The sequence below is a fragment of the Enterobacter sp. V87_3 genome, assembly GCF_029967835.1.
In the GTDB taxonomy this organism is placed as follows: domain Bacteria; phylum Pseudomonadota; class Gammaproteobacteria; order Enterobacterales; family Enterobacteriaceae; genus Enterobacter; species Enterobacter cancerogenus.
The window spans coordinates 1-57,079 of sequence record NZ_JASCAM010000029.1 but is presented as its reverse complement, the minus strand read 5'-3'; the positions used below and the strand labels follow the sequence as shown (position 1 = coordinate 57,079).

Here is a 57,079-nt window from a genome sequence, read left to right as displayed (position 1 = left end):
ACTATTTTTCGTGTGATCAATAGTCCTTCCTTATTTTGAGAAACAGCTATGCGTCACGGTTATTTACTGAGCACACTTTTACTGGTAGCAGCGACCGCACATGCGGGCGTGATTATTAACGGCACGCGCCTTATTTACCAGGGAGGGAAAAAAGAATCCTCAATCGGTATTTCAAACCCGGATGCAACAGATTATCTGGTGCAGTCCTGGGCGGATTCTGGCGGTAAAAATCTGGCGAAAGCGCCGTTTCTGATTACGCCTCCCCTTTTTCGCCTGGATGCCAAAGAAGATAACGTATTGCGCGTTGTCCGCACCGGCGGAAATTTACCTGAAGATCGCGAGTCGCTTTTTTGGCTGAATATTAAAGCCATTCCCTCATCAAAACGCGTTGAGGGCGTGAATACGCTGCAAATCGCCATCAACACGCGCATTAAATTACTTTATCGCCCGGCATCGGTTAAAGGCAAACCGGAAGACGTGGCCGATAAGCTGGAATGGCACCGCGAGGGCAACAACCTGGTGGTTAATAACCCCACGCCATTTTATATGAATTTCCAGAGCGTCACGCTGAACGGCCACAAAATTGATAAAGCCGGCTGGGCCGTGCCAGAAACGCAAACGCGCATCGCACTGCCTGCTCATACCGGCGGTTCTAACGTCACCTGGTCAATTATTACTGACTACGGCAGCATCAGCAAAAGCTGGTCTACATCCGTTCATTAATCGACAGCCAAACAGTGGATTGAATGGTTATTTATACCTCTACCCCAGGAAGGCAGTTCAGGCTGCCTTCCGTTTACCGATTACTGACTCTGCTGACCCTGATATGCGGTCTGGCAGTGATTGGTTTTTCGCAAAAAACGCGGGCAGATGATTATTTTAACCCGGCGCTGCTCGACGTTGATAATCCACAGCAGGAAAAAACTGACCTGTCTGTTTATGAAAAAGGACCAGGTCAGGCGCCTGGAAAATATCAGGTCGCCATCTATATCAATAACAATAAAATTGATACCCGCGACGTCACTTTTACGCTGCAAAAAGCGGCGTCGGGCGAGACTTCGCTTCAGCCCTGTTTTAGTCTGGACGAGTTAAAGAGCCTCGGCATTAAAACCAAATCGTTTCCTGGGCTGGGGGGCGCGGGGAAATGTGCCAACCTGCACGCCATTCCGGCGGCCTCGGCCACGTTTCGCGTCAGCAATCAGCAGCTGCTGTTGAGCATTCCGCAATCCGCGCTGGGCCAGGTGCCGCGCGGCTATATCGACCCGAAAGAATTTGATGAGGGGATCACCGCCGGCATACTCAACTACAGCGCCACCGCCAGCCAGACGCAGGCCCGCCAGCCCGGCATGCAGGACAGCAGCAGCCAGTACGTGAACCTTCGCCCCGGCCTGAACATCGGCGCGTGGCGCATCCGTAACTATTCCACCTGGAACCGCAGCACCACCGGCCACGAAGAGCAGCAGAAATTCTCGTCGGTTTACACCTATGCCCAACGCGATATCGTGGCGATGAAAAGCGATGTGACGCTGGGCCAGAGCAGCTCCCCGGCCGACGTCTTTGACAGCGTGCCCTACACCGGCGTGCAGCTTAACTCCGACAGCGACATGCTGCCGGACAGCGAAAGAGGCTACGCCCCTATCATTCGCGGGACCGCGCACAGCAACGCGCAGGTGGTGGTCCGCCAGAACGGCTACGTCATTTATCAAAACACCGTGGCGCCTGGCGCGTTCGAAATTAACGATTTGTACCCCACCGGCAGCAGCGGTGATTTACAGGTCACCGTAAAAGAGACGGACGGCAGCGAGCGCCACTTTGTGGTGCCTTACGCCTCTGTCCCCGTTTTGCAGCGTGAAAAGCACCTGAAGTACAGCGCAACCGCGGGCCGCTATCGTTCCTACGATAAAGACGTCGAGAAAACGCCCTTTGCCCAGGGCAGCGCCATCTATGGTTTACCGTACGGCTTCACCGCCTACGGCGGCATGCAGCAAAGCAGCCATTACCACTCCGCGGCGCTCGGCACCGGGAAAAACTTTGGCGATCTCGGGGCGTTCTCCATTGATGTCACGCGCGCCAAAGCGCTGCTCAAGAAACAGAAAGCCAGCAAAGGCCAATCCTGGCGCCTGCGTTACAGCAAAGACTTTGCCGGGACGGGTACCAACTTCTCGCTGGCAGGCTATCGCTACAACAGCAAAGGGTTCTACACCCTGGAAGACACCATGGAGTCGTACACCCATGCCAGCGACTGGTCAGCCCCGCAACAGCGTCGCGCCCGTACCGAGGCCACCGTCGACCAGACGCTGGGCGAAGGCTGGGGGTCGGTCACGCTGAGCCTGGTGAAAGAGACCTACTGGACCCAGAGCCAGGACATGACCTCCATGAGCGTCAGCTACAACAACAGCTGGAAGGGCATCACCTACAGCCTGAGCTACAGCCTGAACAAAAACACCAACGACAGCGATGAAAACGGCGAGTCGGTCAGCAACGATAATCTGTTCGCGCTGAGCGTTTCGGTTCCGCTCGACCGCTGGATGCACAACACCTGGGCTACCTACAACATGAACAACAGCAAAGATGGCACCGTTCAGAACCTCGGGGTGAACGGCACAGCGCTGGAGGAGAACAACCTTAACTGGAACGTTCAGGAAGGTCTGGACTCCTCAGGTAACGGCAACTCAACCAGCATGAACGGCGACTATAAGGCCACCTACGGCGAACTGAGCGGCGGCCTGAGCCAGGATAAAAACCAGCGCACCGCCAACATGGGCCTGCAGGGCGGGGTTATCGCCCATGCCAACGGCATCACCCTGAGCCAGCCGCTGGGCGAAACCATCGCCCTGGTGAAAGCGCCGGGCACGCACGGGACGCACATCGCCAACCAGACCGGCGTTGAGACCGACTTCCGCGGCTATACCGTGGTGCCGTTTGTGACCGCATACCGGCACAACACCATCGAGTTGGATACCGAAACGCTGCCGGACGATGCCGACGTGACGCACGCGGCGCAGATTGTCACCCCCACCCGCGGCGCGGTGGTGCGCGCCACCTTCAACACCCGCGTGGGCAACCGGGTGCTGATGACGCTGACCCACGGCGGTAAACCGCTGCCGTTCGGCGCAACGGTCACCACGGGAGATAAAGACAGCGAGTTTATCGTGGGCGTTGACGGCCAAACCTATCTCTCCGGGCTGCCGAAGCACGGCAAGCTCGACGTGTCATGGGGGCAGGACGCCAGCGAGCACTGTGTCGCAAACTACGTACTTACGGACGAGAAAAATAAAACCAACATTATTAACGCTGCTGCGCAGTGTCACTAATCCATCGTGAAGGCTTAGCATATGCAACTCGTTAAATCGTTCTTCTTTCTTCTCGTTCTGGGCACGGCATCGTTCTTTATGCCTCATGCAAAGGCCACCTGTACGACGCCGGACATGCCGAAGATGATCAACGTTGCCTCGGTTTCCGTGCCGACAACCCTGCCGGTGGGAGAAACCATCCCCGGTACCGAGCAGACCGTTCACGTCGCGGGCAATTGCGATGAAAGCGTCGACAGCGGCCTTGAGATTGTCTCCTGCTACTACGGCACCGGTTCAGAAATTCCCGGCATGAGGGGGGTGTATGATTCGGGTGTTGAGGGCATTGGCGTCGCCCTGATGAACGAACAAGGTCAACGCATAAGAGGCGCGGGCGGCGTTCAGTGTGACTCCCGGGAAACGCCGATTGGCTATATCTCTGCCGATGGCAAACAGTCGTTCAGCTTCAACGTCACCCTGGAACTGGTTAAAACCAGCGATAACGTTATCTCGGGGACGCTTGTGCAGTCGCAAACCAAATTTGGCATCGGCGTCTTTGCCCATGAAGGCATCGGCAGCCCCAACACTATCGCCTACTCCGGCAACGTGATCCTCCACCAGGTGACCTGCTCGGTGTCACCAAAAGATCTGACCGTGAATCTGGGCGATTTCCCGTTGAGCGATTTTGTGGGTACCGGCACGCTCTCCGATCCGGCGCAAACGGTCTACGTCAACGTTAACTGCGACACGACAGTCCAGCCCGAAATGAAGGTCACCAGCGGCAACGGCTACGAGAGCGCGTTCCCCGGCGTGATTAAGCTCACCCAGGAAACCGGCGTCGCCACGGGCATCGGCGTCAGAATGCTGGTGGACGGCATGATCCCGACGTTTGGTGAATATGAGTCGCTGGGGACCGAAGCCTATGCCAACCAGACGCTGCGCATTCCGCTGGAGTTGCGCTACGAACAAACTGCTGCCCTTGTGACCCCTGGCCCTGCCAACACCGTCGCAACCGTCACGCTTGCCTATAAGTGATCTCAGATGAAAAAAATCATGTTGTTAACGCTGCTGGGGCTGATGACGAGCGCCCATGCAGATGACATTAATCTCCAGATAACGGGACATATCTATGCCAACACCTGCGTCGTAGACAGCGCAAGTCGAAATTTGACCGTCGATTTGGGCCAGGCAACCGCAACGAGCTTTAAAAGCGTGGGCGATACGGGAGAGTGGAAAGAATTTTCCCTGAAGGTGTCGCATTGTCCGTCAAGCCTGACGCTGTCGAACGCCTTTTTTTACGGCCAGCCCGACAGCGTTCACCCGACGAAATTCGCCAATACCGGCAGCGCAAAAGGCCTTGCGCTTGAGCTGGCCGATCGGCAGGACAACATCCTGATTTCGCCGCAGGCCAGTTTTAACGTGGTGATTAACAAAAGCGACCATACGGCAGAGTTCCCCCTGGCCGCCCGCTACTATGCAACCTCCACGCCCGTCAGCGCCGGTACGTTTAACAGCGTTGTGCAGGTGACATTCACTTACCAGTAGGACCGCGCCCCTTAGCACGGATGCTTTTTTTACGCCCGGCAATCACTTTCGCCGGGCGTTTTTTTACCTCGGGCACGTCGGGCTGTTCAATCGGGAACACGGGCAAGGCGTTCAGCAACCGCGGGCCGTAATTTTTGGTCAGCAGCCGTTTATCGTAAATCACCACCTCGCCCCAGCAGCCGTGGCTACGAATCAAGCGCCCCACCTGCTGAATCAGGTTAAACGACGCCGCCGGCAGGCTTTGCACCTCAAACGGATAGCGATTCAGGCTTTTCAGCCATTCGCCCTCGGTGATCACCACCGGGCTGTCGATAGGCGGGAAGGCGATTTTATGGATATGCACCTGGGTTAAATAATCCCCCTTCAGATCCAGCCCTTCCGCAAACGACTGCAGGCCGATCAGCACGCTGCGCTCGCCGCCGTCAATGCGCTGGCGGTGCAGCTCGACCAGCCGGTAGCGGGGCTTATCGCCCTGCACCAGCAGCAGTAACCGCAGGTCGGTGACGTGTTCAAGGAAGCGCTGCATTGCGCGCCCGCTGGCAAACAGCACCAGCATGCCGGGGAATTTTTTGCTCTCAAGCTGCTCACGGAAGTAGGCCGCCATCTCGGCGATATGCTGCTCTTCGTTGTCGATAAGCGGCTCGTACTGCATACGCGGGATCACCAGCTTGCCCTGCTCGCAGTGGTTAAACGGCGAATCCAGCGCCACGAAGCGGTCGCCCGCTTTCTCCCGAAGGCCGCTCATCTCCTGCAGCCTGGAGAAGCTGTTCAGGGAACGCAGCGTGGCTGACGTGACGACGACATGCGGCACGCTGCGCCAGATAAGCTTTTCCAGCTGATCGGCAACGCGAATACCCACGCAGTGGAAAAAGAGGTGCACCTGCCCGTCCCGCGTTTCCCGGGTCGCCCATTTGGTGACCGGCGCGCCGGACGCCTGCGCCAGAGAGGCCAGCCGCCAGAGCTTGCTTTGCGCCTCAAACATGCCGAGCGCGCGGTTCATCTGCAACAAAATACGGTGCAGCCGCACCACGTCGTGGGTGCCGGTTTTCTCGCTCAGGTCGTTTAAGAACATCTCCGCCAGCCCGCGCAGTTTCTCAAGGTGCTTCGCCAGCTGCTGGCAAATCTCCATCACCTCGTCCGGCAATTCGCCCATGGCAAAGCGGTGTTCCGCCTCCTGGGTCTGCGGCAGATACAGGTTGAGGATGTTATTCAGCGACGAGATTAGCCCGTACACCTCGTCGCAATGCTCGTTGAGGCGTTCAGGCACCGCCAGCGGTGGCGTGGTTTTCGGGCGGAACTGCTCCATGCAGGTTGCCACCAGCTTGCAAAACAGATCGAGCTGCAGGCGGAACCACGGGGCGGTAATTTCGGCGCTCATCTCCAGAGCATCGCGCGCGACGTCCGGCAGATGGTGTCCTTCATCCAGCACCAGCAGCAGGTTTTTCGGCTCCGGCAGCACGGCTTCGCTCTCAAGCGCCGCCATCACCAGCGCATGGTTTGCGACCACCACTTCCGCTTCCTGAATCTCGCGGCGGGCGACAAAGAACGGGCATTCGCGGTAATAGTGGCAGTTGCGGTTCAGGCAGCTCGCTTTATCGGTGCTCAGCCTGCGCCAGAGATCGTCGCTGATGGCCTCGCTGGTGTGGTCGCGCAGTCCGTCCCACTTATAGCCGTCGAGATCGGTTTTCAGTTTGGCGCACCGCTCCTGCTCGGCCTTGTTGTTCGGCGTCAGCTCATCATCAAGAAACGCCAGCAGATCCTGTTGCGCAGGCTCGCTGCTGGCGAGCGCCGCCAGGTTACGCGGGCAGACGTAGCGACCGCGGCCAAAGGCGGCTGTAAAACGGAGATCGGGGATAATTTTGCGCAGCAGCGGCAGGTCTTTGCTGAAGATTTGATCCTGCAGCGCCACGTTGGCGGTACTCACCACCAGCGTTTTTTGCTCTTCCCGCGCAATCGCAATGCCGGGGATAAGATACGACAGGGTCTTCCCGACGCCCGTCGGGGCTTCAATCGCCAGATGCCGCCCGTCGTCCCCGGCGAGCGTTTTTGCCACATCAGCAATCATCTGCCGCTGAGGCGCTCGGGGGATAAAGTCGGGGATCTGCTGCTGTAGCGCCTTATACCAGGCGCCAATTTGCGCTTTGAGCGCCGCGGTTAAAGCCATCGTAAACCTGAAATACTGTATAAACAGCCACTATTGTGGCACTTTCCGGCGGATGCCGCAAAAAGAAAAAGTCCAGATGTAAGGACAAGAGCCTCGCAGCGAATCTACACAAAGGCTCTTTGTTATTTCAGTGGCATCGTTCCGTTCACTTTAACTATCCTGCTACCTGGTCATTTCTCTGCGGTGAACGTGCTAAGGGGGCTACCGCCGCCCCCTTAGCAATCCCGGCTCCCGGCAGAGAAAATCGCCGCTTCGCGGTGCCCTCAGCTTATTCCTTCCGGCTTTCGGGTCGGGCACCAGCCTGCATCCCTGCAGGCTATGCCCTCGCCGCGCATCCCTGCGCGTCGCCCCGACCTTCAGGAAACGCTTCGGCGATTTTCAGCCGGACTCTCGCTCCCTCAACCTTTTATGCCGCCTGAATGTGGCACCGCCGTTGAGTCCCGCAGAAATCGGCGAACCGGAGACCGGATGACAAGGGCTGGACGCCATGGATGGCGGCCAGAGGCGAAACGAGACAGGACGTCGAGTCGAGCCGACCGCAGGGAGACGGTCGGGAGGTGAGCGCAGTGCGAAGCACCGATTTCATGGCGGGCCGCGGGGATTGACAAGGGGGCCGCGGTGGCCCCCTTGTCACGTTCACGGGTAATGAACGTATTATATTCTGTGGATATTAAGGTGAACGTAACCTTCAATTATAACCAACAGACAATCATCCCAGAAAACTACACGCTGGCAGGTTTACGCGGGCGGCGTCGACGCTGCCCTTCCCCTGCTGGCCGGGCTTCACCGCTGCGCCACGGGTTCTCGCCGCCGGATTTCGCTTCGCCGTTTCGGCGCGGCGGTTTACCGGATGCTTTCGGCGCGCCGCCTTCCGAACGGCGCGGCTGCTGCTGTCCACGACCCCCGCCGCCGCCACGCTGCTGACGACCATTCTGAATCGGCTCCGCCTGAATAGACGGATCGACATCGTAGCCTTCGGTGGTGATGCGCGGGATCTCTTTCTTCAGCAGACGCTCAATATCGCGCAGCAGTTTGTGTTCATCGACGCAAACCAGAGAGAGGGCTTCGCCAGTGGCCGCCGCGCGACCGGTACGGCCGATACGGTGAACATAATCTTCCGGCACGTTTGGCAGCTCGTAGTTCACCACGTGCGGCAGCTCTTCAATGTCGAGACCGCGGGCGGCGATGTCCGTTGCCACCAGCACGCGAATGTCGCCAGACTTAAAGTCCGCCAGCGCACGGGTACGCGCGCCCTGGCTCTTGTTGCCGTGGATTGCCGCGCTGCGGATGCCGTCTTTATTCAGCTGTTCCGCCAGGTGGTTGGCGCCGTGTTTGGTGCGGGTAAAGACCAGCACCTGCTGCCAGTTGCCCTGCCCGATCATCTGGGAGAGCAGCTCGCGCTTGCGTTTTTTATCCACGAAGTGAACATGCTGCGTCACCTGCTCGGAGGCGGTGTTGCGGCGCGCCACTTCCACTTCCAGCGGGTTATGCAGCAGCTTTTCAGCCAGCGCCTTGATCTCGTCTGAGAAGGTCGCGGAGAAGAGCAGGTTCTGACGACGCGCAGGCAGTTTAGCCAGCACGCGGCGAATGTCGTGGATAAAGCCCATATCCAGCATGCGGTCAGCTTCATCCAGCACCAGAATTTCAATCTGATCGAGCTTCACCGCGTTCTGGTGTTCGAGATCCAGCAGACGGCCCGGCGTTGCCACCAGCACGTCCACGCCGCCGCGCAGCTTCATCATCTGCGGGTTGATGCTCACCCCGCCGAAAACCACCAGCGAGCGAATGTTGAGATAGCGGCTGTAATCACGCACGTTCTCGCCAATTTGCGCGGCCAGCTCGCGGGTTGGGGTCAGGATCAGCGCACGGACCGGGCGACGGCCTTTAGCGTGCGGCTGGTTTTTTACCAGCAGTTCTAACAGCGGCAGGGTAAAGCCCGCGGTTTTTCCGGTACCGGTCTGGGCGCTGGCCATCAGGTCACGGCCCTGCAACACGGCAGGAATCGCCTTCTGCTGAATAGGGGTTGGCTCGACGTAGCCCTGCTCTGCGATTGCGCGCAGAATTTCCGGGTTCAGGCCAAGGGAATCAAAAGACATAAAAACTCCGAACCGCCCCGACCGTCACTGGTGTAGTTTTCAGGGAGATATTACGAATAGGGAGGACAAAAACCACAATGTCGTTAAGTTGCGCAGTGTAGCAGCTTTTGTGACGTGGCGCATAAAATATCCCTTAGCCGCGCCTCGACAGCCCTTTTCTTTGGGGAAGTCAGCTGGACAAACCCCGGAACCGGGCATAATATTAATCAATCGATTGATTAATTTTTAAAACCGCCATGAATACGACTCCGACTACCACCAAAGGTGAACAGGCCAGAAGCCAGCTCATAGCCGCCGCGCTGGCGCAGTTTGGCGAGTATGGACTCCACGCCACCACGCGGGATATCGCCGCGCAGGCCGGACAAAACATCGCGGCCATTACCTACTATTTTGGCTCAAAAGAGGATCTTTACCTCACCTGTGCGCAGTGGATCGCCGATTTCATCGGCGAGAATTTCCGCCCACACGTTGAGGAGGCAAGTGCGCTGCTCAGCCAGCCCTCACCCGACCGGGCCGCTATCCGCCAGCTGATCCTCAATGCCTGCCACAATATGATCCGCCTGCTGACGCACGACGACACCCTGAGCCTGAGCAAATTTATCTCCCGCGAGCAGCTCTCCCCCACTGCCGCCTACCAGCTGGTGCACAGCCAGGTGATTGACCCGATGCACGGCCATTTAACCCGCCTGATCGCCGCTTATACCGGCCAGGATGCGCACGACACCAACACCATTTTGCATACCCACGCCCTGCTGGGCGAAGTGCTCGCGTTTCGTCTGGGGCGAGAAACCATTTTGCTACGTACCGGCTGGACACAATTCGATGAGGATAAAGCCGCACAGATAAGCCAGGTCATTACCTGTCATGTTGACCTGATTCTGCAGGGTTTAACGCAAAGGAGCCTGAAGTCATGAAAAAACCTGTCGCCATCATTCTGGTGGTCGTTGTTCTGCTTGCTGCGGGCATCGGCGGCTGGCTGTGGTATCAAAGCCAGCAGGATCGCGGCCTGACGCTCTACGGCAACGTAGATATTCGCACCGTGAATATGAGCTTCCGCGTCGGGGGGCGACTTGCCTCACTCAACGTGGATGAAGGTGACGCTATCAAAACCGGCCAGACGCTGGGGATGCTGGATAAAGCGCCCTTCGAGAACGCCCTGATGCAGGCAAAGGCGGGCGTCTCCGTCGCGCAGGCGCAGTATGATTTGATGCAGGCTGGCTATCGTGATGAAGAGATCGCCCAGGCCACCGCCGCCGTCAGACAGGCGCAGGCGGCGTATGACTACGCGAAGAACTTCTATAACCGCCAGCAGGGGCTGTGGAAAAGCCGCACGATTTCTGCCAACGACCTGGAAAACGCGCGTTCGTCCCGCGATCAGGCTCAGGCGACGCTGAAATCGGCGCAGGATAAATTGAGCCAGTACCGCACAGGTAACCGCCCGCAGGATATCGCCCAGGCAAAAGCCAGCCTCGAGCAGGCGCAGGCGCAGCTGGCACAGGCGGAACTGGATCTGCGCGACACCACCCTGGTTGCCCCGTCCGACGGCACGCTGATGACCCGCGCCGTGGAGCCGGGCAGCATCCTGAGCGCGGGCAGCACCGTCTTAACGCTCTCCCTGACCCGCCCGGTGTGGGTACGCGCCTATATTGATGAGCCGAATCTCGGCCAGATGCAGCCGGGCCGCGAGTTGCTGCTGTACACCGATGGACGCCCGGACAAGCCGTACCACGGGAAGGTCGGCTTTGTCTCCCCCACCGCCGAGTTCACCCCGAAAACCGTTGAAACGCCGGACCTGCGCACCGATCTGGTCTACCGCCTGCGCATCATCGTGACCGATGCAGACGATGCGCTGCGCCAGGGCATGCCCGTGACCGTAAAACTCACCGACGGGGAACGACATGAATGACGCGGTTATCCAGCTCAATAATCTGGTCAAGCGCTTCGCCGGGATGGATAAACCCGCCGTCGCGCCGCTGAACTGCACGCTGCAAAAAGGCTACGTCACCGGGCTGGTTGGCCCGGACGGCGCGGGTAAAACCACGCTGATGCGCATGCTCGCGGGCCTGCTGAAGCCGGATGAAGGCTCGGCCAGTGTGCTCGGCCTCGATCCGATTAACGACGACGGTGCGCTCCACGCCATGCTGGGCTATATGCCGCAAAAGTTCGGTCTGTATGAAGATCTGACGGTAATGGAGAACCTTAATCTGTACGCCGACCTGCGCAGCGTGACCGGTGATACCCGGCAGAAAACCTTCGCCCGTCTGCTGGAGTTCACCTCGCTTGGGCCGTTTACCGACCGTCTGGCGGGGAAACTCTCCGGCGGGATGAAGCAGAAGCTGGGGCTGGCCTGTACGCTTGTAGGTGAGCCGAAGGTGCTGCTGCTTGATGAGCCCGGCGTCGGCGTCGACCCGATCTCACGCCGTGAGCTCTGGCAGATGGTGCATGAGCTGGCGGGCGACGGCATGTTAATTCTGTGGAGCACCTCCTACCTCGACGAAGCCGAGCAGTGCCGCGACGTGCTGCTGATGAACGAGGGAGAGTTGCTCTATCAGGGCGAGCCCACCGCGCTGACGCAGAGCATGGCCGGGCGCAGCTTTCTGCTGCACAGCCCGCAGGAGACCAACCGCCAGCTGCTGCAGCGGGTCCTGAAACTGCCGCAGGTCAGCGACGGCATGATTCAGGGCCGTTCGGTACGCGTGATCCTCAAAAAAGAGGCGACCGCCGACGATATCCGCCAGGCCCAGGGCATGCCTGAGATTGAGATAAACGAAACCGCCCCGCGCTTCGAGGATGCGTTTATCGACCTGCTCGGCGGTGCGGGAACGTCGGAATCCCCGCTGGCCGCTATTCTGCATACGGTCGAGGGCACGGCGGGTGAAACGGTGATCGAGGCGAAATCGCTCACCAAAAAATTTGGTGATTTTGCCGCGACGGATAACGTTAACTTCACGGTGAAGCGTGGCGAGATTTTTGGCCTGCTGGGGCCAAACGGCGCGGGAAAATCCACAACCTTTAAAATGATGTGCGGCCTGCTGGTGCCTACCTCCGGCAAAGCGCTGGTGCTGGATATGGACCTCAAGGTCAGCTCCGGCAAGGCGCGCCAGCACCTCGGCTATATGGCACAGAAGTTTTCGCTCTACGGCAACCTGACGGTCGAGCAAAACTTGCGCTTTTTCTCCGGCGTCTATGGCCTGCGGGGACGGGCGCAGAACGAAAAAATCAGCCGCATGCGCGACGCGTTTGGCCTGACCAGCATCGCCTCCCATGCCACCGACGAACTGCCGCTCGGCTTTAAGCAACGCCTCGCCCTGGCCTGCTCGCTGATGCACGAGCCGGATATTCTGTTTCTCGATGAACCGACGTCGGGCGTTGACCCGCTCACCCGCCGCGAGTTCTGGCTGCACATCAACAGCATGGTGGAAAAAGGCGTGACGGTGATGGTCACCACCCACTTTATGGACGAGGCGGAGTATTGCGACCGTATCGGGCTGGTCTATCGCGGCAAGCTCATCGCTCACGGCACGCCGGACGATCTCAAAGCGCAGGCCGCCGATGATGACGTCCCGGACCCGACCATGGAGCAGGCGTTTATCACCCTCATCCACGACTGGGATAAGGAGAATGCTCATGCGCAGTAATGCCATTTCGTGGCGCAGGGTGCGCGCGCTGTGCGTCAAAGAGACGCGGCAAATTGTGCGCGATCCCAGCAGCTGGCTCATTGCAGTGGTGATCCCCCTGCTGCTGCTGTTTATCTTTGGCTACGGAATTAACCTCGACTCCAGCAAGCTGCGGGTCGGGGTGTTGCTGGAGCAGCAGAGCAAAGAGGCGCTGGATTTTACCCACGCCCTGACCGGCTCGCCCTACATTGACGCGACGATTAGCGACAACCGCCAGGAACTGATCCAGAAGATGCAGGCAGGGAAAATACGCGGGCTGATCGTCATTCCGGTGGATTTTGCCGCCAACATGGCGCGCGCCGGAACCGAGGCGCCCATCCAGGTGATTACCGACGGCAGCGAGCCTAACACCGCCAACTTCGTGCAGGGCTACGCGGAGGGGATCTGGCAGCTGTGGCAAATGCAGCGCGCCGAGGATCGCGGCGAAACGTTCGAGCCCCTGATCGACGTGCAGACGCGCTACTGGTTTAACCCCGCCGCCATCAGCCAGCACTTTATTATTCCCGGTGCGGTGACCATCATCATGACGGTGATTGGCGCGATCCTCACCTCGCTGGTGATTGCCCGCGAGTGGGAGCGCGGCACCATGGAGGCGCTGCTCTCAACCGAGGTCACGCGGGTGGAGCTGCTGCTCTGCAAGCTGATCCCCTACTATTTCCTCGGCATGCTGGCGATGCTGCTCTGTATGCTGGTGTCAGTGTTTATCCTCGGCGTGCCATACCGCGGCTCGCTGGTGCTGCTGTTCCTGATCACCAGCCTGTTTTTGCTGAGCACGCTCGGCATGGGACTGCTGATTTCCACCGTCACCCGCAACCAGTTTAACGCCGCGCAGGTGGCGCTGAACGCCGCGTTCCTGCCGTCGATTATGCTGTCCGGTTTTATCTTCCAGATAGACAGCATGCCTGCGGCCATCCGGGTGGTGACCTATATCATTCCGGCGCGCTACTTCGTGAGTACCTTACAGAGCCTCTTCCTTGCCGGGAATATTCCGGCGGTGCTGATTATCAACATCCTGTTTTTGATGGGGTCGGCCGTGATGTTCATCGGCCTGACGTGGATGAAGACCAAACGGCGATTAGATTAACCAACGGATTTAGTAGGTCGGGTTCGCGTACGCGCCGCCCGACAGGAGGACGACACAATGTTTCACCGTTTATGGACATTGATCCGCAAAGAGCTGCAGTCGCTGCTGCGCGAGCCGCAGACGCGCGCGATACTGGTACTGCCGGTATTAATTCAGGTACTGCTGTTCCCGTTTGCCGCCACGCTTGAAGTGACTAACGCCACCATCGCGATTTATAACGAGGACAGCGGCAAACATTCCATTGAGCTGACCCAGCGTTTCGCCCGCGCGAAAGCTTTTACGCACGTGCTGCTGCTAAAAAGCCCGCAGGAGATCCAGCCGACCATCGATACCCAGAAAGCGCTGCTGCTGGTGCGTTTCCCGGCCGATTTCTCGCGCAATCTCGACACCTTCCAGACCGCGCCGATGCAGCTCATCCTCGACGGGCGCAACTCCAACAGCGCCCAGATTGCGGCCAATTATCTGCAGCAGGTGGTGAAGGATTATCAGCAGGAGCTGATGGCGGGCAAACCCAAACCCAACAACAGCGAGCTGGTGGTGCGGAACTGGTATAACCCAAACCTCGACTACAAGTGGTTTGTGGTGCCGTCGCTGATCGCCATGATCACCACCATCGGCGTGATGATCGTCACTTCGCTCTCCGTGGCGCGCGAGCGCGAGCAAGGCACGCTCGATCAGCTGCTGGTCTCACCGCTGGCAACCTGGCAAATCTTCGTCGGCAAAGCGATTCCGGCGCTGATTGTCGCCACCTTCCAGGCCACCATTGTGCTGGGTGTCGGGATTTGGGCATACCAGATCCCCTTCGCCGGTTCGCTGGCGCTGTTTTACTTCACCATGGTGATTTACGGGCTGTCGCTGGTCGGGTTTGGCCTGCTAATCTCGGCGCTCTGCTCCACGCAGCAGCAGGCGTTTATCGGGGTATTCGTCTTTATGATGCCGGCGATATTGCTTTCGGGGTACGTCTCACCGGTAGAGAACATGCCGGTCTGGTTACAGGATCTGACGTGGATAAACCCGATTCGACACTTTACGGATATCACCAAGCAGATCTACCTGAAGGATGCGAGTCTGGACATTGTCTGGGGAAGTTTATGGCCGCTACTGGTCATCGCGGCCACGACGGGTTCAGTGGCCTATGCGATGTTTAGACGAAACATCGCGTAGCTTTTTCTCTTTGGTCAGTAACGAGACCACCGCAGGCCCTGCGAGGATTGTCAGACCCGCCAGGGCCAGCAGCAGGTTGTTTTGCAGCACGCGCGACAGCAGCCACAGGACGATCATCGCCGCGCCAAAATACCAGGTGGTGGTCAGCTCCTCGAGCACATCACCTACTTCACGCCAGCGTGCTTCATGGTGACGCTGCAAAAACAGCATCGACAGCACGGTCACGCCGTAAACCACACACAGGCCTAAGCCAACACGCACCAGCGTACCGCTCATCCAGCCCATCACCAGTACGGCCACGACCAGTAAATGCAACATTATCTGCCAGCAACTCAGTCCCGTTGCGACACGAACGCGTTGTTGCCACTTCATGGCTTCTCTCCTGAAGGATTTTTCTCTGCTAATTCAGACTACCGCACTTTACGGAAAATTCCGTAACGCCGCATCTTTTTGTGACGACGACTACACTTTATTTTCATCAGGATAGTGACGCTGGCAGGAGTGTATGACCAATAAAAAACAGCATTTCTCACTTAAGGTGTTGACGATTAATATTCATAAAGGCTTCACAGCATTTAATCGCCGCTTCATTTTACCGGAACTGCGCGACGCTGTACGCACCGTCAGCGCGGATATTGTCTGCCTGCAGGAGGTGATGGGCGCGCACGAAGTGCATCCGATGCACGTAGAAAATTGGCCCGATACGCCCCACTACGAATTTCTGGCGGATACCATGTGGAGCGATTACGCCTACGGGCGCAACGCGGTTTACCCGGAAGGGCATCACGGCAATGCGGTGCTGTCGCGTTTTCCCATTGAGCATTACGAAAACCGCGACGTCTCCGTCGGTGAAAGTGAAAAACGCGGGCTGCTTTACTGCCGTATCGCCCCGCCGGATCTGACATTCCCCATCCACGTGGGCTGTGTGCATCTCGGCCTGCGGGAGGCGCACCGCCAGGCGCAGCTGCAGATGCTCGCTGAGTGGACCAACGCCCTGCCGGAAGGCGAGCCGGTGGTGGTCGCGGGCGATTTCAACGACTGGCGGCAGCGGGCGAATCATCCGCTGAAGGCAGAAGCCGGGCTGGAGGAGATATTCACCCGCGCCCACGGCAGGCCAGCCCGCACGTTCCCGGTGCGCTTTCCCCTGCTGCGCCTTGACCGCATCTACGTAAAAAATGCTCACGCCAGCAGCCCAACCGCGCTGGCGCTTCTTAACTGGCGACATCTGTCTGACCATGCCCCGCTCAGCGCGGAGATACACCTATGAAATGTACATGGCAGGAAGGAAACCGTATTACGCTGCTGGAAAATGGCGATAACTATTATCCGGCCGTCTTTGAGGCTATCGATCGCGCCCGGCAGAGGGTGATCCTTGAAACCTTTATCTGGTTCGAAGACGACGTTGGCAAGCAACTGCACAGCGTGTTGCTGCGCGCCGCCCAGCGCGGTATCAAAATCGAAGTGCTGCTCGACGGCTACGGTTCGCCCGATCTCAGCAAAGAGTTTGTCAGCGAACTGACCTCCGCTGGGGTGGTATTCCGTTACTACGATCCCGGCCCGCGCCTGTTTGGCATGCGCACCAACCTTTTCCGCCGTATGCATCGCAAAATTGTGGTGATCGATGAGACCGTGGCATTTGTCGGTGGCATTAACTACTCCGCCGAGCACATGTCGGACTACGGTCCTGAGGCCAAGCAGGACTATGCCATTCGGATCGAAGGCCCGGTGGTGCAGGATATTTTGCTGTTTGAACTGGAGAACCTGCCCGGAAAAGAGGCAGCGCGCCGCTGGTGGCGACGCCGTCATCGCCCGGAAGAGAACCGCCATCCCGGCGAGGCCCAGGCGCTGTTTGTCTGGCGCGATAACGGCGAGCACCGGGACGATATCGAACGCCACTACCTGAAGATGCTGGCGAACGCGAAGCGCGAGGTGATTATCGCCAACGCCTACTTCTTCCCCGGCTACCGCCTGCTGCACGCTATGCGCAGCGCCGCACGCCGTGGGGTACGCGTGAAGCTAATCGTTCAGGGCGAGCCGGATATGCCGATTGTGAAGGTGGGCGCGCGCCTGCTCTATAACTATCTGGTGAAAGGCGGCGTGCAGATATACGAATATCGCCGCCGACCGCTGCACGGCAAGGTGGCACTCATGGACGATCACTGGGCGACCGTCGGCTCCAGCAACCTCGATCCGCTGAGTTTGTCCCTTAACCTGGAAGCCAACCTGATCATCCACGACCGTCAGTTTAACCACACCCTGCGCGAAAACCTTCACGGACTTATCGTCAACGACTGTGTGCGGGTGGATGAAACCATGGTGCCCAAACGCACATGGTGGAACCTGGGCATCGGCGTGGTGGTGTTCCACTTCCTGCGCCACTTCCCGGCGATGGTAGGCTGGCTGCCTGCGCATACCCCAAAACTTGAACTGGTGGACCCACCAGTGCAGCCCGAAATGGAAACCCAGGACCGCGTAGAAGCGGAAAATGGAGGGAAAACCTGATGTCAAAATCCCATCCCCGCTGGCGTCTGGCGAAGAAGATCCTCACCTGGCTGTTCTTTATTGCCGTCGCCGTGCTGCTGGTCGTGTATGCCCAGAAAGTTGACTGGGAAGAGGTCTGGAAGGTGATTCGCAACTATAACCGCATGGTGCTGCTGAGCGCCGTCGGGCTGGTGATTGTGAGTTATCTGATGTACGGCTGCTATGACCTGCTAGGACGCGCCTACTGCGGCCATAAGCTGGCCAAACGCCAGGTGATGCTGGTGTCGTTTATCTGCTACGCCTTTAACCTGACGCTCAGCACCTGGGTCGGTGGGATTGGCATGCGGTATCGCCTTTACTCGCGCCTCGGGCTGCCGGGCGGCACCATCACCCGCATTTTCTCGCTGAGTATTACCACCAACTGGCTGGGCTATATTCTGCTCGGCGGGGTGATATTCACTGTCGGCGTGGTGCAGCTCCCGGCGCACTGGTATATCGACGAAGCCACGCTGCGTATTCTGGGTGTGGTGCTGCTGCTGATCATTGCCGTGTATCTCTGGGCCTGCGCATTTGCCAAACGTCGCCATATCACCATCAAAAAGCAAAAGCTGGTGCTGCCGTCGTGGAAATTTGCGGTTCTGCAAATGGCGGTCTCCAGCGCGAACTGGATGGCGATGGGGGCCATTATCTGGCTGCTGATTGGCGAAGACGTGAATTACTTCTTCGTGCTCGGCGTGCTGCTGGTGAGCAGTATTGCAGGGGTTATCGTGCACATTCCCGCCGGGATCGGCGTGCTGGAGGCGGTGTTTATTGCGCTGCTTGCCGGAGAGCATGTCTCGCAGGGAGCCATTATTGCCGCCCTGCTTGCGTATCGCATGATCTACTACTTCCTGCCGCTGGCGCTGGCCACGGTGTGCTATCTGGCTCTGGAAAGTCGTGCGAAGAAGCTGCGGGCGAAAAACGAGAAGGCGATGGCAAAATAAAAGCAAAACGGCAACCTTGTTGCCGTTTTTAGTGTGTGTTCCCTCTCCCGTGGGAGAGGGTCAGGGTGAGGGCATCAGACCGCACCGTCACCCGTGAAAAACTTATCGACGATTACCCATAATACGCAGCAGCATCAGGAACAGGTTGATAAAGTCCAGATACAGCGTCAGCGCGCCAAGAATGGAGTATTTGCGCAGGGTGGTGCCGTCGCGCACGTCAATCTGGTTGCCAATGTTTTTCAGCTTTTGCGTGTCGTACGCCGTCAGCCCCACAAAGACCACCACGCCGATATAGGTCACGGCCCACATCAGCGCCTCGCTCTTGAGCCACAGGTTGACCAGCGACGCCAGCACAATCCCAATCAGCCCCATAAACAGCATGCTGCCTAAACCGCTCAGGTCACGTTTGGTGGTGTAGCCGTAAAGACTCATCGCACCGAACATCCCCCCGGCCACCACGAAGGTGCTGGCGATGGAAGAGTAGGTATAAACGATGAAGATGCTGGAGAGCGTCAGCCCCGTCAGCGCCGAATAGAGCATAAAGAGCGTGGTCGCCATGCCGGCGCTGAGCTTATGCACCAGCCCTGAAAGCACGAATACCAATGCCAGCTGCGCGATAATCAACCCAAAGAAGGTGATTTTGCTGGAGAAGATAAACATCATCAGCTCGGGCGTGTTTGCCGCATACCACGCGATAAACGCGGTCAACAGCAGGCCGACCGTCATCCAGCCGTAAACCTGAGCCATATACGTCTGCAGGCCGCTACGGGTCTGCTGTACTATCGAATCGGAACGCGGAAATCGGTCCATGATTCACTCCTGATTAAGTAGAGACACACGTTAAGACTAACACATCTGCGTCAACCTGTTACCAACGGCTGGCGGCCTGTTTGTCGCTGTCGCGCGACTCTACCCAGCGGTCGCCTTCCGGCGTCGCTTCGCGCTTCCAGAACGGGGCTTTTGTTTTGAGGTAATCCATAATGAACTCCCCCGCCGCAAAGGCGCTGCTGCGGTGTGCGCTGGTCACGCCAACAAACACAATCTCTTCACCCGGCCACATTTCGCCGATGCGGTGGATAACCGTGACGCGCCCGAGCGGCCAGCGGCCCCGCGCTTCAACGACGATCTCCGCGAGGGATTTCTCAGTCATGCCCGGATAGTGCTCCAGGGTTAACGCCTTGACGCTGTCGCCGAGGTTATGATTACGCACTTTGCCGGTAAAGGTGACGACCGCGCCATCTTCATCGCGCTCGGCCAGCCAGGCATATTCCGTGCCGACGTTAAAGCGGTCGGGGCTGACCAGAATTCGGGTGTCGTCCATATCAGCCCCCCGTGACCGGCGGGAAGAACGCCACTTCATCACCCGCCGTCAGCGGATGGCTAAACTCAACCAGCGTCTGGTTAACGGCGGCCAGCAGCTTGCCTTCGTCCAGCGCCAGCGCCCAGCGTTCGCCCTGTGCCGCAAGGTGCGCGCGCAGCGCGGCCACGTTTTCAAAGGGGGTATCAAGCGTCAGGCTGTCGGTATCAACCAGCTCACGAACCTGCGCAAAAAAGAGCACCTTAATCATGGCTGTCCACCTTAAAATCACCGGATTTGCCGCCGCTTTTCGCCAGCAGGCGAACCGGGCCAATAACCATATCTTTCTGCACGGCCTTGCACATGTCGTAGATGGTCAACGCCGCGACGGAGGCCGCCGTCAACGCCTCCATCTCCACGCCGGTTTTACCGGTTAAGCGGCAAAGCGACTCAATGCGCACGCGGCTGTGATCCGGCTGCGCCTGCAGATTGATTTCAACCTTGCTGAGCATCAGCGGGTGGCAGAGCGGGATTAACTCCCACGTGCGTTTTGCCGCCTGAATACCGGCAATGCGGGCGGTGGCGAAGACGTCGCCCTTGTGGTGGCTACCGTCAATGATCATTGCCAGGGTGTCTGGCAGCATGGTGACAAAGGCTTCGGCACGCGCTTCGCGCACCGTTTCCGCTTTGGCAGAGACGTCGACCATATGCGCTTCGCCAGCGGCGTTAATGTGGGTCAGTTGCGACATAGCTTATTTCTTCAAATGAGGATGGAAATTACACGGACGGGTACGGGCATCAAGCTGTGGCGCGATGATGTTCTCCCACGCGGTACGGCAGGCTTTGGTCGAGCCTGGCATGGCGAAAATCAGCGTCTTATTGGCGATCCCCGCCACGGCGCGGGACTGCAGCGTGGAGGTGCCAATCTCTTCAAACGAGAGCATGCGGAACACTTCACCAAATCCTTCTACTTCGCGGTCAAACAGCGGCAGCAACGCTTCCGGGGCCTGGTCGCCCGCGGTAAAACCGGTGCCGCCGGTAATCAGCACCACCTGCACTTCATCGCTGGCAATCCACTGTGACACCTGCGCGCGAATGGCGTAGCGGTTCTCTTTCACAATGGCTTTATCCACGATCTGGTGCCCGGCGTCGTGCGCCGCGTCGCGCAGCCAGTGGCCGGAGGTGTCGTCCTCTTCGCCACGGCGCTCGGAAACGGTAAGAATGGCAATGCGTGTCGGGATAAATTCTGCGCTTACCTGACTCATCTTCTGGTTCCTTCTTAAAGCTGATTACCCGCCAATGTAGGACAGGTTCTGAGTAATACCGGTGTTGCCCTGATGCAGGAAGTGGGTCTGCTTTTTGTGCGTCAGCGCCTCGGAAATACGCGCTTCAAGCGCCTCCTGCTGAGCATCGTTCTCCAGCAGATCGCGCAGATCCACACCGCCGTCGCCGAACAGGCACAAATGCAGTTTGCCGATGGACGAGACGCGCAGGCGGTTGCAGCTGGCGCAGAAGTCTTTTTCATACGGCATGATAAGCCCTATTTCCCCTTCGTAATCGGGGTGACAAAAGACCTGCGCCGGGCCATCGCTGCGCTGGCGGATCTGGTGGATCCAGCCGCGTCGCAGCAGCGCGTCGCGCAGCACCATGCCGGAAATATGATGGCGGCGGAACAGTTCGCTGCCCTCGCCGGTTTCCATCAGCTCAATAAAACGCAGTTGAATGCGGCGCGGTTTGATCCACGCCAGGAAGGTGTCCAGCTGGTGATGGTTCACATCACGCATCAGAACCGTGTTGACTTTGACTTTATCGAAACCGGCTGCAAACGCCGCGTCAATGCCGTCCATAACCTGACGGAACTTGTCCTGTCCGGTGATGGCGTGAAACTGGCGCGCGTCGAGGCTGTCCACGCTGACGTTAATTGCCGTCAGGCCCGCATCGCGCCAGGCCGCCACGTCACGGGCCATACGGTAGCCGTTGGTGGTCACGGCAATTTGCCGGATGCGCTCATTTTCGCGCACGGCGGCAATGATGTCGGGGAAATCGCGACGCAGAGAAGGCTCGCCGCCGGTCAGACGGACTTTTTCAGTACCGAGTTCTGAGAACGCGCGCGTAACGCGACGCACTTCCTCGACGGAGAGAAAACCGTTATTGGTGACGCTGCCCGGCTTGTAGCCGTCAGGCAGACAGTAGGTGCAACGGAAGTTGCACACATCGGTAATCGACAGACGTAAGTAGAAAAACTTACGCGCGAAAGCATCAGTAAGTTGTGAAGCCATGTACACCTTTCCAGATACGGGAGGCACAGTCATTTCTTTCTGTACCCTGGTGGCAATCCGCCACGGCCAGAGCGCCATATCTGTTCGACACAGGCGCTAAGGCTAGAGTGTATGTTTTCAAATTTGAAAACGTGGTTAAGGCGATAGTAGCGCGTAAATCACCACTTCGCCATTCTCGCTTTTCGCTATATAATTCTCTACATAACGTCACGATCGTGCATTTTAACGACAGAATACCTAAAAACCGCAATTTCGCATTGATTTACGTCATTATGCATCGGGTCAGCAATCGTCTTTTCGGGGTAGTTGAGTTACTGTTACGCGGTCAGAACCTCATAAGGAAAATAAATGCGCAATCGCACTTTTGCCGATCTTGACCGGGTGGTCGCTCTGGGCGGAGGCCACGGCCTGGGCAGGGTCATGTCCTCATTATCCTCACTCGGCTCGCGGCTGACAGGGATAGTGACAACGACGGATAACGGAGGCTCGACGGGACGGATCCGCCGTGCGGAAGGCGGGATTGCCTGGGGCGATATGCGCAACTGTCTGAATCAGTTAATCACAGAACCCAGCGTGGCGTCCGCCATGTTTGAGTACCGTTTTGGTGGAAATGGTGAGCTTTCGGGGCATAACCTCGGAAACCTGATGTTAAAGGCGCTGGATCACCTGAGCGTGCGCCCTCTCGAAGCGATCAATTTGATTCGTAATCTGCTGAAAGTGGATGCGTTTCTGATCCCCATGTCGGAGCAACCGGTCGATTTGATGGCGATCGATGCAGAAGGACATGAAGTGTATGGCGAAGTGAATATCGACCAGCTTCTGCTGCCGCCAAAAGAGCTCATGACCTACCCCAGCGTGCCAGCCACGCGGGAAGCCGTCGAGGCGATTGGCGAAGCGGATCTTATCCTGATTGGCCCCGGCAGTTTTTACACCAGCCTGATGCCGCTGTTACTGGTGAAGGAGCTGGCCCAGGCGCTGCGCAGAACGCCCGCACCGATGGTGTATATCGGTAACTTAGGCCGAGAACTCAGTCCGGCGGCAGCGAGCCTGTCGCTGGGGGACAAACTGGATCTGATGGAGCAGTACGTCGGCAAGAAAATCATCGACGGCGTGGTGGTGGGGCCAAAAGTGGATGTGTCCGGCATTGGCGATCGCGTGGTGGTGCAGGAGCCGCTGGAGGCGAGCGATATCAAATATCGCCACGACCGCCACCTGCTGCGCGACGCGCTGGAAAAGGCGATTCAGGCGTTAGGTTAGGTACGTTTTTGCGGCCTGATGCCCTCACCCACAGGGAGAGGGGAAAAAAGTAGGCCCGGTAAGCGCAGTGTCACCGGGCAAAAACCGCTTATGATGCCGCGATGAACAGATCCCTCAGCTGATGCAGCTGGTCGCGGATTTGCGCGGCCTCCTCGAACTCCAGATTCTGCGCGTGCTGCATCATCTGCCCTTCCAGCTCGTGGATCTTCTGCTGCAATGCTTTCGGCGTCAGCGCGACGGTATCTTCTTCCACCACTGGACGAGCTTTCCCGCGCCCTTTGGTTTTGGTCTTCGCAATGTTCTGACCCAGCGCCAGAATATCCACCACTTTCTTATTCAGCCCCTGAGGCGTGATGCCGTGCTCTTCGTTGTAGCGCTGCTGCTTCTCGCGGCGACGTTCCGTTTCGCCAATCGCTTTCGCCATTGACGGGGTGATCTTATCGCCGTACAGAATGGCCTTACCGTTGACGTTACGGGCGGCACGGCCAATGGTCTGAATAAGCGAACGTTCAGAACGCAGGAAGCCCTCTTTGTCGGCGTCGAGGATCGCGACCAGCGACACCTCCGGCATGTCCAGGCCTTCTCGCAGAAGGTTGATCCCCACCAGCACGTCAAACTCGCCAAGGCGCAGATCGCGGATGATCTCCATACGCTCAACGGTATCGATGTCCGAGTGCAGATACCGCACCTTCTCGCCGTGTTCTTCCAGATATTCGGTCAGGTCTTCGGCCATACGTTTGGTCAGCGTGGTGACCAGTACGCGCTCGTTAATAGCGGAGCGGATACGGATCTCCGAGAGCAGATCGTCCACCTGGGTGGCGACAGGACGCACCTCGATGATCGGGTCGAGCAGCCCCGTCGGACGCACCACCTGATCAACCACATCCTCGCCGGATTTTTCCAGCTCGTAGTTGCCCGGCGTTGCCGACACGTAGATGGTTTGCGGTGCGAGGGCTTCAAACTCTTCAAACTTCATCGGGCGGTTATCCAGCGCCGACGGTAGGCGGAAGCCATACTCCACTAGCGTCTCTTTACGCGCGCGGTCGCCGCGATACATTCCGCCGATTTGCGGGATGGTGACGTGGGATTCGTCGATCACCAGCAGGCCATCCGCAGGAAGGTAGTCAAACAGCGTCGGCGGTGCTTCGCCCGGCCCGCGCCCGGAGAGGTAGCGCGAGTAGTTTTCGATGCCGGAGCAGTAGCCCAGCTCGTTCATCATCTCCAGGTCAAACTGGGTTCGCTGGCTTAAACGCTGCTCTTCGAGCAGCTTATTGTTCGCCAGCAGCACCTTACGGCGGTCTGCCAGCTCGACCTTGATATCTTCCATCGCCTGCACGATACGCTCGCGCGGCGTGACGTAGTGCGTTTTAGGGTAGACGGTAAAGCGCTGGATTACTGATTCAATGTGCCCCGTCAGCGGGTCGAACAGTGAGAGCCGCTCAACCTCTTCGTCGAACAGCTCCACGCGCAGGGCCATGTCGTCCGATTCCGCCGGGAAGATATCAATCACCTCGCCGCGCACGCGGAACGTGCCGCGCTGGAAAGCCTGATCGTTGCGGGTGTACTGCAGCTCTGCCAGGCGGCGCAGGATCGCACGCTGGTCGATAATCATCCCCACCGTGAGGTGGAGCATCATCTTCAGGTACAGATCCGGGTCGCCCAGGCCGTAGATGGCCGAGACCGACGCGACCACCACCACATCACGCCGCTCAAGCAGCGCTTTGGTGGCCGACAGACGCATCTGTTCGATGTGTTCGTTCACCGAGGCATCTTTTTCGATAAAGGTGTCAGAGCTGGGAACGTAGGCTTCCGGCTGGTAGTAATCGTAGTAAGAGACGAAATACTCCACCGCGTTTTCCGGGAAGAACTCTTTCATCTCGCCGTAAAGCTGTGCCGCGAGGGTTTTGTTGGGTGCCAGCACCATGGTTGGGCGCTGCAGGTCGGCAATCACGTTGGCGACGGTAAAGGTTTTACCCGAGCCGGTCACCCCCAGCAGCGTCTGGTGTGCAAGCCCATCTTCCAGCCCCTCTTCCAGGCGACGAATCGCCTCAGGCTGATCCCCCGATGGACGGAAAGCGGAATTCAATTTGAACGGTTTACTCATGGCAACGACCTGATGACGGATTTAGCGGCAGACGTGTAATTTTACTCCTTGTTGCCAGGATTGCCAGTAAAAAACACTGGATGAAAAACCAGTAGCATGTCAGGATATTTAGCATAGCAACCGGATGATGAGCGTAAACCCGGTCGAAATTTCGACAGGGACGAGATAAAACACCAGCGTTTGCGGTTATCCCCAAAAATTTTCCTTTTTTAACATTTGTCAAGCTACGTAATGAAAGTTTTATGGCAGTGGATGACAGTTTAGTGACGGCAATTGCTTTTATCTAACAAGTTGATTAACAGAGGATATTTCCGAAAGCCGCGTTTCGCATCAATTCAGGCTTAAGCCGCGTATTCTCTCGCTTATCGCGTGTTTTCTAACTCTCATACACAAGGTTATCCACAGGAATAGTGGATAACTGCGTGCAGCCCATACAGACCGCCGCTCGGCAACGTCCCGGTTTTTCCCACGAAGCGGCAGCAAAAAAATTTTATCACCCTTTTTTGACGCGCAAGCGCGAGGTTTATCCTTATGGACTGGCGAGATCTTAATCACATTTCTGCAATGCGCTAAGGTCAAGGTATTTCCCGGTTTCAGCATTTTCTGCGTTGCCGCTAAGCCACGGGATCTCCCCCAGAAACGGCGCGGGCAGCATTCGCTTAAGCGTCGCCAGATACTCCGGATGACGTTTGCCCGGTGCGACCACATCGTTCGCGATCCAGCCAGCCAGACGCAGGCCTGCCTGCTGCACGGCCTGCGCGGTCAACACCGCGTGGTTGATACAGCCAAGCTTAACGCCGACCACCAGAATTACCGGCAACCGCTCAGCCTCAACCCAGTCGGCAAAAGTTTGCTGCTCTGAGAGTGGCGTAAACCAGCCGCCCGCCCCTTCCACCAGCACCCAGTCCGCCTGTTCTTCCAGGGCACGCAGCCCGGCCGAGAGTACGTCAAACGCAATCGGACGCCCCTCGTCCGCGCTGATGATGTGCGGTGAGGTTGGCTCCGCGAAGGTATAGGGATTCACCGCCGCATAGGCCAGGTCGATACTGCTGTTACGCTGGAGCGCCAGCGCGTCGGTGTTACGCAGGCCTTCCGGCGTCATCTCGCTGCCAGAGGCCACGGGCTTAAACCCCGCGGTCTTTTTTCCCAGCCGACGGGCAGCCTGCAGCAGTGCCGCGCTGGCAACCGTTTTGCCCACTTCCGTATCCGTACCGGTCACAAAATAGCGTTCAGTCACGTTCGATAATCCCATGAAAAAGTTGATAAGAGAGCGGGAACGCACCCCGCTGCTGCGGCCACGCCAGCCCCAGACGCTGCAACTGACCACGCGTGAGCGGTTTTTGCTCGCGCCCGGCGTGCAGGTGCGTTGCGCCAATGCCCTTGAGTGAGCGCATGGCGCTGAGGGCATCGCGGAAGTCCAGCGTGACCGTGTGTACCCTGCTTCGGTAACGCCAGCCTGCCAGCGCCCTCAGCACCTCGTCGTGCGACAGGAAGCGGTTCGCGTGCGGACGATCGTCCACGGCTTTCCAGGCCTGATTAAGCTCCGGCAGAGAACTGTCGAGTAGAGTGGTAAACGCCACCTTGCCGCCCGGTTTCGCCACGCGATAAAGCTCCCCCAGCGCGTGCGGCAGGCTGCTACACCACTGCACCGCCAGGTGGCTCCAGACCAGGTCGAATTGCCCGTCAGGCAGCGCGATGGCTTCAATATCGGCAACCAGATAGCGGTCAGCCGACTGCTGCTGGCGCGCCTCGTTGAGCATCTGCTCCGAAAGATCGAGCGCTGTCACCGTGCTTCCCGCCTGCCGCCAGTAGCGGCTGTTCGCGCCCGGCCCGCATCCCGCATCCAGGACCTGCGCAAATTGACCGCCTCCCAGCGCGGCCAGCAGCCCTTGTGCGCTCTGGCGCTGCAGTTCGTCGTGCTGCGAGTAGCTTTGCGCCGCCCGGCCAAACGCGGCGGCGATGGCCTGCTTATTGACTGGCGTCATCAAGCGCCTCCAGCAGTGCGTCGATATCCTGCGGCTCATGGGCAGCCGTGAGGGTTAAGCGCAAACGCGCGGTGCCCGGCGGAACGGTGGGAGGCCGAATGGCGGTGACCCACATACCGCGATTGCGCAGCGTCTGCGCCAGGCTCAGCGCCCGGCTGTTTTCCCCCACGATCACCGGCTGAATGGCGCTTTGAGACTCGGCTATCCTGTAGGGAAGCGAGCCTAAACCCCGGCGAAAACGCGCAATATGTTCAGCCAGACGCTGCCTGCGCTCCGCCCCTTCCGCGCGCCGGATCACCGACAGCGATGCCGATAACGCCACGGCCTGTGCCGGCGGCATGCTGGTGCTGTAGATCAGGTGCCGGGCAAACTGTAAGAGATAATCCGCCACCGGATCGCTGCACAGCACCGCCGCCCCGCTCACGCCGAAGCCTTTGCCAAACGTCACGATCAGCAGTTCCGGCCTGACGCGCTGTTGATCTGCGCTTCCGCGCCCCTCATCGCCCATTACCGCGATGCCGTGGGCATCGTCGACCAGTAGCCAGACGTTATGCTTCCGGGCCGCGTCATGCAGGGCGCGCAGCGGTGCGCTGTCACCGTCCATGCTAAACACCCCTTCCGTGACCACCAGTTGCTGGCCGGCGCAAGGTTTCTGAAGCAGGGCGTGGAGGTGCCCGACGTCGTTATGCGTAAAGCGTCGCAGCTGCGCCGGGCTTAACCCCGCCGCCTCCAGCAGCGAGGCGTGGCTTAGGCGGTCGGCTACAATCCGGTCCTCTTTGCCCGTCATTGCCGCAATCACCGCCTGATTTGCGGCAAAGCCAGAGATAAACAGCAGCGCACGCGGGTAGCCTAGCCAGTCGGCCAGCTCCGCTTCCAGCGCCTGATGCGCCGTGGTGTAGCCGCTGACGTGGCCCGAACCGCCGCTGCCCACACCGTATCGCTCCGCCCCGCGTTGCCACGCACGGATAACGTGTGGGTGCTGGCTCAGGCCGAGATAATCATTGCTGGAAAAATTGCAAAAGCGTTGGTTATCGCGGGTGAGAAAACGGCCTGCGCCGTTCTCCACCACGCAGCGCACGCGCAACGCCTCCGCCGCCCGACGCTCGTCGAGCGCGGACTGGATACGTGCCTGCCAGGTCATACTGAGGCCGCGTTGTAAAACTGTTCCGTGTCGGCGTTGAAAATCTGCCGCTCCAGCATCTGCTGCTGTTCGTTATCCCCCGTCAGCACCTCAGTCTGATGCGATCTCAGGCCGAGCTTGCGGAACAGCTGGACGTCTTTGTCCTCTTCCGGGTTTGGCGTGGTCAGCAGCTTGCAGCCGTAGAAAATGGAGTTGGCACCGGCCATAAAGCACATCGCCTGCGTCTGCTCGTTCATCTGCTCGCGTCCCGCCGAGAGGCGCACGTACGATGTCGGCATCATGATGCGCGCAACGGCGATGGTGCGAATAAAATCAAAGGCGTCCACGTCATCGTTATCCGCCAGCGGCGTCCCTTTCACCTTCACCAGCATGTTGATCGGCACGCTTTCCGGCGGTGTGGGCAGGTTAGCAAGCTGGAGCAGCAGGCCGGCACGATCTTTCACCGTCTCGCCCAGCCCCACGATCCCGCCCGAGCACACTTTGATGCCCGCATCACGCACCTTGTCCAGGGTATCCAGTCGCTCCTGATAGGTGCGCGTGGTGATGATGTTGCCGTAAAACTCCGGCGAGGTGTCGAGGTTGTGGTTGTAGTAGTCCAGCCCGGCCGCAGACAGGCGCTGTGCCTGCTCGTCGTTCAGCGTGCCCAGCGTCATACAGGCTTCCAGCCCCATCTCCTTCACCCCTTTCACCATCTGCTCCAGATAGGGCATATCGCGGTCGTGCGGGTTCTTCCATGCCGCGCCCATGCAGAAGCGGGTGGAGCCTGCATTTTTGGCCTTACGCGCCGAGTCGAGCACCTGCTCTACCTCCATCAGGCGCTCGGTTTCGAGACCGGTTTTGTAGCGGGCGCTCTGCGGGCAATATTTGCAATCTTCCGGGCATGCGCCGGTCTTGATCGACAGCAGCGTGCTGACCTGCACATGGCGTGGGTCGAAGTGTTGACGGTGTACCTGCTGCGCTTCGAACATCAGCTCCAGGAAAGGTTTGTTGAATAACTCAGTGACTTGCGACATCGTCCAGCGTGGATGGTGAGCCATTTAGCGTCTCCAAAGGGTTTTGTTAATTGTCGGTTCGGTTTATACTTGTAAACCTAATTCTTTTCAAAATGGTTTACAAGTCAATTATGACCCAGGACGATCTCGACTTCGACAAGCAGCATATCTGGCACCCTTACACCTCCACGACCCGCCCCCTGCCCGTTTACCCGGTTGCGTCTGCCCACGGATGCGAGCTGCATCTCGCCAGCGGCGACGTGCTGGTCGACGGTATGTCCTCCTGGTGGGCGACGATCCATGGATATAACCATCCGCGCCTGAACGCGGCGATGAAAACGCAGATTGACCGCATGTCGCACGTCATGTTTGGCGGCATTACCCATCAGCCGGCGGTGGATGTCTGCCGTCGTCTGGTGGCGATGACCCCCGACGCGCTGGAGTGCGTTTTCCTCGCCGATACCGGCTCCGTGTCCGTAGAGGTGGCGATGAAGATGGCGTTGCAGTACTGGCATGCGAAGGGCGAACCGCGCCAGCGCTTCCTGACCTTCCGTAACGGCTATCACGGCGATACCTTTGGGGCGATGTCGGTCTGCGATCCGGATAACTCCATGCACAGCCTGTGGAAGGGCTACCTGCCGGAAAACCTGTTTGCCCCCGCGCCGCAGAGCCGTTTCGACGGCGAGTGGGACGAGGCGGACATGGTGGGTTTTGCGCGTCTGATGGCAGCGCACCGCCATGAGATCGCCGCGGTTATTCTGGAGCCGATTGTGCAGGGCGCGGGCGGAATGCGCATCTATCACCCGGAGTGGCTCAAGCGCATTCGTAAGATGTGCGATCGCGAGGGCATTCTGCTGATCGCGGATGAAATTGCCACCGGCTTTGGTCGTACCGGAAAACTGTTCGCCTGTGACCACGCGGGGATCACGCCGGACATTCTGTGCCTGGGCAAAGCCTTAACCGGCGGGACCATGACGCTGTCCGCCACGCTTGCCACTCGCCACGTCGCGGACACCATCAGCGATGGCGAAGCGGGATGCTTTATGCACGGCCCCACGTTTATGGGTAATCCGCTGGCCTGTGCGGTGGCAAGCGAAAGCCTCGCGATGCTGGAGAGCGGCGAGTGGCAAACGCAGGTGGCGGCAATCGAGGCGCAGCTCAAACAGGAACTGCACATCGCTTCGGATTCAGAGTTCGTCGCCGACGTGCGGGTGATCGGGGCGATTGGTGTGATTGAAACCACGCACCCGGTGAACATGGCGGCGCTACAGCGCTTCTTCGTTGAGCACGGCGTCTGGGTACGACCGTTCGGCAAGCTGATCTACCTGATGCCGCCGTATATCATTACCCAGGATCAGCTACGTAAATTAACTGCCGCGGTCGTTACCGCTGTTAACATTCCCGCGCATTTCACGATTTAACCCTATGGGTTACACTTCGTGAACGAGCGATTAACGAGGGTAAACCGTATGAAAATCATCAGTAAAGATTTGCGCGACGGCGAGAAACTGCCGGAACGTCACGTTTTCAACGGCATGGGCTATCAGGGGGATAATATCTCCCCGCATCTGGCCTGGGATGATGTGCCTGCGGGAACCAAAAGCTTTGTCGTCACCTGCTACGACCCGGACGCCCCAACCGGCTCCGGCTGGTGGCACTGGATTGTGGCTAACCTGCCTGCAGAAACCCGCGTGCTGCCGCAAGGTTCCGGCTCTGATCTGGTCGCCCTGCCAGAGGGCGCTATTCAGACGCGTACCGACTTTGGCAAAGCGGGTTACGGCGGCGCGGCTCCGCCAAAAGGGGAGACGCATCGCTACATCTTTACGGTGCATGCCCTCGACGTGGATCGCATTGAGGTGGATGAAGGTGCGAGCGGTGCGATGGTGGGCTTTAACGTGCATTTCCATACGCTGGGCAGTGCGTCGATCACGGCGATGTATTCGTAAAAAAAGCCGGGTGGCGGCTACGCCTTTCCCGGCCTACGTGACACAGATGTAAGCCCGGTAAGCGCAGCGCCACCGGGCAAAAAATCACAACACCGAAGGCACCAGCCCCACCAGCCTGCCCTCTTCCAGCAGCGCCATCGCCTTATCAATGTCCGGCGCAAAGAAGCGATCGTCGTCGTAATGCGTAACATGCTCGCGTAATTCGTGCCGCGCCTGCTCCAGCAGCGGGCTGGATTTCAGCCCTTCGCGCAGATCGATCCCCTGACATGCCGCCAGCCACTCAACCGCCAGCACGCCGCGGGTGTTGGACGCCATCTCCCACAGGCGTCGTCCGGCGGCGGGGGCCATCGAAACATGGTCTTCCTGATTGGCTGATGTTGGCAGGCTGTCCACGCTGTGCGGATGCGACAGCGCTTTATTCTCGCTTGCCAGCGCTGCGGCGGTGACCTGGGCGATCATAAAACCCGAGTTTACCCCGCCGTTACGCACCAGGAACGGCGGCAGCTGGGACATGTGTTTGTCCATCATCAGCGCAACACGCCGTTCGGAGAGGGCACCGATTTCGGCAATCGCCAGCGCAATATTATCCGCCGCCATCGCCACGGGTTCGGCATGGAAGTTGCCGCCGGAAATCACCTCGTTTTCTTCGGCAAACACCAGCGGGTTATCCGACACGGCGTTGGCTTCGACCAGCAGCACCTCTGCCGCCTGGCGCAGCTGCGTCAGGCAGGCGCCCATCACCTGCGGCTGGCAGCGCAGCGAGTACGGGTCTTGCACCTTGTCGCAGTTGTGGTGAGATTCCGCGATGTCGCTGGAGTCGGTCAGCAGATGGCGGTACATCGCCGCCGCATCAATCTGCCCGCGCTGTCCGCGCACGTCATGAATACGCGCATCAAACGGACGACGAGAGCCGAGCACCGCTTCGGTGGTCAGCGCGCCGCAGACCACCGCAGAGGCGAACAGGTCTTCCGCTTCAAACAGGCCGCGCAGCGCAAAGGCCGTGGAGGCCTGCGTGCCGTTGAGCAGCGCCAGCCCCTCTTTGGCCGCCAGCGTAATCGGCGTTAATCCGGCTTTTTGCAGCGCCTCTTTGGCGGGAAGCCACTCCCCCTGCCAGCGTGCCTTCCCTTCGCCCAGCAGCAGCAGCGACATATGCGCCAGCGGGGCGAGATCGCCGGAGGCACCAACCGAGCCTTTCGCCGGGATCCACGGATAAACATTGGCATTGACCAGCGCCATCAGGGCCTGGATCACGCTCAGACGAATGCCGGAAAACCCGCGTGCCAGGCTGTTGATTTTGAGCACCATCATCAGGCGGACAATATTATCGTCCAGCGGCTGGCCGACGCCTGCCGCATGGGAAAGCACCAGCGAGCGCTGTAAATTTTCAAGGTCATGCGTTGCGATACGGGTCTGGGCCAGCAGGCCAAAACCGGTATTGATACCGTAGGCGGTGCGCCCTTCGGCCACAATGGCCTCGACGCAGGCCACGCTGTCGTTAATTGCCGCGTGGGCATTTTCATCAAGCGAAAGGGTCACCGGCTGACGCCAGACGTGACGCAGCTGCTTCAGCGTCAGCGAGCCAGGAGTGAGTGTTAAGGCGTTCATTGATGCTTTCCTTGTGTGGCAGGGACCATCGGCAGGTTGAGCCCCTGCTCTCTGGCACAGTCAATCGCAATCTCGTAACCCGCATCCGCGTGACGCATCACGCCGGTTGCCGGGTCGTTGTGCAGGACGCGCGCGATACGCGCGGCGGCTTCATCCGTTCCGTCACAGACGATGACCATGCCCGAGTGCTGGGAGAAGCCCATCCCCACGCCGCCGCCGTGGTGTAAAGAGACCCAGGTGGCGCCGCTGGCGGTATTCAGTAAGGCGTTGAGCAGCGGCCAGTCGGAGACCGCATCAGACCCGTCGCGCATGGCTTCGGTTTCCCGGTTTGGGCTGGCAACAGAGCCAGAATCCAGATGGTCACGACCAATGACAATCGGCGCGGAGACTTCCCCACTGCGCACCATTTCATTGAACGCCAGGCCGAGTTTTTGCCGCCATTCCAGCCCCACCCAGCAGATGCGCGCCGGCAGGCCCTGGAAGTTGATACGCTCGCGCGCCATGTCCAGCCAGCGATGCAGATGCTCATCGTCGGCCACGATCGCTTTCACTTTGGCATCGGTTTTATAGATGTCTTCCGGGTCCCCGGAGAGTGCCACCCAGCGGAACGGCCCGATGCCGCGACAGAACAGCGGGCGGATATAGGCAGGGACAAAGCCCGGGAAGTCAAAGGCGTTTGCCACGCCCATCTCTTTAGCCATCTGGCGGATGTTGTTGCCGTAGTCGAAGGTCGGGATACCGCGCTCACTGAACGCGAGCATGGCAGAGACGTGTTCAGCCATCGAGCGTTTGGCGGCCAGCGCCGTGCCTTCCGGGTCGGTTTCGGCTTTCTGCTGATACTCTTCCCAGCGCCAGCCTTTCGGCAGATAGCCGTGCAGCGGATCGTGCGCGCTGGTCTGGTCGGTGACCAGATCGGGACGCACACCGCGCGCCACCAGTTCAGGAAGGATATCCGCCGCGTTACCACACAAGGCAATCGAAACGGCTTTCCCCTCGGCGGTATATTTTTGGATACGCGCCAGCGCGTCATCCAGATCGTTCGCCTGCTCGTCCACGTAGCGGGTGCGCAGACGGAAATCGATACGGCTCTGCTGGCATTCAATATTGAGCGAGCATGCGCCAGCGAGGGTTGCAGCCAGCGGCTGCGCGCCGCCCATGCCGCCCAGCCCGGCGGTCAGAACCCAGCGGCCCTTCAGGGAACCGTTATAGTGCTGGCGACCGGCTTCAACGAAGGTTTCGTAGGTGCCCTGCACAATTCCCTGGCTGCCGATGTAGATCCAGCTTCCCGCCGTCATCTGGCCGTACATTGCCAGCCCTCTGGCGTCCAGCTCGTTAAAGTGCTCCCAGGTGGCCCAGTGCGGTACCAGGTTGGAGTTGGCGATCAGCACGCGCGGCGCGTTTTTATGGGTTTTAAAGACGCCGACCGGCTTGCCGGACTGCACCAGCAGGGTTTCGTCGCTTTCCAGATGGGTCAGGGAATTCACAATGGCGTCATAGCATTCCCAGTTACGCGCGGCGCGGCCAATACCACCATACACCACCAGCTCGTGGGGATTTTCCGCCACCTCGGGATCGAGGTTATTCATCAACATGCGCAGCGGGGCTTCGGTGAGCCAGCTTTTGGCAGTTAGCGTGGTGCCGCGCGGGGCGCGGACATCCTGCTGGCGATATTTATCTGACGACATTGTGTGCTCCTCATACAGGACAGATGATGTATTCAGATATACTTGTATAGACAAGTTCACACAAGGCTGGATTTAACAAAAAAGATACAATTTTGTTATATTGCGTTAGCTATCACGCTTTTTGCTTATGACATAAAGTGGCCCTGCAGCCGGTAGCGATTTCCCGGGAACAGCAGCTTCGCCTGGGACACAATCTGCGAGGAGGACCATGTGCGACGCCGGATAAGCAGGCACGGATCCTGCTCTTTAATCCGCAGCAGCTCGCACTCCTGCGGCGTGGCGCGAACGGCCTCGACGATGTGTTCTCCCTCGGTTAAGGGCGCCACACGTGACAGATAGGCATGCGGCGTGGTTTGGGTGTAATCCTGCTCCAGGTACTCCGGCACGCGCTCGGCGTTGACGCAGCGGTCCTCGATTTGTACCGGAACGTCATTTTCGTAATGCACCATTACCGAGTGAAAAATCCGCGTACCTTCCTTAACGTTCAGCTCCACGGCCTGCTCCGCGCTGGCCTGCGTCGCTTCCAGTACCAGCACGTCGCAGCGGTGCTGGTGGTTACGCGCAGCGATTTCGTCCGCAATGCTGCGGATTTCAAACAGGGCGGACTGCCCTTTGGGTTCGGCGACAAAGGTACCGACTCCCTGCAGACGCACCAGCAGCCCTTCGTCGGTAAGCTCGCGTAGCGCCCGGTTGATGGTCATCCGGCTAAAGCCAAACTGCGCCACCAGCTCGGCCTCGGACGGAATGCGGTCGTGCGGCTGCCACACCCCCGTGGCGATTTTTTCGCTGATCGCCTGCTTCACCTTTTCATAAAACGGGGCAGGAGGGCTGGGTGGTTCCTGCGATGAGCGTGAAAACATGGTGATTCCTTATAGTGTTATGCCCACCAGTGAGCAATTTGCCAGGCCAGTCGGGCGGCAAGCCGCGCGCCCTGCCCGTCGCGATCGTAGTGCGGGTTAAATTCAACCAGGTCCGCCGCCGCCAGTTTTCCGCTGCGGCAGATCCGTTCGATGACGGGCATCAGATCCCGCGCGGAGACCCCTAACGCCGCCGGCGCCGAGACGGCGGGCATCTCGGCGGCAGACAGCACGTCCAGATCAATCGTGAGATAGACCCGATCGGCCTGAGCCAGCACCTTTTCCAGCGAGGATAACGCATCGCGCTGAAAACAGAGATCTTCCACCAGCGTGATCTTGAGCCGTTCCGCCTCATCCCACAGCGCCTGGGTGTTTGCCGCACGGCTTACCCCCAGACAGGCGTACTGAAATTCCCGCGACTGCGCGGCGCAGTAGCCTGCAAGCTGTCGAAACGGCGTGCCGGAGGTGGCGCGCTCGGCGTTGCGCAGGTCAAGATGCGCGTCCAGATTGACGATCGCCACGCGCTCGTCCGGGAACGCATCCAGCACGCCGCGCCCGTGCGCCCACGCGGTTTCGTGTCCACCGCCGAACACCAGCGTGCGCATGCCGGATTGCTGGCATAAGGTTACCACATCGCTTAACGTCCGCTGAGCGGCTTCAAGCGCCTCGCCTGCAACCTGAACGTTGCCCGCATCCGCAAGGCGTTCATGCCCGGCATGGCTGGCCATATTGGCCAGCGCCGCGCGCAGCACATCAGGAGCCTGCGCCGCCCCGGGCCTGCCGTGGTTGCGTTTGACACCCTCATCGCATTCAAAGCCAATCAACGCGATACCTGACGCCTGCGGCGTAAACGGCTCACTCAGATCGATGGTCTGGAAAATACGTTTTGCGTTGCTGGCCTCGGCACTGTCGTCGCGCCCCTGCCAGAGCTGCCCTTGTGCGGGCTGCCACAGCGTCATGATGATTTCCCCCGAAATATGCGTTGATACAGCGGGTTGCGCCCCGGTTCGTACACCATCTCCACCGGATGCCGCGCGTCCCAGATGATGAAGTCGGCCACATAACCGGCTTTAAGCTGCCCGTGGGTTTCTCCGCGCCCAAGCGCCCGCGCCGCATGACGGGTGACACTGGCCCAGGCTTCTTCCGGGGTCAGGCCAAACTGAACGCAGGCCATATTCATCGCCAGATGCAGGCTGGCAAAGGGGCTGGTGCCGGGGTTGTAATCTGTCGCGACGGCCATCGGGACGCCCTGCTGTCGCAGCTGTTCAACCGGCGGGCGCTGGCGCTCCTGGAGAAAATAGAATGCACAGGGCAGAAGCACCGCCACCGTGCCGCTGTGCGCCATCGCCTGCACACCCTCTTCATCCAGATACTCAATATGATCGGCGGAGAGCCCGTGATAGCGGCTGACCAGCGCCGCGCCGCCGAGATTCGAGAGCTGCTCGACATGCCCTTTCACCGGAATGCCCAGCGCCGTGGCCGCCTGAAACAGGCGCTCGGTCTGCGCGGGCGTAAACCCGACGTTCTCACAGAATACATCCACCGCTTCGAACAGCCCTTTTTGCCACAGGTCGGGCATGATGTGCTCGCAGACCAGCGTCAGGTAAGCGTCCGGATCGCCGCGAAACTCCGCCGGTACCGCGTGGGCGGCCAGCAGCGTCGACCCGATCTCAATCGGATTGTCACGGGCAAGCTGGCGCGCCACCCGCAGCATCTTCTCCTCGGCGGCGGCGTTGAGTCCATATCCTGACTTGATTTCAAGAGTTGTCACGCCTTCGCGCATCAAACGCTGCAAGCGCTGTTGGGCCAGCTGCAGTAAGGTCTCCTGCGAGCTGCCGCGTGTGGCCGTGACGGTGGCGTTTATTCCCCCGCCCTGGGCGGCAATCGTCTGGTATGCCACGCCGTTCAGGCGCTGCTCCCACTCCGCCGCGCGGTCGCCGCCAAACACCAGATGGGTGTGACAGTCGATCAGGCCGGGCGTTACGAGACGCCCTTCAAGATCGATGCAGCCAGGGTGGTCGGCAGGAACATCCTCATCAGGAATGACCACCAGGAGCGTGTCTCCGCGAACCACCAGCGCGCTGTTGTCGGTAAGGCCATAGGGGGCGGGATGGTCAGGATCCATTGTTGCCAGGCGCGCATTACGCCAAATCACATCGTCAGGATGAATCTGCTGCATGGGGCTTCCGCTTGTCATGGGTTGTATAGACATTTATTTTCATCTGGCGGCGACTGTCAACCGACTTCGGGGAAAATGTTATCTATTTGTGACGACTTACCCGCCTCGCCCGGGGGAAAAATGCAACTTTTACCGTTTTTATCTTCCCGTTTCGCTCAACTTAGTATAAAAAAGCAGGCTATTTCGTCTATCCCGTTAAGACTTGCATACCCAGGAGCTTTACCTTGAACATTTCCAGGATTTCCCGTCTGGCGCTGGCACTCGCATTTGGCGTGACGTTATCCGCATGCAGCTCAACACCACCGGATCAACAGCCTTCTGAGCAGGTTGCGCCGGGAACCGCCTCCCGCCCAATCCTCTCTGCGGATGAAGCGAAAAACTTCAGCCAGGCGCGCTACTTCACGGCAATGGATCCGAATGCCGCCCCCTGGACTCCGTCTTCCATTAATCTGCCTAAGCAGCCCGATTTCGTGGTCGGCCCGGCAGGTGCGCAGGGCGTGACGCACACCTCCATTCAGGCTGCAGTCGATGCGGCGATCACCAAACACAGCGCGTCGCGTCAGTACATCGCGATCATGCCGGGTGAATACGAAGGTACCGTTTACGTACCCGCCGCACCGGGCAGCGTGACGCTGTATGGTCTGGGCGAAAAAGCCATTGATGTGAAAATTGGTCTGGCGATTGATTCTGAAATCGACACCACCACCTGGCGTCATCTGGTGAACCCGGCCGGAAAATACATGCCGGGCAAACCTGCGTGGTACATGTTTGATAACTGCCAGAGCAAACGCACCGCAACCGTGGGCGTGATGTGCTCCGCCGTTGTCTGGTCACAGAACAACGGTCTGCAGCTGCAAAACCTGACCATTCAGAACACCCTGGGCGACAGCGTGGATGCGGGCAACCATCAGGCCGTGGCGCTGCGCAGCGATGGCGACAAGGTGCAGATCAACAACGTGAATATTCTGGGCCGTCAGAACACCTTCTTCGTGACCAACAGCGGCGTGCAGAACACCCTGCAGAATAACCGTCTGACGCGCACGCTGGTGACCAATAGCTACGTTGAAGGCGATGTCGATCTGGTGTCCGGTCGCGGTGCGGTGGTCTTCGATAACACCGACTTCCGCGTGGTGAATTCCCGTACCCAGCAGGAAGGCTACGTGTTTGCGCCGGCGACACAGTCCAACCTGTTCTACGGTTTCCTGGCGGTAAACAGCCGTTTCAACGCCTCCGGTGACGGTGTGGCACAGCTGGGCCGCTCTCTGGATGTCGACGCGGCCACCAACGGCCAGGTCGTGATCCGCGACAGCGTGATCGGCGAAGGCTTCAACGTGGCGAAACCCTGGGCCGATGCAGCCATCTCTAAACGACCCTTCTCCGGCAATACCGGTACCGTGGATGATAAAGGCAACGTGCAGCGCAACCTGAACGACGCAAACTTCAACCGCATGTGGGAATACAACAACCGCGGATTGGGTAGCAAAGTGGTTGCAGAGCCGAAGCAATAAGTCTGATTCCAGACATAAAAAAACCTCGCATTTGCGAGGTTTTTTGTTTTATGACCGTCAGTGCGCGTTAACGACCACCCACATTGGCCCCTGGCCGACGGCATAGCGCCCTTTTTCTTCCAGCAGTCCCTGCACGCCTTTGATTTCATACACCGCAATATGGTGCGATTTCTGCCCTGCGGCAATCAGGAACCGACCACTGTGGTCGACATTAAAGCCGCGCGGCTGGGTTTCCGTTGGCTGGAAGCCTTCAAGAGAAAGGATGCTGCCGTCTTCGGAGACGCTGAACACGGTGATCAGGCTCGAGGTACGGTCGCAGGTATACAGATGGCGTCCGTCCGGAGTGATGTGTATGTCCGCCGCCCAGCGGGTATCGGCGAAGTCAGACGGCATCATATCCAGCGTCTGTACGCACTCAATCTGACCGTTCGGATCGCTCAGTTCCCACACGTCCACGGAACTGTTCAGCTCATTCACCACATACGCATACTGCTGGTTCGGGTGGAAGACCATGTGACGCGGGCCCGCGCCCTCAACGGTGGTGACCTCGGCGGGGGTTTGCGCCACCAGGTGACCATCGTCGCTCAGGGTAAACAGGCAGATGCGATCCTGCTTCAGCGCAGGCACCCACAGGGTGCGGTTGTCCGGCGAGATATTGGCCGAGTGGCAACCTTCCAGCCCTTCCACCACGTCCACCGTTTCAACCGGAATGCCGTCCTGAAGACGCGTCACGCTTACGCAGCCGGCGTTATACGAACCGCTGAAGATAAAGTTGCCTTTACGATCGGTTGAGATGTGTGTAGGGCTTCCCGGCAGCGGTGCTTCGGCGGTATAGGTCAGGGCGCCGTCATCTGGCGAAATGCGGTACGCCAGCACGCGAAACTCCGGGCGCACGCCAACGTAGAGAAAACGTTTATCCGGGCTGACAACCATCGGCTGGACCTGTCCCGGGACATCAACAACCTGCACCAACGTGAGCGAACCTTCGGCATTCAAACTCCAGACGTGGATCTGCTGACTTTCAGGACTGGCGGTATAAACGGTTTGTTTCATGAATACTCCTTTCCTCACTGCGCGTGAAAGTGATTATTTTTAACGGCGAATGCTGAATTGTAGTCCGGAATTTTGCAGCGATCTGCTCTCGGTGTACCATCCCCTGAGACCTTAAATTCAACATTAACCCGGAAGAACAAATGACCTCGCGTGTGATTGCACTGGATTTAGACGGAACACTGCTTACTCCTCAGAAAACCCTGCTCCCCTCTTCTGTCGACGCGCTCAAGCGCGCGCAGGAAGTGGGTTATCAACTCCTGATCGTAACGGGTCGACATCACGTTGCCATCCATCCTTTTTATCAGGCACTGGGCTTAGATACACCTGCAATTTGTTGTAATGGCACTTATTTGTATGATTATCAGGCAAAAAAGGTCCTGGAATCCGATCCGCTTCCTGTCGATCGCGCGCTGCAACTCATTGACCTGCTGGATGAGCACGACGTACACGGCCTGATGTACGTGGACGAGTCCATGATGTACGAGCGCGCCACCGGCCACGTGATCCGCACCAGCAAGTGGGCTTTGTCGCTGCCGGAAGCGCAGCGCCCGGTCTTTACGCAGGTCTCTTCTCTGCGTCAGGCGGCTCAGGAGGTTAACGCAATCTGGAAATTTGCCCTGACGGATGAAGACACCGGCAAACTGAACGCCTTCGCCAGCCGCGTAGAGCAGACCCTGGGGCTGGAGTGCGAGTGGTCCTGGCATGACCAGGTGGACATTGCGCGTAAAGGCAACAGCAAAGGCAAGCGCCTGACGCAGTACGTCGAATCTCAGGGCGGGTCAATGCAGGACGTGATTGCGTTTGGCGACAACTACAACGACATCAGCATGCTGGAAGCTGCCGGTACGGGCGTGGCAATGGGCAATGCCGATGACGCGGTAAAAGCGCGTGCTAACGTGGTGATTGGGGACAACACCGTCGACAGCATCGCGCAATATATTTATACCCACCTGCTGTAATCAGGTGGTGATCGAGACGCTCTTGATTTGCGCGTAGAGCCACAGGCCGGGTTTGATGCCGAGCTCATCCCTGGCCCACGGACTGATGCGCGCCCAGAGCGTCTTGCTGCCCACCTCGAGCTTCACCTCGACCTGCCCGTTATCGTCTAAACACTCTGCCACCTTCGCACGCAAAATATTGCGGATGCTGGTTTGTAGCGGCGGCTGCAGCACTAACGAGACGTCCGAGGCCTGTATACGAATACGCAGCGCAGACTGCAACGGTTTATCGATCCTGTTGACCCACAGATGCTGGTCACCCAGCGCGAGCGCGGTCATGGCATAGTGCGGATGGTGCTCAAGCACGTTGACCTTGAGAATGCTGCTCTGCTGCTCTTTGGGTAGCCACGGGTGCATCACGCTGCTGCCCCAAACCGCCTCCAGATTGCCAAACGCCTTGACGCTGCCGTCTTCCAGCACCAGCACGTTATCTGCCAGATGCAGGATCTCATCCAGCGAATGGCTGACGTACAGCATCGGAATATTGATTTCGCGCGCCAGACGCTGGAGATACGGCAGCAGTTCACGTTTGCGCGGAATGTCCAGCGAAGCCAGCGGCTCGTCGAGCAGCAGCAGCTCCGGCGCGGTCAGCAATGCACGGCCAATCGCCACGCGCTGTTTCTCCCCGCCTGAAAGCGCCGACGGCAGCCGGTCGAGAAGCGGTTCAATCCCCAGCAGCGCCACCAGCTTATCAAACTGCCCGGACATGCTTTTCGCCATGCCGTAGCGCAGATTACCGCGCACGCTGTAGTGCGGGAACAACCGCGCGTCCTGGAACACGTAGCCGATCCGCCGCTTTTCGGGTGCCAGGTAAATCTTGTTTTCCACGTCATTTAAGACGCGGTTATTCAGCACGATGCGCCCGGACTGCGGGCGCGTCAGGCCGCTAATGGCATTGATGAGCGAGGTTTTCCCGGCGCCCGACACGCCAAAAATGGCGGTGATGCCGCTCGCGGGCAGCGTTTCGTTGAGCGTGAGGCAGTGGCTTCCCAGCGTCTGGGTAAAATGAAGTTCCAGCATGATTATTTCCCCATCCGCTCACGGCTAAGGCGCGCCAGCCACTCAGACACCAGCAGCGACGCCAGCGCCAGCACAATGGCGATAATACACAGCCGCGCCGCCGCGCCTTCCCCGCCAGGAGTTTGAATGAGGGTGTACATCGCCGACGGGAGGGTCCGCGTCTCGCCAGGAATATTCGAGACAAAGGTAATGGTGGCACCAAATTCGCCGAGCGATCGCGCGAAGGCCAGCACGGTGCCAACAATAATGCCCGGCAGGGTAAGCGGCAGCGTGATGGTGAAAAAGACCCGCCAGCGCCCCGCGCCCAGGGTGCGGGCAGCCTGTTCCAGTTTGATATCAACGCCTTCCAGCGCCAGGCGAATGGCCCTGACCATCAGCGGGAATGACATCACCGCTGCCGCCAGCACGGCCCCGCGCCAGCTGAAGGCAAACGTCAGGCCGAACCAGTCGTACAGCCGTTCGCCGATAAAACCGCGTCGCCCCATCGAGATCAGTAGCAAATAGCCAACGACCACGGGCGGTAAAACAAGCGGGAGATGAAGCACGCTGTCGAGCAGGGCTTTGCCTGGGAACCGGCAGCGAACCAGTAGCCAGGCAAAGAAGATCCCGAAGGGTAAACTCAGTACAACTGCCAGGGAGGAGACTTTAAGGCTCAGCAGCACGGCCTGCCATTCAGGATCGGTCAACATCATTCGTGAGTCGTAAATCCGTAACGTTTAAAGATGGCTGACGCTTCCGGCCCCTTCAGGTAATCATAAAAGGCCGTTACCGCCGCATTTTTGTGCCCGTCAACAATCGCAACAGGGTATTCCACTTTCTTGTGCGAGTCTTCCGGGAAGGTGCCAACAACTTTTACCCCTTTGCTGGCGACGGCATCAGAGCCGTAGACGATGCCCAGTGGCGCTTCGTTGCGCTCAACCAGCGCCAGCGCGCCGCGGACATCTTCAGCCGGGGCCAGATTCGGCGACAGTGACGCCCACGCGCCCAGCTTCTGCAGCGCCTCTTTAGCATAAATCCCGGCCGGGACATGTGCCGGATCGCCAACGGCCAGTCGACCACCGTTCAGCAGGCGTATCCACGGGGTCTCTTTGCTGATGTTAATGTCGCCCTGCGCGCTGTCTTTCGGTGCCACTACCACCAGGCTGTTGCCCAGCAGCGTTTCGCGGGTGGCGGTATCAACGGATTTTTTCTCTACCACATAATCCATCCACTTCTGGTCGGCGGAGATAAACAGATCCGCAGGCGCACCCGCTTCAATCTGACGGGCAAGGGTGGACGACGAGGCAAACGAGGAGACCACATCAACGTTTTTCTCTTTCTTATATGCGGTCGCGATATCCTGCATAGCATTGGTGAGCGATGCAGCCGCAAAAATCGTGATTTTACCCTCGTCAGCCAGCGCGTGTCCGGCCAGAGAAAGCGTCAGCGTTGCCCCTGCGAAAAGGCGTACCCATGTACCTGCCATTTGTAGCTCCTGTGCATTTCGTTATATACATATAAATATAACGATAACCGCAGGGATATCCTAGCGTTAAATCGTACCGATTAATGAGTAAACCCGGCTACTGCAGAAATAACTATCGGCGGAAAGGGGAAAAACTTGAGAGCAAAACGCCCGGGCTGGCCGGGCGTTCTGAGGGGAATTATTGCTGCTTTTTAGGCTGGTCTCTGTGACCGATGTTCGAAAAGACGTTGAACACTTCACCCAGGCCGTAGATGGCACCGAGGATGATAGCCATCACTACTGGTACCATGATCACGGCGAATACCAGACTCTTCAACAACTCTAACATGGTTTTCTCCAGATTGTGTGAATCGCTTTATTCTACCCTGAACGATAAGAAAAACATCCCCTTTTGTGCGGTGCGCTTTGCGCGCTGCGCCATTTGGGTCACAATACCCTTTTTGCCAGGACATTGTTATGCAGGCCGAAATTCTCCTCACTCTCCGTCTTCAGCAGAAGCTTTTCGCCGATCCGCGACGCATCGCCCTGCTTAAACAAATAGAACAGACTGGTTCAATTAGCCAGGGGGCGAAAAACGCAGGCATCAGCTACAAAAGCGCCTGGGACGCCATCAACGAGATGAACACCCTGAGCGAGCAAACGCTGGTTGACCGGGCGACGGGCGGAAAAGGCGGTGGCGGCGCGGTGCTTACCCGCTACGGGCAACGCCTGATCCAGCTTTACGATCTGCTGGCCCAAATCCAGCAGAAAGCGTTTGACGTGCTGAGCGATGACGACAACGTTCCGCTGGATAGCCTGCTGGGAGCTATTTCGCGCTTTTCGCTGCAAACCAGCGCCCGCAATCAGTGGTTCGGCACGGTCACGGCGCGTGATAATTCGCAGGTTCAGCAACAAATTGAGATCCTGCTTGCCGACGGCACCACCCGCATTAAGGCCGCCATCACCGCGCAAAGCGGCCAGCGCCTGGGGCTGGAAGAAGGCAAAGAGGTGCTGGTGTTACTCAAAGCCCCCTGGGTGAGCATGACCCGCCAGCCGGAGCAGGCTAAAGAGGCGGATAACCAGCTGCAGGGCACCATTAGCCATATTGAACGCGGCGCGGAGCAGTGCGAAGTGCTGATGACGTTGCCCGACGGGCAGATGCTTTGCGCCACGGTCCCACTGCACGACGCGGCGGATCTGGAGGAAGGTGCTGAAGTCACCGCATATTTCAACGCGGACCGGGTGATTATCGCCACATTATGCTAAGCGCATTGACAATCGTGCCGACAGTGGGTATCCCTGACATATATTGCTGCAAAAAATGGGATAAATCATGTCATCATTGCATATTTCGCAAGGCACGTTTCGTCTTAGCGATACCCGAACGCTGTCGCTTCCTGATTTAACGCTGCGTGCCGGTGAGAGCTGGGCGTTTGTCGGCACAAACGGCAGCGGAAAATCGGCTCTTGCCCGCGCGCTGGCCGGAGAGCTTACACAGCTCAAGGGTGAACGCCGCTGTACCTTTACCCGCCTAACGCGCCTCTCGTTCGAACAGTTGCAAAAGCTGGTCAGCGATGAGTGGCAGCGCAACAACACCGATCTGCTTAGCCCCGGAGAAGAAGATACTGGCCGCACCACGGGGGAGATCATTCAGGATGCGGTCAAAGACGACGCGCGCTGCAGGCACCTGGCGGAGCAGTTTGGCATCACCGCCCTTCTCGGGCGCCGCTTTAAATACCTTTCTACCGGCGAGACGCGCAAAACGCTGTTGTGCCAGGCACTGATGAGCGAGCCGGACCTGCTGATCCTCGACGAGCCGTTTGACGGGCTGGACGTGCAGTCCCGCGCCCAGCTGGCGACCCTGCTGGAGAGGCTCAATCAGCAGGGTTACACGCTCGTGCTGGTGCTGAACCGCTTCGATGAGATCCCGGATTTTGTGCAAAACGCAGGCGTGCTGGCCGACTGTAACCTGACCGAAACCGGTGAGAAATCCGCCCTGCTCAAACAGGCGCTGATTGCTCAGCTGGCCCACAGCGAGAAACTGGACGGTATTGCGCTTCCGGAACCGGATACCCTTTCCGCGCGCCACGATTTGGACCCCCACCAGCCGCGCATTGTACTGCGCGACGGTGTGGTGTCGTACGACGATCGCCCTATCCTTAATCATCTGAGCTGGACGGTAAACCCCGGTGAGCACTGGCAGGTTGTTGGCCCTAACGGCGCGGGGAAATCCACGCTGTTAAGCCTGATTACCGGCGATCATCCGCAGGGCTACAGTAACGATCTTACGCTGTTTGGCCGCCGTCGCGGCAGCGGCGAAACCATCTGGGATATCAAAAAGCATATTGGCTACGTCAGCAGCAGCCTGCATCTGGATTATCGCGTCAGCACGACGGTGCGCAACGTGATCCTCTCGGGCTTTTTTGACTCCATCGGCATTTATCAGGCGGTGTCGGATAAACAGCACAAGCTGGCGCAGCAGTGGCTGGATATTCTGGGGATGGATAACCGCGTGGCGGATGCCCCTTTTCACAGCCTCTCGTGGGGCCAGCAACGGCTGGCGCTGATCGTTCGCGCGCTGGTAAAACACCCGACGCTGCTGATCCTCGACGAGCCGTTGCAGGGGCTGGACCCGCTCAACCGTCAGCTGATCCGCCGCTTTGTGGATGTGCTGATTAGCGAAGGCGAGACGCAGCTGCTGTTTGTCTCCCACCATGCGGAAGACGCCCCCGCCTGCATCACCCATCGGCTGGAATTTGTGCCAGACGGCGAGTGCTACCGTTACCTTCTCAGCAAAATCGACTGACCCCGGAGGGCGGTGCCCTCCTCTTTTCAGACTACCTGCAGCACTAAATCTATCTCTTTGATCTATAATGCCCTCTGGCCCCCCGAACAGGTGCGTGAAAACCAGTGTAAGCGATTCCACTATTTTATCCCATGTCACACTTTTGTCGTCTCTGTTATGCTATGGTTAATTCATACCATAAGCCCAATGGAGCGAAATATGCGAGTTCTGGTAACAGGTGGTAGCGGTTACATAGGAAGTCATACCTGCGTGCAGCTGCTGCAAAACGGTCATGATGTCATCATCCTCGATAACCTGTGCAATAGTAAGCGCAGAGTGCTGCCTGTGATTGAACGTCTTGGCGGTAAACAGCCCACTTTCGTGGAAGGCGACATCCGCAACGAAGCGTTGATGACCGAGATCCTTCACGATCACGCGATTGAAACCGTGATCCACTTCGCTGGCCTGAAAGCGGTTGGCGAATCGGTGGCAAAACCGCTGGAGTATTACGACAATAACGTCAACGGCACGCTGCGGTTAATCTCGGCGATGCGCGCGGCGAACGTTAAAAACTTCATCTTCAGCTCATCCGCGACCGTCTACGGCGATCAGCCCAAAATCCCTTACGTTGAAAGCTTCCCGACCGGCACGCCGCAAAGCCCGTATGGCAAAAGCAAGCTGATGGTCGAGCAGATCCTGACTGATTTACAGAAAGCACAGCCGGAGTGGAGCATTGCGCTGCTGCGCTATTTCAACCCGGTCGGCGCGCATCCATCAGGCGATATGGGCGAAGATCCGCAGGGTATTCCCAATAACCTGATGCCGTACATCGCCCAGGTTGCCGTTGGCCGTCGCGAATCGCTGGCCATTTTTGGCAACGACTATCCAACCGAAGACGGTACCGGCGTGCGCGACTATATCCACGTGATGGACCTGGCCGACGGCCACGTGGCGGCCATGCAGCAGCTGGCTGGCAAAGCGGGCGTGCATATTTATAACCTCGGTGCCGGGGTCGGCAGCAGCGTGCTCGACGTGGTCAATGCCTTCAGCAAAGCCTGCGGGAAGCCGGTGAATTACCACTTTGCCCCACGCCGCGACGGCGACCTTCCCGCTTACTGGGCAGATGCCACCAAAGCCGATAAAGAGCTTAACTGGCGTGTCACCCGCACGCTCGATGAAATGGCACAAGATACCTGGCACTGGCAGTCACGCCACCCGCAAGGCTATCCGGACTAAGGATTTGTCATGACGCAATTCAACCCCGTCGATCACCCGCATCGTCGTTTTAACCCGCTCAGCGGGCAATGGATTTTGGTCTCTCCGCATCGCGCCAAGCGCCCCTGGCAGGGGGCGCAAGAGACGCCTGCAAAACAGACGCTGCCCCAGCACGACCCGGACTGTTTCCTCTGTCCGGGCAATACGCGCGTGACCGGTGACAAAAACCCGGACTATAAAGGCACCTTCGTCTTTACCAACGATTTTGCCGCGCTGATGACCGACACGCCGGATGCGCCGGAAAGCCACGATCCGCTGATGCGCTGCGAAAGCGCCCGCGGAACCAGCCGCGTGATCTGTTTCTCGCCGGATCACAGCAAAACGCTGCCGGAGCTGAGCGTGGAGGCGCTTAAAGAGGTGGTCAGCACCTGGCAAGCGCAGACGGCAGAGCTGGGCCAAACCTACCCGTGGGTGCAGGTGTTTGAAAATAAAGGCGCGGCCATGGGCTGCTCCAACCCGCATCCGCACGGCCAGGTCTGGGCGAACAGCTTCCTGCCGAATGAAGCCGAGCGCGAAGATCGCCTGCAAAAAGCCTATTTTGCCGAAAACGGCTCGCCGATGCTGGTGGACTATACCCAGCGCGAGCTGGCCGACGGCAGCCGTACCGTGGTCGAAACCGAACACTGGCTGGCGGTAGTGCCCTACTGGGCGGCGTGGCCGTTTGAAACGCTTCTGCTGCCAAAAGCGCACGTTCAGCGCATCACCGATCTCAGCGATGCCCAGCGCGATGACCTTGCTCTGGCGCTGAAGAAGCTGACCAGCCGTTACGACAATCTCTTCCAGTGCTCCTTCCCGTACTCCATGGGCTGGCACGGGGCGCCGTTCAACGGTGAAGAGAATGCACACTGGCAGCTGCATGCCCATTTCTATCCGCCGCTGCTGCGTTCCGCGACGGTGCGTAAATTTATGGTGGGCTACGAAATGCTGGCGGAAACCCAGCGCGACCTGACGGCAGAACAAGCGGCAGAGCGTCTGCGTGCCGTGAGCGATGTCCACTACCGCGAATCAGGAGTCGAATAAATGAGTCTGAAAGATAAAACACAGTCCCTGTTTGCTGAAAAATTTGGCTACCCTGCCACCCACGTTATCCAGGCCCCCGGGCGCGTGAACCTTATCGGGGAGCATACCGATTATAACGACGGTTTTGTTCTGCCCTGTGCCATCGACTACCAGACGGTGATCAGCTGCGCCACGCGCGACGACCGCACCGTGCGCGTGATCGCGGCAGACTACGACAATGAGATCGACGAGTTTTCTCTCGATGCCCCTGTCGTGACCCACGACACACAACAGTGGTCGAACTATGTGCGCGGTGTGGTGAAGCATCTGCAGCAGCGTAACAAAAATTTTGGCGGCGCAGATTTAGTCATCAGCGGCAACGTTCCGCAAGGGGCGGGCTTAAGCTCGTCGGCCTCGCTGGAAGTGGCGGTCGGTACCGTGTTCCAGCAGCTTTACCATCTGCCGCTGGACGGGGCGCAAATTGCCCTTAACGGCCAGGAAGCAGAAAACCAGTTCGTGGGCTGTAACTGCGGCATTATGGATCAGCTTATCTCCGCGCTGGGCAAAAAAGAGCATGCCCTGCTGATTGACTGCCGCTCTCTCGGCACTAAAGCCGTGCCACTGCCGAAGGGCGCTGCGGTGGTGATTATTAACAGTAATTTCAAACGTACCCTGGTGGGCAGCGAGTACAACACCCGCCGCGAGCAGTGCGAAACCGGGGCCCGCTTCTTCCAGCAGCCCGCGCTGCGCGATGTCACACTCGACGAGTTCAATAAGGTGGCGCACGAGCTGGACCCGACCGTGGCAAAACGCGTGCGTCACGTCCTGACGGAAAACGCGCGTACCGTTGAAGCCGCCTCCGCGCTCGAAAAAGGTGACCTCAAACGCATGGGTGAGCTAATGGCTGAATCTCACGCCTCCATGCGCGATGATTTCGAAATCACCGTTCCGCAGATCGACACCCTGGTCGAGATTGTTAAAGCGGCTATCGGCGATAACGGTGGCGTGCGCATGACCGGTGGCGGTTTTGGTGGCTGTATCGTGGCGCTGATCCCTGAAGACCTGGTGCCTGTGGTCCAGGACGCCGTGGCGAAGCAGTACGAAGCCAAAACGGGCATCAAAGAGACATTCTATGTCTGTAAAGCCTCACAAGGAGCCGGACAGTGCTAAAAGAGACGCCAAACCTCGCACCGGATGGACTGCCGTATCGCCTGTTAACCCTGCGCAATGAAGCAGGGATGGTGGTGACGCTGATGGACTGGGGCGCTACCCTGCTCTCCGCCCGCGTGCCGATGCCGGATGGCAGCGTGCGCGAAACCCTGCTCGGCTGCGCATCACCGGAACAGTATGTTACTCAGACGGCCTATCTTGGCGCGTCGGTGGGCCGTTATGCCAACCGTATTGCGCAGAGCCGCTTCGAACTCGACGGCGTCGGGTATGCCCTCCTGCCAAGCCAGGGTGACAATCAACTGCACGGTGGGCCGGAAGGCTTCGATAAACGCCGCTGGAAAATCGTTCAGCAGAACGACGGGGAAGTGCTGTTTTCGCTGGATTCGCCCGATGGCGACCAGGGTTTCCCGGGCGCGCTCTCTGCCTCGGCACGCTTTACCCTGACCGACGATAACCGCATTGCCATTGAGTATCGCGCGACGGTGGATCAACCTTGTCCGGTTAATCTCACCAACCATGCCTACTTCAACCTGGACGGCAACACCAGCGACGTGCGTCAGCACAAGCTGCAGATACTGGCCGATGAATACCTGCCGGTAGATGAGATGGGCATCCCGTATCAGGGGCTGAAAGCCGTAAGCGGCAACAGCTTCGATTTCCGCACGGCTAAGCCCATCGGCCAGGATTTCCTGAGCGATGACGACCAGCGTAAGGTGAATGGCTACGACCACGCCTTCCTGCTCCAGGCGAAAGGCGATGCGCGCCAGCCTGCCGCTCAGCTGTGGTCAACCGATGAGAAACTGCAGATGACGGTCTACACCACCGCCCCGGCCCTGCAGTTTTATTCGGGCAATTACCTCAACGGTACTGCGGCGCGCGAGGGGGATGAATACCGTAACTGGCAGGGCGTGGCGCTGGAAAGTGAATACTTGCCCGACAGCCCTAACCACCCGGAATGGCCGCAGCCAGACTGCGTGCTGCGTCCGGGTGAAGAGTACGTCAGCGTGACGGTTTATCATTTTATCCCGCACTGATACTCAACCCTCCTGACGGAGGGTTTTTTTACGCCACAATGCTGAAAATAGCGCCGATCGCAGACAAAATCATAACCCAGGATTCACAAGCATCTTACACTCGGAGACTATTTTCGCTATGGTTAGGGTTAAGCGTTGCTGCTGGCACGGCCACAGCAATATAATGAGAATTGTTATCATTCAATAAAGCTTATGAGGAGTAAGAGATGGCTATAACTAAGCTGGTCCTGGTACGCCACGGCGAAAGCCAGTGGAACAACGAAAACCGCTTCACCGGTTGGTACGACGTTGATCTGTCCGAGAAAGGCGTAAGCGAAGCAAAAGCAGCAGGTAAGCTGCTGAAGGAAGAAGGCTTCAGCTTTGATTTTGCTTACACCTCTGTGCTGAAACGTGCCATCCATACCCTGTGGAACGTGCTGGACGAACTGGATCAGGCCTGGCTGCCGGTTGAGAAATCCTGGAAACTGAACGAACGTCACTACGGTGCGCTGCAGGGCCTGAACAAAGCGGAAACCGCTGAAAAATACGGTGACGAGCAGGTTAAGCAGTGGCGTCGCGGTTTCGCGGTCACGCCACCAGAGCTGAGCAAAGATGACGAGCGCTACCCGGGCCATGACCCACGCTACGCAAAACTGACCGATGCAGAACTGCCGCAGACTGAAAGCCTGGCGCTGACCATCGATCGCGTTGTGCCTTACTGGAACGAAACCATCCTGCCACGCCTGAAAAGCGGCGAGCGCGTGATCATCGCCGCTCACGGTAACTCCCTGCGTGCGCTGGTGAAATACCTGGACGATATGGGTGAAGACGAGATCCTCGAACTGAATATCCCAACGGGCGTACCGCTGGTGTATGAATTCGATGAAAACTTCAAACCTGTCAAACACTACTATCTGGGCAACGCTGACGAGATCGCGGCAAAAGCGGCGGCCGTAGCGAACCAGGGTAAAGCGAAGTAAGTTTCGTAAGCCATAAAAAAAGCGTGGAGCAATCCACGCTTTTTTATTTGCCCTGAATGGCTCAGCCGCGGCGGGCTTTTACCGCATTCGCCAGCTGGCGCAGAAGCGCGTCGGTGTCTTCCCAGCCAATGCAGGCATCCGTTATGCTCTTGCCGTAAACCAGCGGCTCGCTGCCTTCCAGGTTCTGATTACCTTCGACCAGATGGCTCTCAATCATCACCCCAATCACCGCGTGTTCACCGTTGGCAATTTGCTGACAAACGTCGGCCCCGACGTCCATCTGCTTTTTAAACTGCTTGCTGGAGTTGGCATGGCTGAAATCGATCATTACCTGCGGTGCCAGGCCGGCTTTTTCCAGACCGGCTTTCACCTCTGCCACGTGTTTTGCACTGTAGTTCGGCTCTTTACCGCCGCGCAGAATGATATGGCAGTCACCGTTACCGCTGGTGTTCACGATGGCGGAGTGGCCCCATTTGGTCACTGACAGGAAACAGTGTGGCGCACCCGCTGCGTTGATGGCGTCGATAGCCACTTTGATGGTGCCGTCGGTGCCGTTTTTAAACCCAACCGGGCAAGAGAGGCCAGAGGCCAGCTCGCGGTGAACCTGAGATTCGGTGGTACGCGCGCCAATTGCGCCCCAGCTCATCAGGTCCGCCAGGTATTGTGGCGTAATCATATCGAGGAATTCGCCGGCAGCGGGCAGACCGCTGTCGTTAATCTCCAGCAGCAGCTTACGGGCGATGCGAAGGCCGTCGTTAATCTGGAAGCTGTTGTCCATATGCGGATCGTTAATCAGCCCTTTCCAGCCCACGGTGGTGCGCGGTTTTTCAAAGTAGACGCGCATGACGATTTCCAGCTCGTCCTTCAGCTCTTCACGCAGAGTTTTCAAGCGTGCGGCATACTCTTTGGCGGCCGCAGGATCGTGAATAGAGCACGGACCAATCACCACTAACAGACGATCGTCATTACCTTTCAGGATCTTGTGGATCGCTTTGCGTGCATGAGACACCGTGTTGGCGGCATTCTCCGTAGCGGGGAATTTTTCAAGGAGTGCTACAGGCGGTAATAACTCATTGATCTCTTTAATGCGTAAATCGTCGTTCTGATAGTTCATCTCTTTTCCAGCTCTGCCATATCTTTTGTAAGGAATGCAATCCTTTCAATCTATCTCGTCGACCGGGAAGTGTAAACGGGCTTTTACACTTCAGGCAGATAATTCCTGGAATGAGCCAAAAAAACGCCACAAAATAGCGAAAAATGAGATCTGACCTAAACTTTTTAACTGTAACAACTAAATTTGTTTGCTTAAACGCGATTCCATATCGCCATAAGTTCGGTTAGTGGAATCTTTCGCCACACAACGTGATGCACAAGTTGGAAATGTTATTCAGCATAACGACCAAAAACAGGAGCAACATCATGAAAATGACGAAACTGGCTACACTTTTCCTGACAGCTACTCTCTCAATGGCTAGCGCCAGCGCCCTTGCGGCCGAGACGGGCTCATCTGACAGCAATGGCGATGCAAACGCAGCCGCCGCGGCAGGTCAGGTTGCCCCGGACGCTAAGCAGAATATCGCCCCTAACAACGTTGATAACAGCAATATCAACACCGGCAACACGAATACCAATACCACCGGCACGACCGACGGTACCATGCAGCATCAAAACGGCACCATGTCTCACGACGGCATGACCAAAGATGAAGTGCATAAAAACTCAATGTGTAAAGACGGCAAATGTCCAAACCCGAATGACAAAGTGGGTAGCGACGCCGACACTAAAACCGACGGTACAACCCAGTAATCCTTAGGTAAACGTGAATATGAAAGGAGAGCTTCGGCTCTCCTTTCTTTTTTGTGAAAAATATTAAAAAATCGACACTTACTTATCCCAACGTATCAGGAACGATCCCATGGCGCACTCACATTCCCATACCGCCGGTGACGATAACGCCAAACGGCTGTTGCTGGCTTTTGGCGTCACCGCGACGTTTATGGTCATAGAAGTTATTGGCGGGCTGGTTTCCGGTTCCCTGGCGCTGCTGGCCGATGCCGGGCATATGCTCACCGATGCTGCCGCCCTGCTCTTTGCCCTGCTGGCCGTTCAGTTTGCTCGCCGCCCTGCCAACGCGCGCCATACGTTTGGCTGGCTCAGGCTGACCACGCTTGCCGCGTTTGTGAATGCCATTGCGCTGGTGGTGATTACTATCCTGATTGTCTGGGAGGCGTTCCAGCGCTTCAGACACCCGCAGCCCGTCGCGGGCGCTACCATGATGGTCATCGCGATTGCCGGTTTGCTGGCGAATCTTCTGGCATTCTGGATTTTGCATCGGGGCAGCAGCGAAAAGAACCTTAACGTACGCGCCGCGGCGCTGCACGTGCTGGGCGATTTGCTTGGCTCTGTGGGCGCCATCGTGGCGGCGCTGATTATCATGGGCACAGGGTGGACGCCAATCGACCCGATACTTTCCGTTCTGGTATCGTGCCTGGTCCTGCGCAGCGCCTGGCAGCTGTTGAAAGAGAGCGTGAACGAGCTGCTGGAAGGCGCGCCGACATCGCTGGACATCGGCGAGCTTAAGCGCAACCTGAGCCGCTCAATACCCGAAGTACGTAACGTTCACCATGTTCACGTCTGGCTGGTGGGCGAGAAACCGATCATGACGCTGCATGTTCAGGTGATCCCCCCTCATGACCATGATGCTTTGCTAGGGCGTATTCAGCACTTTCTGGAGCATCATTACGACATCGCGCACGCCACCATCCAGATGGAGTATCAGCCGTGTAACGGACCAGACTGCGACCTGAATGAGGCGCAGCCTGGCCATTCACACCATCATCACCATTAATGCGACAGTGCGCGGGAGCCTCGCTCGCGTGCGCTCTTGATCCACATCCGGCTGCCGTTCAGCGCGATGAAGGTCAGGAGCAGATACTCCAGCGACATCGCGTAGACACCCTGCAACGCAAAGATCACTACGCTTATTACGTTGATAATGACCCACAGGAGCCAGTTTTCAACATATTTGCGGGTCATCAGGACCATGGCTGCAATCGACAAGACCATCATGCACGAATCCCAGAACGGGAAGGCATCCGGCTGAAGCGCTGGCATGGTGACGTTCAACCCGAGGCCAGACATCACCGAGACCGCCACTCGGGTCAGGAAGGCGAACACCGGGTTGATATATGCTGTCATTAAACCTATCGCCACCACGCAGGCCACAAGCCAGGCAATCGCTTTTGGCAAGGGTAGCCAACGGATTTGCAGCTCCGCCTCCTGTTGGCTGTTCTGACGCGACCAGGCGTACCAGCCGTAAATATTCGCCACGAAAAAGAACAGCTGTAAAAGCAGGCTGGCATAAAGCTGGATCTGGAAGAAAATAATCGCAAAGAGCGTGACGTTTATCAGCCCGAAAGCGTAGTTAACAATCTTCTCAAGGCTTGCCAGCCAGATGCAAAGCAAACCCGCCAGCGTGCCAACGGCTTCAATCCATGACAGGTCATAGCCACCCGCACCAATCGGTATATGAACCAGGATGTTCTGTGTGCTAAAAAAATCCATCTTTTCCCCGAGACGTAATGAATTAAGTTCGTAGTGTAGCCGCAAAATCCAGCATGCGGTTAAGCGGAATTAATGCGCCCTGACGCAACGCGGGGTCGACGTGGATTTCATGCGCTGCTCCCCCGTTTTCCAGCCCTTCGGCAATGGCCTTCAGGCCGTTCATCGCCATCCATGGACAATGGGCGCAGCTGCGGCAGGTCGCTCCTTCCCCGGCGGTTGGAGCTTCGAGCAGCTCCTTGTCAGGCACGGCCTGCTGCATTTTGTAGAAGATGCCGCGATCGGTCGCCACTATAAGCTGCTTATGCGGCAGGGTTTTCGCAGCGTTAATCAGCTGGCTGGTTGAACCGACGGCATCGGCGAGGTCCACAATGGATTGTGGCGACTCCGGATGCACCAGAATAGCCGCTTCGGGATAGAGGCCCTTCATCCGCATCAGCGCCTGTGTTTTGAATTCGTCATGAACAATACAGGCCCCCTGCCAGCAGAGGATATCCGCGCCGGTTTGTTTCTGAACATAGTGTCCAAGATGGCGATCGGGTGCCCAGATGATCTTCTCACCGAGGCTGTCGAGATGCTCAATCAGCTCAACGGCAATGCTTGAGGTCACGACCCAGTCGGCACGCGCTTTAACCGCTGCGGAGGTATTGGCGTACACCACCACGGTCCGGTCCGGATGCGCGTCGCAGAAGGCTGTGAACGCATCGACAGGACAGCCGAGGTCGAGGGAGCATTCGGCATTCAGGGTGGGCATCAGGATGGTTTTTTCAGGGCTTAAGATTTTTGCCGTTTCGCCCATAAAACGCACGCCAGCCACCAGCAGCGTAGAAGCAGGATGCTTCGCGCCAAAACGTGCCATTTCCAGGGAATCAGAGATACAGCCGCCCGTCTCTTCCGCCAGCTGCTGGATTTCCGGGTCGGTGTAGTAATGCGCCACCATCACCGCGTCGCGCGCTTTAAGAAGACCTTTGATCTTCTCGCGGTAAAACTGTTTTTCGTCCCGGCTCAGCGGAGCGGGCTTTGGCGGGAAGGGATAGATTGCGGCTTCTGGATCAAACATCACGCTCATTATGGCTTCTCGTTTTACTGGCTTAACAATATTGCCCTTGTTTTGCAGGAGAGAGCAAAATGAGCGGCAATGTGTTTTATATACTAAACAAGATAGCGAATGTGCGAAGAAAAGTCATCGGAAATAGATGCGTGCAGCATTTGTCGGGTGGCGGCTTCGCCTTACCCGACCTACAGGGATAACTCTTCGGGAATTGCAGAAAGCAAAAAAGCGCCTTTAGGGCGCTTTTTTACATTGGTGGGTCGTGCAGGATTCGAACCTGCGACCAATTGATTAAAAGTCAACTGCTCTACCAACTGAGCTAACGACCCCTTGCGGGATTTACTGCTTTGTCTTCGAAGTGGTGGGTCGTGCAGGATTCGAACCTGCGACCAATTGATTAAAAGTCAACTG

53 protein-coding genes, 1 tRNA gene and 1 riboswitch are annotated in these 57,079 nt (G+C 58.2%); of the genes, 26 read left to right on the top strand and 28 right to left on the bottom strand.

Translation table 11 applies throughout. The features are described 5' to 3' along the window. Positions 1-48: 48 nt before the first annotated feature. The 4 genes from QLG21_RS17805 to QLG21_RS17790 are packed head-to-tail and all read left to right on the top strand — an operon-like array spanning position 49 to position 4,835. Positions 49-723, top strand: a complete 675-nt coding sequence (locus QLG21_RS17805) for a molecular chaperone (protein WP_282484902.1) — start codon at positions 49-51, stop codon at positions 721-723. A gap of 23 nt (positions 724-746) precedes the next feature. Next, positions 747-3,314 carry a fimbria/pilus outer membrane usher protein gene (locus QLG21_RS17800; protein ID WP_282484901.1) on the top strand — a complete coding sequence of 856 codons (2,568 nt, stop codon included), beginning with the start codon at positions 747-749 and terminating at the stop codon, positions 3,312-3,314. A 21-nt stretch (positions 3,315-3,335) separates the two neighbouring features. Then, positions 3,336-4,325, top strand: coding sequence for a fimbrial protein (locus QLG21_RS17795; RefSeq protein ID WP_282484900.1), 990 nt, complete (start codon positions 3,336-3,338; stop codon positions 4,323-4,325). A 6-nt stretch (positions 4,326-4,331) separates the two neighbouring features. Next, a complete protein-coding gene (locus tag QLG21_RS17790; RefSeq protein ID WP_006177280.1) occupies positions 4,332-4,835 on the top strand; it encodes a fimbrial protein in 504 nt (167 codons plus the stop codon). Here QLG21_RS17790 and dinG read toward each other — a convergent pair. Together dinG and rhlE are read right to left on the bottom strand one after the other, a co-directional pair. Beyond that, positions 4,822-6,999 (bottom strand): ATP-dependent DNA helicase DinG, encoded by a 2,178-nt coding sequence (gene dinG, locus QLG21_RS17785; RefSeq protein ID WP_058610588.1) that lies wholly within the window; start codon positions 6,997-6,999, stop codon positions 4,822-4,824. The two genes, QLG21_RS17790 and dinG, sit on opposite strands and share 14 nt — an antisense overlap. A gap of 722 nt (positions 7,000-7,721) precedes the next feature. Then, entirely contained in the window at positions 7,722-9,095 is a 1,374-nt protein-coding gene (gene rhlE, locus QLG21_RS17780) for an ATP-dependent RNA helicase RhlE (protein WP_088207636.1), read from the bottom strand. A gap of 236 nt (positions 9,096-9,331) precedes the next feature. Between rhlE and cecR the strand changes: the two genes are divergently transcribed. From cecR to QLG21_RS17755, 5 genes are read left to right on the top strand one after another with little or no spacing between them, the layout of a single operon-like run. Beyond that, entirely contained in the window at positions 9,332-10,009 is a 678-nt protein-coding gene (cecR, locus tag QLG21_RS17775) for a transcriptional regulator CecR (RefSeq protein ID WP_282484899.1), read from the top strand. Then, positions 10,006-11,001 carry a secretion protein HlyD gene (gene hlyD / locus QLG21_RS17770; protein ID WP_137849023.1) on the top strand — a complete coding sequence of 332 codons (996 nt, stop codon included), beginning with the start codon at positions 10,006-10,008 and terminating at the stop codon, positions 10,999-11,001. The genes cecR and hlyD overlap by 4 nt, the downstream gene beginning before the upstream one ends. Next, on the top strand, positions 10,994-12,733 hold the full coding sequence (locus QLG21_RS17765) for an ATP-binding cassette domain-containing protein (protein WP_101738015.1): 1,740 nt from the start codon (positions 10,994-10,996) through the stop codon (positions 12,731-12,733). The genes hlyD and QLG21_RS17765 overlap by 8 nt, the downstream gene beginning before the upstream one ends. Beyond that, complete coding sequence (locus QLG21_RS17760; RefSeq protein ID WP_042321052.1) at positions 12,723-13,856, top strand: ABC transporter permease; 1,134 nt, start codon at positions 12,723-12,725, stop codon at positions 13,854-13,856. The genes QLG21_RS17765 and QLG21_RS17760 overlap by 11 nt, the downstream gene beginning before the upstream one ends. A gap of 57 nt (positions 13,857-13,913) precedes the next feature. After that, positions 13,914-15,020, top strand: coding sequence for an ABC transporter permease (locus QLG21_RS17755; RefSeq protein WP_058610584.1), 1,107 nt, complete (start codon positions 13,914-13,916; stop codon positions 15,018-15,020). On the opposite strand, the gene QLG21_RS17750 is transcribed toward QLG21_RS17755, so the two are convergent. Next, on the bottom strand, positions 14,982-15,392 hold the full coding sequence (locus QLG21_RS17750; RefSeq protein ID WP_137849024.1) for a YbhQ family protein: 411 nt from the start codon (positions 15,390-15,392) through the stop codon (positions 14,982-14,984). The two genes, QLG21_RS17755 and QLG21_RS17750, sit on opposite strands and share 39 nt — an antisense overlap. Before the next feature lie 133 nt (positions 15,393-15,525). Between QLG21_RS17750 and QLG21_RS17745 the strand changes: the two genes are divergently transcribed. From QLG21_RS17745 to QLG21_RS17735, 3 genes are read left to right on the top strand one after another with little or no spacing between them, the layout of a single operon-like run. Continuing rightward, a complete protein-coding gene (locus QLG21_RS17745) occupies positions 15,526-16,287 on the top strand; it encodes an endonuclease/exonuclease/phosphatase family protein (RefSeq protein ID WP_006177271.1) in 762 nt (253 codons plus the stop codon). Continuing rightward, on the top strand, positions 16,284-17,522 hold the full coding sequence (gene clsB, locus QLG21_RS17740; protein ID WP_058610583.1) for a cardiolipin synthase ClsB: 1,239 nt from the start codon (positions 16,284-16,286) through the stop codon (positions 17,520-17,522). Before QLG21_RS17745 ends, clsB begins: the two co-directional genes overlap by 4 nt. Next, the gene (locus QLG21_RS17735; RefSeq protein WP_006177269.1) at positions 17,522-18,484 is read left to right on the top strand and encodes a YbhN family protein; all 963 of its coding nucleotides are present in this window, start codon (positions 17,522-17,524) and stop codon (positions 18,482-18,484) included. The genes clsB and QLG21_RS17735 overlap by 1 nt, the downstream gene beginning before the upstream one ends. Before the next feature lie 102 nt (positions 18,485-18,586). On the opposite strand, the gene QLG21_RS17730 is transcribed toward QLG21_RS17735, so the two are convergent. The 6 genes from QLG21_RS17730 to moaA form a co-directional block, all read right to left on the bottom strand. Next, positions 18,587-19,294 carry a Bax inhibitor-1/YccA family protein gene (locus QLG21_RS17730; protein WP_058610582.1) on the bottom strand — a complete coding sequence of 236 codons (708 nt, stop codon included), beginning with the start codon at positions 19,292-19,294 and terminating at the stop codon, positions 18,587-18,589. A 58-nt stretch (positions 19,295-19,352) separates the two neighbouring features. Next, a complete protein-coding gene (moaE, locus tag QLG21_RS17725; RefSeq protein WP_006177267.1) occupies positions 19,353-19,805 on the bottom strand; it encodes a molybdopterin synthase catalytic subunit MoaE in 453 nt (150 codons plus the stop codon). A 1-nt stretch (position 19,806) separates the two neighbouring features. Further along, the gene (gene moaD, locus QLG21_RS17720) at positions 19,807-20,052 is read right to left on the bottom strand and encodes a molybdopterin synthase sulfur carrier subunit (protein ID WP_282484898.1); all 246 of its coding nucleotides are present in this window, start codon (positions 20,050-20,052) and stop codon (positions 19,807-19,809) included. Further along, entirely contained in the window at positions 20,045-20,530 is a 486-nt protein-coding gene (moaC, locus tag QLG21_RS17715; RefSeq protein WP_282484897.1) for a cyclic pyranopterin monophosphate synthase MoaC, read from the bottom strand. Before moaC ends, moaD begins: the two co-directional genes overlap by 8 nt. 3 nt (positions 20,531-20,533) lie before the next feature. Continuing rightward, positions 20,534-21,046, bottom strand: coding sequence for a molybdenum cofactor biosynthesis protein B (gene moaB / locus QLG21_RS17710; protein WP_006177264.1), 513 nt, complete (start codon positions 21,044-21,046; stop codon positions 20,534-20,536). Positions 21,047-21,070: 24 nt separating this feature from the next. After that, the gene (moaA, locus tag QLG21_RS17705) at positions 21,071-22,060 is read right to left on the bottom strand and encodes a GTP 3',8-cyclase MoaA (RefSeq protein ID WP_282484896.1); all 990 of its coding nucleotides are present in this window, start codon (positions 22,058-22,060) and stop codon (positions 21,071-21,073) included. Beyond that, positions 22,048-22,182: riboswitch (molybdenum cofactor riboswitch) on the bottom strand. It overlaps the preceding gene by 13 nt. Positions 22,183-22,408: 226 nt before the next feature. Here moaA and yvcK point away from each other — a divergent pair. Next, positions 22,409-23,317, top strand: coding sequence for a uridine diphosphate-N-acetylglucosamine-binding protein YvcK (gene yvcK / locus QLG21_RS17700; protein WP_058610577.1), 909 nt, complete (start codon positions 22,409-22,411; stop codon positions 23,315-23,317). Between the two features lie 88 nt (positions 23,318-23,405). Here the strand turns inward: yvcK and uvrB are convergent, their stop codons facing one another. The 5 genes from uvrB to bioB form a co-directional block, all read right to left on the bottom strand. Then, a complete protein-coding gene (gene uvrB, locus QLG21_RS17695; RefSeq protein WP_088207642.1) occupies positions 23,406-25,421 on the bottom strand; it encodes an excinuclease ABC subunit UvrB in 2,016 nt (671 codons plus the stop codon). Between the two features lie 547 nt (positions 25,422-25,968). Beyond that, on the bottom strand, positions 25,969-26,658 hold the full coding sequence (gene bioD / locus QLG21_RS17690) for a dethiobiotin synthase (RefSeq protein WP_282484895.1): 690 nt from the start codon (positions 26,656-26,658) through the stop codon (positions 25,969-25,971). After that, the gene (gene bioC / locus QLG21_RS17685) at positions 26,651-27,406 is read right to left on the bottom strand and encodes a malonyl-ACP O-methyltransferase BioC (protein ID WP_282484894.1); all 756 of its coding nucleotides are present in this window, start codon (positions 27,404-27,406) and stop codon (positions 26,651-26,653) included. Before bioC ends, bioD begins: the two co-directional genes overlap by 8 nt. Beyond that, positions 27,390-28,547 (bottom strand): 8-amino-7-oxononanoate synthase, encoded by a 1,158-nt coding sequence (gene bioF, locus QLG21_RS17680; protein ID WP_282484893.1) that lies wholly within the window; start codon positions 28,545-28,547, stop codon positions 27,390-27,392. Before bioF ends, bioC begins: the two co-directional genes overlap by 17 nt. Further along, the gene (bioB, locus tag QLG21_RS17675) at positions 28,544-29,584 is read right to left on the bottom strand and encodes a biotin synthase BioB (protein ID WP_071599723.1); all 1,041 of its coding nucleotides are present in this window, start codon (positions 29,582-29,584) and stop codon (positions 28,544-28,546) included. The genes bioF and bioB overlap by 4 nt, the downstream gene beginning before the upstream one ends. A 68-nt stretch (positions 29,585-29,652) precedes the next feature. Between bioB and bioA the strand changes: the two genes are divergently transcribed. Then, the gene (bioA, locus tag QLG21_RS17670) at positions 29,653-30,960 is read left to right on the top strand and encodes an adenosylmethionine--8-amino-7-oxononanoate transaminase (RefSeq protein WP_282484892.1); all 1,308 of its coding nucleotides are present in this window, start codon (positions 29,653-29,655) and stop codon (positions 30,958-30,960) included. A gap of 48 nt (positions 30,961-31,008) precedes the next feature. Then, the gene (locus QLG21_RS17665; RefSeq protein WP_058610573.1) at positions 31,009-31,485 is read left to right on the top strand and encodes a kinase inhibitor; all 477 of its coding nucleotides are present in this window, start codon (positions 31,009-31,011) and stop codon (positions 31,483-31,485) included. A gap of 84 nt (positions 31,486-31,569) precedes the next feature. Here QLG21_RS17665 and hutH read toward each other — a convergent pair whose 3' ends face one another. The 5 genes from hutH to hutI all read right to left on the bottom strand — a co-directional run bounded on the left by hutH (position 31,570) and on the right by hutI (position 37,811). Further along, entirely contained in the window at positions 31,570-33,090 is a 1,521-nt protein-coding gene (gene hutH / locus QLG21_RS17660) for a histidine ammonia-lyase (protein WP_006177248.1), read from the bottom strand. Then, positions 33,087-34,775, bottom strand: coding sequence for a urocanate hydratase (gene hutU / locus QLG21_RS17655; RefSeq protein ID WP_282484891.1), 1,689 nt, complete (start codon positions 34,773-34,775; stop codon positions 33,087-33,089). The genes hutH and hutU overlap by 4 nt, the downstream gene beginning before the upstream one ends. A 125-nt stretch (positions 34,776-34,900) precedes the next feature. Beyond that, positions 34,901-35,635 carry a histidine utilization repressor gene (locus QLG21_RS17650; RefSeq protein ID WP_042321041.1) on the bottom strand — a complete coding sequence of 245 codons (735 nt, stop codon included), beginning with the start codon at positions 35,633-35,635 and terminating at the stop codon, positions 34,901-34,903. A 17-nt stretch (positions 35,636-35,652) separates the two neighbouring features. Next, the gene (gene hutG / locus QLG21_RS17645) at positions 35,653-36,591 is read right to left on the bottom strand and encodes a formimidoylglutamase (protein ID WP_282484890.1); all 939 of its coding nucleotides are present in this window, start codon (positions 36,589-36,591) and stop codon (positions 35,653-35,655) included. Beyond that, complete coding sequence (hutI, locus tag QLG21_RS17640) at positions 36,588-37,811, bottom strand: imidazolonepropionase (protein ID WP_282484889.1); 1,224 nt, start codon at positions 37,809-37,811, stop codon at positions 36,588-36,590. Before hutI ends, hutG begins: the two co-directional genes overlap by 4 nt. Before the next feature lie 224 nt (positions 37,812-38,035). Here hutI and QLG21_RS17635 point away from each other — a divergent pair, with 224 nt between their 5' ends. Further along, positions 38,036-39,319, top strand: a complete 1,284-nt coding sequence (locus QLG21_RS17635) for a putative acyl-CoA thioester hydrolase (RefSeq protein WP_006177241.1) — start codon at positions 38,036-38,038, stop codon at positions 39,317-39,319. Positions 39,320-39,376: 57 nt separating this feature from the next. On the opposite strand, the gene pgl is transcribed toward QLG21_RS17635, so the two are convergent. Then, positions 39,377-40,372: a 6-phosphogluconolactonase gene (pgl, locus tag QLG21_RS17630; RefSeq protein ID WP_137849035.1), complete on the bottom strand. Its 996-nt coding sequence runs from the start codon at positions 40,370-40,372 to the stop codon at positions 39,377-39,379. A gap of 140 nt (positions 40,373-40,512) precedes the next feature. On the opposite strand from pgl, the gene QLG21_RS17625 reads away from it, so the two are divergent. Next, positions 40,513-41,331: a pyridoxal phosphatase gene (locus tag QLG21_RS17625; protein ID WP_006177239.1), complete on the top strand. Its 819-nt coding sequence runs from the start codon at positions 40,513-40,515 to the stop codon at positions 41,329-41,331. On the opposite strand, the gene modC is transcribed toward QLG21_RS17625, so the two are convergent. From modC to QLG21_RS17605, 4 genes are all read right to left on the bottom strand, one after another. Beyond that, complete coding sequence (gene modC, locus QLG21_RS17620; protein ID WP_137849036.1) at positions 41,332-42,390, bottom strand: molybdenum ABC transporter ATP-binding protein ModC; 1,059 nt, start codon at positions 42,388-42,390, stop codon at positions 41,332-41,334. A 2-nt stretch (positions 42,391-42,392) separates the two neighbouring features. Further along, positions 42,393-43,082, bottom strand: coding sequence for a molybdate ABC transporter permease subunit (modB, locus tag QLG21_RS17615; protein WP_006177237.1), 690 nt, complete (start codon positions 43,080-43,082; stop codon positions 42,393-42,395). Continuing rightward, the gene (gene modA / locus QLG21_RS17610) at positions 43,079-43,855 is read right to left on the bottom strand and encodes a molybdate ABC transporter substrate-binding protein (protein ID WP_137849037.1); all 777 of its coding nucleotides are present in this window, start codon (positions 43,853-43,855) and stop codon (positions 43,079-43,081) included. Before modA ends, modB begins: the two co-directional genes overlap by 4 nt. Before the next feature lie 178 nt (positions 43,856-44,033). After that, positions 44,034-44,183: an AcrZ family multidrug efflux pump-associated protein gene (locus tag QLG21_RS17605; RefSeq protein WP_042321036.1), complete on the bottom strand. Its 150-nt coding sequence runs from the start codon at positions 44,181-44,183 to the stop codon at positions 44,034-44,036. 128 nt (positions 44,184-44,311) lie between these two features. Here QLG21_RS17605 and modE point away from each other — a divergent pair, with 128 nt between their 5' ends. The 7 genes from modE (at position 44,312) to gpmA (ending at position 52,056) form a co-directional block, all read left to right on the top strand. Continuing rightward, positions 44,312-45,100 carry a molybdenum-dependent transcriptional regulator gene (gene modE, locus QLG21_RS17600; protein WP_137849038.1) on the top strand — a complete coding sequence of 263 codons (789 nt, stop codon included), beginning with the start codon at positions 44,312-44,314 and terminating at the stop codon, positions 45,098-45,100. A gap of 67 nt (positions 45,101-45,167) precedes the next feature. Further along, positions 45,168-46,640 (top strand): molybdate ABC transporter ATP-binding protein ModF, encoded by a 1,473-nt coding sequence (gene modF, locus QLG21_RS17595; protein ID WP_137849039.1) that lies wholly within the window; start codon positions 45,168-45,170, stop codon positions 46,638-46,640. A gap of 198 nt (positions 46,641-46,838) precedes the next feature. Beyond that, the gene (galE, locus tag QLG21_RS17590) at positions 46,839-47,855 is read left to right on the top strand and encodes a UDP-glucose 4-epimerase GalE (protein ID WP_282484888.1); all 1,017 of its coding nucleotides are present in this window, start codon (positions 46,839-46,841) and stop codon (positions 47,853-47,855) included. 9 nt (positions 47,856-47,864) lie between these two features. Further along, positions 47,865-48,914 carry a galactose-1-phosphate uridylyltransferase gene (gene galT, locus QLG21_RS17585; protein WP_137849040.1) on the top strand — a complete coding sequence of 350 codons (1,050 nt, stop codon included), beginning with the start codon at positions 47,865-47,867 and terminating at the stop codon, positions 48,912-48,914. Then, positions 48,915-50,063, top strand: coding sequence for a galactokinase (gene galK / locus QLG21_RS17580; protein WP_101738033.1), 1,149 nt, complete (start codon positions 48,915-48,917; stop codon positions 50,061-50,063). Then, positions 50,057-51,097, top strand: a complete 1,041-nt coding sequence (gene galM, locus QLG21_RS17575; protein WP_137849041.1) for a galactose-1-epimerase — start codon at positions 50,057-50,059, stop codon at positions 51,095-51,097. Before galK ends, galM begins: the two co-directional genes overlap by 7 nt. A gap of 206 nt (positions 51,098-51,303) precedes the next feature. Then, positions 51,304-52,056, top strand: coding sequence for a 2,3-diphosphoglycerate-dependent phosphoglycerate mutase (gene gpmA, locus QLG21_RS17570; RefSeq protein ID WP_006177223.1), 753 nt, complete (start codon positions 51,304-51,306; stop codon positions 52,054-52,056). Positions 52,057-52,117: 61 nt separating this feature from the next. On the opposite strand, the gene aroG is transcribed toward gpmA, so the two are convergent. After that, the gene (gene aroG, locus QLG21_RS17565; protein WP_220711228.1) at positions 52,118-53,170 is read right to left on the bottom strand and encodes a 3-deoxy-7-phosphoheptulonate synthase AroG; all 1,053 of its coding nucleotides are present in this window, start codon (positions 53,168-53,170) and stop codon (positions 52,118-52,120) included. Between the two features lie 305 nt (positions 53,171-53,475). On the opposite strand from aroG, the gene QLG21_RS17560 reads away from it, so the two are divergent. Continuing rightward, the gene (locus QLG21_RS17560) at positions 53,476-53,862 is read left to right on the top strand and encodes a protein YbgS (RefSeq protein ID WP_137849042.1); all 387 of its coding nucleotides are present in this window, start codon (positions 53,476-53,478) and stop codon (positions 53,860-53,862) included. A gap of 109 nt (positions 53,863-53,971) precedes the next feature. Next, positions 53,972-54,904 carry a CDF family zinc transporter ZitB gene (gene zitB / locus QLG21_RS17555; protein WP_282484887.1) on the top strand — a complete coding sequence of 311 codons (933 nt, stop codon included), beginning with the start codon at positions 53,972-53,974 and terminating at the stop codon, positions 54,902-54,904. Here the strand turns inward: zitB and pnuC are convergent. The 3 genes from pnuC to QLG21_RS17540 form a co-directional block, all read right to left on the bottom strand. After that, a complete protein-coding gene (pnuC, locus tag QLG21_RS17550) occupies positions 54,901-55,620 on the bottom strand; it encodes a nicotinamide riboside transporter PnuC (protein ID WP_137849044.1) in 720 nt (239 codons plus the stop codon). The two genes, zitB and pnuC, sit on opposite strands and share 4 nt — an antisense overlap. A gap of 22 nt (positions 55,621-55,642) precedes the next feature. Continuing rightward, positions 55,643-56,686 carry a quinolinate synthase NadA gene (gene nadA, locus QLG21_RS17545; RefSeq protein ID WP_088207663.1) on the bottom strand — a complete coding sequence of 348 codons (1,044 nt, stop codon included), beginning with the start codon at positions 56,684-56,686 and terminating at the stop codon, positions 55,643-55,645. Between the two features lie 235 nt (positions 56,687-56,921). Continuing rightward, a tRNA-Lys gene (locus QLG21_RS17540) sits at positions 56,922-56,997 on the bottom strand. Positions 56,998-57,079: the final 82 nt, after the last annotated feature.

Coding starts and splice junctions, on each gene's coding strand:
- QLG21_RS17805 (WP_282484902.1), top strand. CDS start 49: ATGCGTCACGGTTATTTACTGAGCACACTTTTACTGGTAGCAGCGACC.
- hutG (WP_282484890.1), bottom strand. CDS start 36,591: ATGACGCTGTGGCAGCCCGCACAAGGGCAGCTCTGGCAGGGGCGCGAC.
- hutU (WP_282484891.1), bottom strand. CDS start 34,775: ATGTCGTCAGATAAATATCGCCAGCAGGATGTCCGCGCCCCGCGCGGC.
- yvcK (WP_058610577.1), top strand. CDS start 22,409: ATGCGCAATCGCACTTTTGCCGATCTTGACCGGGTGGTCGCTCTGGGC.
- galT (WP_137849040.1), top strand. CDS start 47,865: ATGACGCAATTCAACCCCGTCGATCACCCGCATCGTCGTTTTAACCCG.
- QLG21_RS17790 (WP_006177280.1), top strand. CDS start 4,332: ATGAAAAAAATCATGTTGTTAACGCTGCTGGGGCTGATGACGAGCGCC.
- modF (WP_137849039.1), top strand. CDS start 45,168: ATGTCATCATTGCATATTTCGCAAGGCACGTTTCGTCTTAGCGATACC.
- moaD (WP_282484898.1), bottom strand. CDS start 20,052: ATGATTAAGGTGCTCTTTTTTGCGCAGGTTCGTGAGCTGGTTGATACC.
- QLG21_RS17605 (WP_042321036.1), bottom strand. CDS start 44,183: ATGTTAGAGTTGTTGAAGAGTCTGGTATTCGCCGTGATCATGGTACCA.
- hlyD (WP_137849023.1), top strand. CDS start 10,006: ATGAAAAAACCTGTCGCCATCATTCTGGTGGTCGTTGTTCTGCTTGCT.
- QLG21_RS17745 (WP_006177271.1), top strand. CDS start 15,526: ATGACCAATAAAAAACAGCATTTCTCACTTAAGGTGTTGACGATTAAT.
- QLG21_RS17735 (WP_006177269.1), top strand. CDS start 17,522: ATGTCAAAATCCCATCCCCGCTGGCGTCTGGCGAAGAAGATCCTCACC.
- pnuC (WP_137849044.1), bottom strand. CDS start 55,620: ATGGATTTTTTTAGCACACAGAACATCCTGGTTCATATACCGATTGGT.
- modB (WP_006177237.1), bottom strand. CDS start 43,082: ATGATGTTGACCGATCCTGAATGGCAGGCCGTGCTGCTGAGCCTTAAA.
- cecR (WP_282484899.1), top strand. CDS start 9,332: ATGAATACGACTCCGACTACCACCAAAGGTGAACAGGCCAGAAGCCAG.
- moaC (WP_282484897.1), bottom strand. CDS start 20,530: ATGTCGCAACTGACCCACATTAACGCCGCTGGCGAAGCGCATATGGTC.
- QLG21_RS17560 (WP_137849042.1), top strand. CDS start 53,476: ATGAAAATGACGAAACTGGCTACACTTTTCCTGACAGCTACTCTCTCA.
- modE (WP_137849038.1), top strand. CDS start 44,312: ATGCAGGCCGAAATTCTCCTCACTCTCCGTCTTCAGCAGAAGCTTTTC.
- moaA (WP_282484896.1), bottom strand. CDS start 22,060: ATGGCTTCACAACTTACTGATGCTTTCGCGCGTAAGTTTTTCTACTTA.
- bioF (WP_282484893.1), bottom strand. CDS start 28,547: ATGACCTGGCAGGCACGTATCCAGTCCGCGCTCGACGAGCGTCGGGCG.
- rhlE (WP_088207636.1), bottom strand. CDS start 9,095: ATGTCTTTTGATTCCCTTGGCCTGAACCCGGAAATTCTGCGCGCAATC.
- bioC (WP_282484894.1), bottom strand. CDS start 27,406: ATGACGCCAGTCAATAAGCAGGCCATCGCCGCCGCGTTTGGCCGGGCG.
- dinG (WP_058610588.1), bottom strand. CDS start 6,999: ATGGCTTTAACCGCGGCGCTCAAAGCGCAAATTGGCGCCTGGTATAAG.
- pgl (WP_137849035.1), bottom strand. CDS start 40,372: ATGAAACAAACCGTTTATACCGCCAGTCCTGAAAGTCAGCAGATCCAC.
- QLG21_RS17730 (WP_058610582.1), bottom strand. CDS start 19,294: ATGGACCGATTTCCGCGTTCCGATTCGATAGTACAGCAGACCCGTAGC.
- hutH (WP_006177248.1), bottom strand. CDS start 33,090: ATGAACGCCTTAACACTCACTCCTGGCTCGCTGACGCTGAAGCAGCTG.
- bioB (WP_071599723.1), bottom strand. CDS start 29,584: ATGGCTCACCATCCACGCTGGACGATGTCGCAAGTCACTGAGTTATTC.
- modA (WP_137849037.1), bottom strand. CDS start 43,855: ATGGCAGGTACATGGGTACGCCTTTTCGCAGGGGCAACGCTGACGCTT.
- QLG21_RS17650 (WP_042321041.1), bottom strand. CDS start 35,635: ATGTTTTCACGCTCATCGCAGGAACCACCCAGCCCTCCTGCCCCGTTT.
- galK (WP_101738033.1), top strand. CDS start 48,915: ATGAGTCTGAAAGATAAAACACAGTCCCTGTTTGCTGAAAAATTTGGC.
- QLG21_RS17800 (WP_282484901.1), top strand. CDS start 747: ATGGTTATTTATACCTCTACCCCAGGAAGGCAGTTCAGGCTGCCTTCC.
- bioA (WP_282484892.1), top strand. CDS start 29,653: ATGGTTTACAAGTCAATTATGACCCAGGACGATCTCGACTTCGACAAG.
- gpmA (WP_006177223.1), top strand. CDS start 51,304: ATGGCTATAACTAAGCTGGTCCTGGTACGCCACGGCGAAAGCCAGTGG.
- nadA (WP_088207663.1), bottom strand. CDS start 56,686: ATGAGCGTGATGTTTGATCCAGAAGCCGCAATCTATCCCTTCCCGCCA.
- QLG21_RS17755 (WP_058610584.1), top strand. CDS start 13,914: ATGTTTCACCGTTTATGGACATTGATCCGCAAAGAGCTGCAGTCGCTG.
- moaE (WP_006177267.1), bottom strand. CDS start 19,805: ATGGACGACACCCGAATTCTGGTCAGCCCCGACCGCTTTAACGTCGGC.
- QLG21_RS17665 (WP_058610573.1), top strand. CDS start 31,009: ATGAAAATCATCAGTAAAGATTTGCGCGACGGCGAGAAACTGCCGGAA.
- QLG21_RS17750 (WP_137849024.1), bottom strand. CDS start 15,392: ATGAAGTGGCAACAACGCGTTCGTGTCGCAACGGGACTGAGTTGCTGG.
- QLG21_RS17795 (WP_282484900.1), top strand. CDS start 3,336: ATGCAACTCGTTAAATCGTTCTTCTTTCTTCTCGTTCTGGGCACGGCA.
- clsB (WP_058610583.1), top strand. CDS start 16,284: ATGAAATGTACATGGCAGGAAGGAAACCGTATTACGCTGCTGGAAAAT.
- galE (WP_282484888.1), top strand. CDS start 46,839: ATGCGAGTTCTGGTAACAGGTGGTAGCGGTTACATAGGAAGTCATACC.
- modC (WP_137849036.1), bottom strand. CDS start 42,390: ATGCTGGAACTTCATTTTACCCAGACGCTGGGAAGCCACTGCCTCACG.
- QLG21_RS17760 (WP_042321052.1), top strand. CDS start 12,723: ATGCGCAGTAATGCCATTTCGTGGCGCAGGGTGCGCGCGCTGTGCGTC.
- aroG (WP_220711228.1), bottom strand. CDS start 53,170: ATGAACTATCAGAACGACGATTTACGCATTAAAGAGATCAATGAGTTA.
- QLG21_RS17625 (WP_006177239.1), top strand. CDS start 40,513: ATGACCTCGCGTGTGATTGCACTGGATTTAGACGGAACACTGCTTACT.
- moaB (WP_006177264.1), bottom strand. CDS start 21,046: ATGAGTCAGGTAAGCGCAGAATTTATCCCGACACGCATTGCCATTCTT.
- hutI (WP_282484889.1), bottom strand. CDS start 37,811: ATGCAGCAGATTCATCCTGACGATGTGATTTGGCGTAATGCGCGCCTG.
- QLG21_RS17765 (WP_101738015.1), top strand. CDS start 10,994: ATGAATGACGCGGTTATCCAGCTCAATAATCTGGTCAAGCGCTTCGCC.
- zitB (WP_282484887.1), top strand. CDS start 53,972: ATGGCGCACTCACATTCCCATACCGCCGGTGACGATAACGCCAAACGG.
- uvrB (WP_088207642.1), bottom strand. CDS start 25,421: ATGAGTAAACCGTTCAAATTGAATTCCGCTTTCCGTCCATCGGGGGAT.